The organism is Haloplanus sp. GDY1, from assembly GCF_023703775.1.
Lineage (GTDB): Archaea > Halobacteriota > Halobacteria > Halobacteriales > Haloferacaceae > Haloplanus > Haloplanus halophilus.
In genome coordinates this window covers 1096308-1150956 of the sequence record NZ_CP098514.1, presented here as the reverse complement: position 1 = coordinate 1150956, position 54649 = coordinate 1096308, and the positions used below count along the sequence as shown (strand labels likewise).

General features: G+C 70.0%; 61 protein-coding genes and 1 pseudogene (2 of these 62 only partly in view). 31 read left to right on the top strand and 31 right to left on the bottom strand.

Annotated elements, in window-relative coordinates; all coding sequences use genetic code 11:
• Positions 1-1161: the 5' portion of a selenium-binding family protein gene (locus tag NBT67_RS06190; protein ID WP_251343962.1), read on the bottom strand. 243 nt of this gene lie to the left of the window's left edge; only the first 1161 of its 1404 coding nucleotides appear in the window; its start codon is at positions 1159-1161; its stop codon lies off the left edge, out of view.
• Between the two features lie 157 nt (positions 1162-1318).
• On the opposite strand from NBT67_RS06190, the gene NBT67_RS06185 reads away from it, so the two are divergent.
• Positions 1319-2038, top strand: coding sequence for a helix-turn-helix domain-containing protein (locus NBT67_RS06185; protein ID WP_251343961.1), 720 nt, complete (start codon positions 1319-1321; stop codon positions 2036-2038).
• A gap of 1 nt (position 2039) precedes the next feature.
• Here NBT67_RS06185 and ndk read toward each other — a convergent pair whose 3' ends face one another.
• From ndk to NBT67_RS06160, 5 genes are all read right to left on the bottom strand, one after another.
• The gene (gene ndk, locus NBT67_RS06180) at positions 2040-2504 is read right to left on the bottom strand and encodes a nucleoside-diphosphate kinase (RefSeq protein ID WP_251343960.1); all 465 of its coding nucleotides are present in this window, start codon (positions 2502-2504) and stop codon (positions 2040-2042) included.
• The gene (locus tag NBT67_RS06175; protein WP_251343958.1) at positions 2501-2695 is read right to left on the bottom strand and encodes a 50S ribosomal protein L24e; all 195 of its coding nucleotides are present in this window, start codon (positions 2693-2695) and stop codon (positions 2501-2503) included. The genes ndk and NBT67_RS06175 overlap by 4 nt, the downstream gene beginning before the upstream one ends.
• Positions 2695-2919 (bottom strand): 30S ribosomal protein S28e, encoded by a 225-nt coding sequence (locus tag NBT67_RS06170; RefSeq protein WP_049936843.1) that lies wholly within the window; start codon positions 2917-2919, stop codon positions 2695-2697. The genes NBT67_RS06175 and NBT67_RS06170 overlap by 1 nt, the downstream gene beginning before the upstream one ends.
• Before the next feature lie 6 nt (positions 2920-2925).
• Positions 2926-3288 carry a 50S ribosomal protein L7Ae gene (gene rpl7ae / locus NBT67_RS06165; RefSeq protein ID WP_251343956.1) on the bottom strand — a complete coding sequence of 121 codons (363 nt, stop codon included), beginning with the start codon at positions 3286-3288 and terminating at the stop codon, positions 2926-2928.
• 170 nt (positions 3289-3458) lie between these two features.
• On the bottom strand, positions 3459-4403 hold the full coding sequence (locus NBT67_RS06160) for a ring-cleaving dioxygenase (protein WP_251343955.1): 945 nt from the start codon (positions 4401-4403) through the stop codon (positions 3459-3461).
• A gap of 115 nt (positions 4404-4518) precedes the next feature.
• Here NBT67_RS06160 and tmcA point away from each other — a divergent pair, with 115 nt between their 5' ends.
• Positions 4519-6750 carry a tRNA(Met) cytidine acetyltransferase TmcA gene (gene tmcA, locus NBT67_RS06155; RefSeq protein WP_251343954.1) on the top strand — a complete coding sequence of 744 codons (2232 nt, stop codon included), beginning with the start codon at positions 4519-4521 and terminating at the stop codon, positions 6748-6750.
• A 78-nt stretch (positions 6751-6828) separates the two neighbouring features.
• Here tmcA and NBT67_RS06150 read toward each other — a convergent pair whose 3' ends face one another.
• The 3 genes from NBT67_RS06150 to NBT67_RS06140 all read right to left on the bottom strand — a co-directional run bounded on the left by NBT67_RS06150 (position 6829) and on the right by NBT67_RS06140 (position 9704).
• Positions 6829-7569, bottom strand: a complete 741-nt coding sequence (locus NBT67_RS06150; RefSeq protein WP_251343952.1) for a GNAT family N-acetyltransferase — start codon at positions 7567-7569, stop codon at positions 6829-6831.
• Positions 7570-7640: 71 nt separating this feature from the next.
• Positions 7641-7970, bottom strand: coding sequence for a 4Fe-4S dicluster domain-containing protein (locus NBT67_RS06145; protein WP_251343951.1), 330 nt, complete (start codon positions 7968-7970; stop codon positions 7641-7643).
• 111 nt (positions 7971-8081) lie between these two features.
• A complete protein-coding gene (locus tag NBT67_RS06140; RefSeq protein WP_251343950.1) occupies positions 8082-9704 on the bottom strand; it encodes an aldehyde ferredoxin oxidoreductase C-terminal domain-containing protein in 1623 nt (540 codons plus the stop codon).
• 83 nt (positions 9705-9787) lie between these two features.
• On the opposite strand from NBT67_RS06140, the gene NBT67_RS06135 reads away from it, so the two are divergent.
• Both NBT67_RS06135 and NBT67_RS06130 read left to right on the top strand, forming a co-directional pair.
• Positions 9788-10030, top strand: coding sequence for a hypothetical protein (locus tag NBT67_RS06135; protein WP_251343949.1), 243 nt, complete (start codon positions 9788-9790; stop codon positions 10028-10030).
• A gap of 241 nt (positions 10031-10271) precedes the next feature.
• Positions 10272-11435, top strand: a complete 1164-nt coding sequence (locus NBT67_RS06130) for a pyridoxal-phosphate-dependent aminotransferase family protein (protein WP_251343948.1) — start codon at positions 10272-10274, stop codon at positions 11433-11435.
• 82 nt (positions 11436-11517) lie between these two features.
• Here the strand turns inward: NBT67_RS06130 and NBT67_RS06125 are convergent, their stop codons facing one another.
• Positions 11518-12294, bottom strand: coding sequence for a GTP cyclohydrolase IIa (locus tag NBT67_RS06125; RefSeq protein WP_251343947.1), 777 nt, complete (start codon positions 12292-12294; stop codon positions 11518-11520).
• A gap of 128 nt (positions 12295-12422) precedes the next feature.
• On the opposite strand from NBT67_RS06125, the gene NBT67_RS06120 reads away from it, so the two are divergent.
• Positions 12423-13199 (top strand): HAD-IIA family hydrolase, encoded by a 777-nt coding sequence (locus NBT67_RS06120; RefSeq protein ID WP_251343945.1) that lies wholly within the window; start codon positions 12423-12425, stop codon positions 13197-13199.
• Here the strand turns inward: NBT67_RS06120 and NBT67_RS06115 are convergent.
• Together NBT67_RS06115 and NBT67_RS06110 are read right to left on the bottom strand one after the other, a co-directional pair.
• Complete coding sequence (locus NBT67_RS06115) at positions 13196-13849, bottom strand: potassium channel family protein (protein ID WP_251343944.1); 654 nt, start codon at positions 13847-13849, stop codon at positions 13196-13198. The genes NBT67_RS06120 and NBT67_RS06115 overlap by 4 nt on opposite strands.
• A gap of 1 nt (position 13850) precedes the next feature.
• The gene (locus NBT67_RS06110; protein WP_256474701.1) at positions 13851-15293 is read right to left on the bottom strand and encodes an APC family permease; all 1443 of its coding nucleotides are present in this window, start codon (positions 15291-15293) and stop codon (positions 13851-13853) included.
• 227 nt (positions 15294-15520) lie between these two features.
• On the opposite strand from NBT67_RS06110, the gene NBT67_RS06105 reads away from it, so the two are divergent.
• The gene (locus NBT67_RS06105) at positions 15521-15664 is read left to right on the top strand and encodes a hypothetical protein (RefSeq protein WP_251343943.1); all 144 of its coding nucleotides are present in this window, start codon (positions 15521-15523) and stop codon (positions 15662-15664) included.
• 101 nt (positions 15665-15765) lie between these two features.
• On the opposite strand, the gene NBT67_RS06100 is transcribed toward NBT67_RS06105, so the two are convergent.
• Both NBT67_RS06100 and NBT67_RS06095 read right to left on the bottom strand, forming a co-directional pair.
• Positions 15766-16164, bottom strand: a complete 399-nt coding sequence (locus NBT67_RS06100) for an OsmC family protein (RefSeq protein WP_251343942.1) — start codon at positions 16162-16164, stop codon at positions 15766-15768.
• Positions 16165-16222: 58 nt separating this feature from the next.
• A complete protein-coding gene (locus NBT67_RS06095) occupies positions 16223-16957 on the bottom strand; it encodes a metal-dependent hydrolase (protein ID WP_251343941.1) in 735 nt (244 codons plus the stop codon).
• Between the two features lie 127 nt (positions 16958-17084).
• Between NBT67_RS06095 and NBT67_RS06090 the strand changes: the two genes are divergently transcribed.
• Positions 17085-17816 (top strand): fumarylacetoacetate hydrolase family protein, encoded by a 732-nt coding sequence (locus tag NBT67_RS06090; protein WP_251343940.1) that lies wholly within the window; start codon positions 17085-17087, stop codon positions 17814-17816.
• 38 nt (positions 17817-17854) lie between these two features.
• On the opposite strand, the gene NBT67_RS06085 is transcribed toward NBT67_RS06090, so the two are convergent.
• On the bottom strand, positions 17855-19099 hold the full coding sequence (locus NBT67_RS06085; protein ID WP_251343939.1) for a Zn-dependent hydrolase: 1245 nt from the start codon (positions 19097-19099) through the stop codon (positions 17855-17857).
• Between the two features lie 140 nt (positions 19100-19239).
• On the opposite strand from NBT67_RS06085, the gene NBT67_RS06080 reads away from it, so the two are divergent.
• Genes NBT67_RS06080 through tpiA form a run of 8 tightly spaced genes read left to right on the top strand, consistent with a single transcriptional unit; the run spans position 19240 to position 24935 of the window.
• A complete protein-coding gene (locus NBT67_RS06080) occupies positions 19240-19809 on the top strand; it encodes a phage tail protein (protein WP_251343938.1) in 570 nt (189 codons plus the stop codon).
• A complete protein-coding gene (locus NBT67_RS06075; RefSeq protein ID WP_251343937.1) occupies positions 19806-20291 on the top strand; it encodes a phage tail protein in 486 nt (161 codons plus the stop codon). Before NBT67_RS06080 ends, NBT67_RS06075 begins: the two co-directional genes overlap by 4 nt.
• Positions 20292-20346: 55 nt before the next feature.
• Positions 20347-21429 (top strand): histidinol-phosphate transaminase, encoded by a 1083-nt coding sequence (gene hisC, locus NBT67_RS06070; protein WP_251343936.1) that lies wholly within the window; start codon positions 20347-20349, stop codon positions 21427-21429.
• Between the two features lie 8 nt (positions 21430-21437).
• Positions 21438-21935 carry an adenylate kinase family protein gene (locus NBT67_RS06065; RefSeq protein ID WP_251344351.1) on the top strand — a complete coding sequence of 166 codons (498 nt, stop codon included), beginning with the start codon at positions 21438-21440 and terminating at the stop codon, positions 21933-21935.
• A complete protein-coding gene (locus tag NBT67_RS06060) occupies positions 21932-22534 on the top strand; it encodes a CDP-alcohol phosphatidyltransferase family protein (RefSeq protein WP_251343935.1) in 603 nt (200 codons plus the stop codon). Before NBT67_RS06065 ends, NBT67_RS06060 begins: the two co-directional genes overlap by 4 nt.
• A gap of 58 nt (positions 22535-22592) precedes the next feature.
• Positions 22593-23120, top strand: coding sequence for a multiprotein bridging factor aMBF1 (locus NBT67_RS06055; RefSeq protein WP_251343934.1), 528 nt, complete (start codon positions 22593-22595; stop codon positions 23118-23120).
• 33 nt (positions 23121-23153) lie between these two features.
• Positions 23154-24251, top strand: a complete 1098-nt coding sequence (locus NBT67_RS06050) for a carbon-nitrogen hydrolase family protein (RefSeq protein ID WP_251343932.1) — start codon at positions 23154-23156, stop codon at positions 24249-24251.
• Between the two features lie 36 nt (positions 24252-24287).
• On the top strand, positions 24288-24935 hold the full coding sequence (gene tpiA, locus NBT67_RS06045; RefSeq protein WP_251343930.1) for a triose-phosphate isomerase: 648 nt from the start codon (positions 24288-24290) through the stop codon (positions 24933-24935).
• Between the two features lie 44 nt (positions 24936-24979).
• On the opposite strand, the gene NBT67_RS06040 is transcribed toward tpiA, so the two are convergent.
• Both NBT67_RS06040 and dinB read right to left on the bottom strand, forming a co-directional pair.
• On the bottom strand, positions 24980-27127 hold the full coding sequence (locus tag NBT67_RS06040) for an ATP-binding protein (RefSeq protein ID WP_251343929.1): 2148 nt from the start codon (positions 27125-27127) through the stop codon (positions 24980-24982).
• A 125-nt stretch (positions 27128-27252) separates the two neighbouring features.
• A complete protein-coding gene (gene dinB / locus NBT67_RS06035; protein ID WP_251343928.1) occupies positions 27253-28515 on the bottom strand; it encodes a DNA polymerase IV in 1263 nt (420 codons plus the stop codon).
• Positions 28516-28714: 199 nt separating this feature from the next.
• Between dinB and NBT67_RS06030 the strand changes: the two are divergent.
• Positions 28715-29931 (top strand): annotated as a pseudogene (locus NBT67_RS06030) (RNA-guided endonuclease InsQ/TnpB family protein).
• Positions 29932-29976: 45 nt separating this feature from the next.
• On the opposite strand, the gene lrpA1 reads toward NBT67_RS06030, so the two are convergent.
• From lrpA1 to NBT67_RS05995, 7 genes are all read right to left on the bottom strand, one after another.
• Entirely contained in the window at positions 29977-30405 is a 429-nt protein-coding gene (gene lrpA1, locus NBT67_RS06025; RefSeq protein WP_251343927.1) for an HTH-type transcriptional regulator LrpA1, read from the bottom strand.
• An 83-nt stretch (positions 30406-30488) separates the two neighbouring features.
• Positions 30489-31427, bottom strand: coding sequence for a thiamine pyrophosphate-dependent enzyme (locus NBT67_RS06020; protein WP_251343926.1), 939 nt, complete (start codon positions 31425-31427; stop codon positions 30489-30491).
• 2 nt (positions 31428-31429) lie between these two features.
• Positions 31430-33316 carry a 2-oxoacid:acceptor oxidoreductase subunit alpha gene (locus NBT67_RS06015; RefSeq protein WP_251343925.1) on the bottom strand — a complete coding sequence of 629 codons (1887 nt, stop codon included), beginning with the start codon at positions 33314-33316 and terminating at the stop codon, positions 31430-31432.
• A 305-nt stretch (positions 33317-33621) separates the two neighbouring features.
• Positions 33622-34401, bottom strand: coding sequence for a DICT sensory domain-containing protein (locus NBT67_RS06010; RefSeq protein ID WP_251343924.1), 780 nt, complete (start codon positions 34399-34401; stop codon positions 33622-33624).
• A gap of 69 nt (positions 34402-34470) precedes the next feature.
• Positions 34471-35628 (bottom strand): chorismate synthase, encoded by a 1158-nt coding sequence (aroC, locus tag NBT67_RS06005; protein ID WP_251343923.1) that lies wholly within the window; start codon positions 35626-35628, stop codon positions 34471-34473.
• On the bottom strand, positions 35618-36910 hold the full coding sequence (gene aroA / locus NBT67_RS06000; RefSeq protein ID WP_251343922.1) for a 3-phosphoshikimate 1-carboxyvinyltransferase: 1293 nt from the start codon (positions 36908-36910) through the stop codon (positions 35618-35620). The genes aroC and aroA overlap by 11 nt, the downstream gene beginning before the upstream one ends.
• 26 nt (positions 36911-36936) lie before the next feature.
• Positions 36937-37125, bottom strand: coding sequence for a hypothetical protein (locus NBT67_RS05995; protein ID WP_251343921.1), 189 nt, complete (start codon positions 37123-37125; stop codon positions 36937-36939).
• A gap of 119 nt (positions 37126-37244) precedes the next feature.
• On the opposite strand from NBT67_RS05995, the gene NBT67_RS05990 reads away from it, so the two are divergent.
• Positions 37245-38297 (top strand): NAD(P)-dependent glycerol-1-phosphate dehydrogenase, encoded by a 1053-nt coding sequence (locus NBT67_RS05990; RefSeq protein WP_251343919.1) that lies wholly within the window; start codon positions 37245-37247, stop codon positions 38295-38297.
• 56 nt (positions 38298-38353) lie between these two features.
• Entirely contained in the window at positions 38354-38977 is a 624-nt protein-coding gene (locus NBT67_RS05985) for a DUF420 domain-containing protein (protein WP_251343917.1), read from the top strand.
• Here NBT67_RS05985 and NBT67_RS05980 read toward each other — a convergent pair.
• The gene (locus tag NBT67_RS05980) at positions 38974-39432 is read right to left on the bottom strand and encodes a universal stress protein (RefSeq protein ID WP_251343916.1); all 459 of its coding nucleotides are present in this window, start codon (positions 39430-39432) and stop codon (positions 38974-38976) included. The two genes, NBT67_RS05985 and NBT67_RS05980, sit on opposite strands and share 4 nt — an antisense overlap.
• 128 nt (positions 39433-39560) lie before the next feature.
• Here NBT67_RS05980 and NBT67_RS05975 point away from each other — a divergent pair, with 128 nt between their 5' ends.
• Genes NBT67_RS05975 through NBT67_RS05965 form a run of 3 tightly spaced genes read left to right on the top strand, consistent with a single transcriptional unit; the run spans position 39561 to position 42836 of the window.
• The gene (locus tag NBT67_RS05975; RefSeq protein WP_251343914.1) at positions 39561-40625 is read left to right on the top strand and encodes a glycosyltransferase; all 1065 of its coding nucleotides are present in this window, start codon (positions 39561-39563) and stop codon (positions 40623-40625) included.
• A gap of 42 nt (positions 40626-40667) precedes the next feature.
• On the top strand, positions 40668-40928 hold the full coding sequence (locus tag NBT67_RS05970; RefSeq protein ID WP_251343913.1) for an MTH865 family protein: 261 nt from the start codon (positions 40668-40670) through the stop codon (positions 40926-40928).
• 51 nt (positions 40929-40979) lie between these two features.
• Entirely contained in the window at positions 40980-42836 is a 1857-nt protein-coding gene (locus NBT67_RS05965) for a S9 family peptidase (RefSeq protein WP_251344350.1), read from the top strand.
• 9 nt (positions 42837-42845) lie between these two features.
• Here NBT67_RS05965 and NBT67_RS05960 read toward each other — a convergent pair whose 3' ends face one another.
• A complete protein-coding gene (locus NBT67_RS05960) occupies positions 42846-43415 on the bottom strand; it encodes a hypothetical protein (RefSeq protein ID WP_251343912.1) in 570 nt (189 codons plus the stop codon).
• Positions 43412-43609 carry a hypothetical protein gene (locus NBT67_RS05955; protein ID WP_251343911.1) on the bottom strand — a complete coding sequence of 66 codons (198 nt, stop codon included), beginning with the start codon at positions 43607-43609 and terminating at the stop codon, positions 43412-43414. The genes NBT67_RS05960 and NBT67_RS05955 overlap by 4 nt, the downstream gene beginning before the upstream one ends.
• 92 nt (positions 43610-43701) lie before the next feature.
• On the opposite strand from NBT67_RS05955, the gene NBT67_RS05950 reads away from it, so the two are divergent.
• The 6 genes from NBT67_RS05950 (at position 43702) to NBT67_RS05925 (ending at position 47976) form a co-directional block, all read left to right on the top strand.
• On the top strand, positions 43702-44118 hold the full coding sequence (locus tag NBT67_RS05950; protein ID WP_251343910.1) for a cobalamin B12-binding domain-containing protein: 417 nt from the start codon (positions 43702-43704) through the stop codon (positions 44116-44118).
• On the top strand, positions 44115-45176 hold the full coding sequence (meaB, locus tag NBT67_RS05945) for a methylmalonyl Co-A mutase-associated GTPase MeaB (protein ID WP_251343909.1): 1062 nt from the start codon (positions 44115-44117) through the stop codon (positions 45174-45176). The genes NBT67_RS05950 and meaB overlap by 4 nt, the downstream gene beginning before the upstream one ends.
• A gap of 92 nt (positions 45177-45268) precedes the next feature.
• Positions 45269-46189 (top strand): hypothetical protein, encoded by a 921-nt coding sequence (locus tag NBT67_RS05940; RefSeq protein WP_251343908.1) that lies wholly within the window; start codon positions 45269-45271, stop codon positions 46187-46189.
• Positions 46190-46284: 95 nt separating this feature from the next.
• Positions 46285-46659, top strand: a complete 375-nt coding sequence (locus tag NBT67_RS05935; RefSeq protein WP_251343906.1) for a YlbF/YmcA family competence regulator — start codon at positions 46285-46287, stop codon at positions 46657-46659.
• A 39-nt stretch (positions 46660-46698) separates the two neighbouring features.
• The gene (locus tag NBT67_RS05930; RefSeq protein WP_251343904.1) at positions 46699-47343 is read left to right on the top strand and encodes a MinD/ParA family ATP-binding protein; all 645 of its coding nucleotides are present in this window, start codon (positions 46699-46701) and stop codon (positions 47341-47343) included.
• Between the two features lie 9 nt (positions 47344-47352).
• The gene (locus NBT67_RS05925) at positions 47353-47976 is read left to right on the top strand and encodes an RAD55 family ATPase (protein WP_251343903.1); all 624 of its coding nucleotides are present in this window, start codon (positions 47353-47355) and stop codon (positions 47974-47976) included.
• On the opposite strand, the gene NBT67_RS05920 is transcribed toward NBT67_RS05925, so the two are convergent.
• Positions 47973-48221 (bottom strand): DUF8049 family protein, encoded by a 249-nt coding sequence (locus tag NBT67_RS05920; protein WP_251343901.1) that lies wholly within the window; start codon positions 48219-48221, stop codon positions 47973-47975. The genes NBT67_RS05925 and NBT67_RS05920 overlap by 4 nt on opposite strands.
• Before the next feature lie 16 nt (positions 48222-48237).
• A complete protein-coding gene (locus NBT67_RS05915; RefSeq protein WP_251343900.1) occupies positions 48238-49236 on the bottom strand; it encodes an FKBP-type peptidyl-prolyl cis-trans isomerase in 999 nt (332 codons plus the stop codon).
• Positions 49237-49351: 115 nt separating this feature from the next.
• Between NBT67_RS05915 and cyaB the strand changes: the two genes are divergently transcribed.
• The 4 genes from cyaB to NBT67_RS05895 all read left to right on the top strand — a co-directional run bounded on the left by cyaB (position 49352) and on the right by NBT67_RS05895 (position 52906).
• A complete protein-coding gene (gene cyaB, locus NBT67_RS05910; RefSeq protein WP_251343899.1) occupies positions 49352-49888 on the top strand; it encodes a class IV adenylate cyclase in 537 nt (178 codons plus the stop codon).
• A 65-nt stretch (positions 49889-49953) separates the two neighbouring features.
• Complete coding sequence (locus NBT67_RS05905) at positions 49954-51174, top strand: methionine adenosyltransferase (protein WP_251343898.1); 1221 nt, start codon at positions 49954-49956, stop codon at positions 51172-51174.
• A gap of 45 nt (positions 51175-51219) precedes the next feature.
• Positions 51220-52410, top strand: a complete 1191-nt coding sequence (locus NBT67_RS05900; protein WP_251343896.1) for a tRNA sulfurtransferase — start codon at positions 51220-51222, stop codon at positions 52408-52410.
• 43 nt (positions 52411-52453) lie between these two features.
• Complete coding sequence (locus tag NBT67_RS05895) at positions 52454-52906, top strand: DUF5804 family protein (protein ID WP_251343895.1); 453 nt, start codon at positions 52454-52456, stop codon at positions 52904-52906.
• Here NBT67_RS05895 and NBT67_RS05890 read toward each other — a convergent pair.
• Together NBT67_RS05890 and ligA are read right to left on the bottom strand one after the other, a co-directional pair.
• On the bottom strand, positions 52903-53793 hold the full coding sequence (locus tag NBT67_RS05890) for a PLP-dependent cysteine synthase family protein (protein WP_251343893.1): 891 nt from the start codon (positions 53791-53793) through the stop codon (positions 52903-52905). The genes NBT67_RS05895 and NBT67_RS05890 overlap by 4 nt on opposite strands.
• A 51-nt stretch (positions 53794-53844) precedes the next feature.
• Positions 53845-54649: the 3' portion of an NAD-dependent DNA ligase LigA gene (gene ligA / locus NBT67_RS05885; RefSeq protein ID WP_251343892.1), read on the bottom strand. It continues 1238 nt past the right edge of the window; 805 of the gene's 2043 nt are visible here — the last part of the coding sequence; its start codon lies beyond the right edge, outside the window; its stop codon occupies positions 53845-53847.

Genomic DNA, 54649 nt, shown 5'->3' with positions numbered 1-54649 from the left:
GAGCTGGAGCATCTGGGGCGCACCACGGACGTCGTGGCCCGCCACCTCCTGCCGGTCACCGAAGTTGCCGCCGACCCAGCACTGGTCGACCAGTCGCGGGTTCCCCGTGTCGCTGATGTCGTACATCCGCACGTCGCCGTGGAGCCAGTTCGAGAAGAACATGTACTGGTCGTCGAGCGACAGGAGGAGGTCGGTGACGAGCCCCGGCACGGGCATGTCCCAGTCGGGGTGTTCGCGGTCCTCGATGTCGATGACCGTCTCCCACTCCCAGCGTCCGTCGTCTTCCTCCCAGAACCGGATGACGTTCGAGGAGAGCGCGGCGCCGACGTAGCCCTCGGTCTCCTCGGGGTTGTGGGGCATCCGGATCTCCAGCGGAATGAGTCCCTCCTCGCCGAAGGTCAGCGTCTGCTGGTGTTCCTTGGTTTCCCAGTCCCAGACGTGGATGCTGTCGCCGTACTTGCCGGCCTCGACGTCGTCGAGGTCGAATCCCGGATAGTAGGTTTCCGGCGCCGCCCACTCCGTCGACAGCATCACGCCGTGTCGGGGCTGGTACCAGTAGTCGTAGTTCATCTCCATGTCGCCCCGGTCGACCTCCCAGTGGCCGTCGATGGAGAAGTCGTCCTGATCGAGCTGGAGGAAGCCACCGGGGAGTTCGCCGTCGGCGTTCCCCAGCATGCTGATGACGATCTTCCCCCCGGGCACGCAGTGGACCGTGTGCGGCGCCGAGAGGTCGTGTTCGAACACCTCCTCCGGTTCGATCACTTTCTCGATTGTCGGCTGTCGCGGGTCGCTGGCGTCGACGATGTGGATGCGCGAGGAGCGCTGCCCGGGGACGATCAGGTGATCCCGGGTCAGCCCCTCGGCGTGACACGACGACGAACAGGTGTTCCAGCCGAAGTGGTGGAGTTCGTCGCCCTTGTTCGGCATCTCGGCCGTGTCGATCAGGGTTCCGTACGTCTCCGAGTCGGGGTCCACGTCGACGACGCCGACGAAGTCGGGTTCGTCCACGTCCATGCCGACCCGGAGCGCCATGACGAAGGCCGTCTTCTCGCGCTCCGATTCGGTACGCATCGCCGCCGGCGTCGGATACCCCGGTCCCTCTACCTCGTGGTGTTCGTGTCCGTGCTCCTCTGCAGCCGTACTCGGTTCGTCAGTGCTCATGGCAGACAGTAACATACAAGGGGTACTCACAAATAACCATTGAGTTGTCGAGCGCCAACTCCCGTCTCTCGCGCTGCGGTTCTGGGGAAGGCTTTTAGCCTGGCCGGCGTACCGGGGGTGTGTTCGTGATGTCCGACGACGGCCCGGAGGACACGTAATGCGTGAGTTCACGTTCGACGTCGTGTACGAGACGGGCGCCGATCCGGTGATGGACGTGTTCATCGAGCATCCGACGCTCGTCGCCGAGGCGTTACACGGTGACGTCACCGAGGACGGTTTCTGGCGTGTGGAGCGGTTGACGGGGCCACCGGCGGCGCTCGACGCCGTCGAACGCCTCCGCCTCGACGAGACGGTGCGGACGGCGTCGGTGACCGAGGCGGACTGTTCGGCCACCCGGGTCCACGACGTACTCGAACGCTCGGAGGACGAACGGGTGATCTACACCTACCTCGAGGGCGTCGAGGACGGCGAGTCCGTCCAGACGCTCGCGGGTCGGTATCTCCCGCGCGGATCGCTCTTCTGTACCAGTCGACGGAAATCTCGGCACGGCTGGCGCGTCTTCCTGCAGTCTGACGAGAAGGTGGGACTACTGTACGACGCGCTCAGTGCGAACCTGCGGCAGGGACTCACGTTCCACATGGGCCACCTCGGCGACGCCGAGGGGTGGGGGCACGACTCGCTGGGATCGATTTCGCTTCCTCCCGACCAGCGCCGAGCGATGCGGGCCGCCCTCGATCACGGCTACTACCGGACGCCGCGGGCGATTACGCTCGACGACCTGGCCGGGGAACTCGACGTGCCACGGTCGACGCTCTCCTATCGGTTGCGTCGGGCCGAAGAACGACTGGTTACCGGGTATCTCGGCGAGCCGAGCTAGGCTACTCGTACAGCCAGGTCTCGTCGATTCGCTCGTAGTCCTGGAGTTCGTCCTCGTCGAAGAAGAGGTCGATCTCCCGCTCGTTCGCACCCTCGTCCTCGTGGTCGGAGCCGTGGATGACGTTCCGACCGAGGTCGAGGCCGAAGTCGCCCCGGATCGTTCCGGGGTCGGACTCGGCGGGGTCGGTCTCGCCCATCATGGCGCGGACCTGGCGGGTGGCGTCCTGTCCCTCCCAGACCATCGCCATCACCGGGCCGGCGGTGATGAAGTCGACGAGGCCCTCGAAGAAGGGCTTGTCTTCGTGTTCGCCGTAGTGTTCGTGGGCGAGTTCGTCGGAGATGGTCATGAACTTCGCGCCGACGAGTTTGAGGCCGCGGTCCTCGAAGCGGGAGATGATCTCGCCGATCAGGCCTCGCTGGACCCCGTCGGGCTTGACCATCACGAAGGTGCGCTCGGCGTCGCTCATTCCTCACCCTCGCCGCCGGCCCGCCCGTCCGCGGTCCACTCCAGATCCCTCGCCTCGCGGCCGAGGAAGTAGTTCTTCTCGGCTTTGGAGTCCACGAAGTGCAGGATGGTGCCGTCCGTCCTGACGTACATGGTCCCCGTGCCGGGTTCGATCTCCTCGCCCGTGTAGTCGCAGGTGCGTGTGTCGACCATTACTGTCCTCCGATGGAGTCGGCGTCGCGCTGTGTCTCGCGCAGTTGGAGCACGTCGCCCTCGCGGACGGGGCCCAGCACGTTGCGCGTGATGATTCGCCCCTGATTCGACCCCTCCTGGATGCGACATTTGACCTGCATGGCCTCGCCATGCATGCCGGTCTTGCCGACGATCTCGATTACCTCGGCGGGCATCGAGTCGCTGGCACTCTCTTCGGCGCTCATGGTCGCTTACCGGAGGTCCTCGACCTTCGTGGCGATGTCTTCGACCTGTTCCTCCGCGTCGCCCGCGTCGACGATGGCGGCCGCGGCGCTCCCGACTTCGAGCCCTGCCGCGTGGCCGACGTCGTCCTGCGTCTCGACGAAGACGTACGGAATGCCCTTCTCGTCGGCGAGTTCGGGCAGGTGCATCACGATCTCCTCGGGCTGGACGTCCTCCGCGATGACGACGAGTTCGGCGTTGCCGCGCTCGACCGCCTTGGTCGTCTCGTTCGTTCCTTTCTTGACACTCCCTGTGTCTCGCGCTACTTCGAGCGCCTCGATGGCGCTCTCGGCGAGATCCGCCGGGACATCGAAATTGACGTAAACTGACATGGTTTGTACCTCCCACCCGTCGGCTCGCACACCTCACCAGAGTGAGTCCCTGATGGCGAGGCGAATCATCAACCGCGGGCAGGCTGTACAGTCGGTTAGCAGGGGCCCCCATAAAAGCGCTTTCAAAGCCGTGAGACAGTGTGATCGCTGCACACGGGCCTTCGCCCGGACTACCTGCTGACCGCCTCGTCCAGTTCCAGCGCGGGCAGCCCCGCCTCGATCTCGTCGCGCCGCCCCTCCAGCCACTCCGGCAGGACGAGGCGCTCGCCGAGGTTGGCCAGATCCTCGTCGACCGTGTATCCCGGTTCCGTCGTCGCGTACTCGAAGAGGACGCCGCCCGTGGTGCGGGCGTACACCGACTCGAACCACTTGCGGTCGATGATCTCCGTGGGCCGCAGGCCGTGGTCCATCAACACCTGCCGCCACTCGGGCTGGGTCTCCTCGGTCACCTGGAAGGCGACGTGGTGGACCGTCCCCGCGCCGGGGCGGCCCTGTGGCGCCGACGGGTCCGCGACCAGGTCGACTGCGTATCCGAGGTCGCCGTGTGACTCGTAGCGAACGCGCCGGCCCTCGCTCCCCGACTCCTCGAAGCCCATCGCCTCCAGCAGCGTCGCCGTCCGCTCGGCGTCCGACAGCGAGAGGGTGACGCCGAAGAAGCCACGGACGGCGTGTTCGGCGGGGACGGGACCCTCCGGCGGGTCGCCCGCCGGGGCGTCGGCCCGGGCGACGAGTTCCAGCGGCAGGCCGTCCGGGTCGCGAAACGGGATCACGACGTCGCCGAACCGCTCGACGGGGTCGTCGGCGTCGACGCCCTCGGCCGCCAGCCGGTCGACCCAGTAGTCGACCGAGTCGCCCGGGATCAGGAAGGCGACGGCGCTGGCCTGCCCGGTTCCCACCTGTCCGGGGGCGGCGTCCGGATACGGGAAGAACGTCATGCTGGTCCCGGGGGAGCCGCCGTGGTCGCCGTAGAACAGGTGATACACCGACACGTCGTCCTGGTTCACGCTGCGCTTGACGAGACGGAGGCCGAGCGTCTCGGTGTAGAACGCCGCGTTGCGAACGGGGTCGCTCCCGACGGCGGTGACGTGGTGGAGTCCGGGAATGGCTTCGGGCATGTCCCCCAGTACGGTTCGGCCCAAGTTAACGGCTCCGTAACACTAGTGTCACCACCCGTCACCGTCGTCGCCGGGGAGGGCAAGGCCCTTGGTCGCCGCCGGGGTACGGCCGGACATGGACCTCGCCGGCGTCGTCGCGGCCCTGCGGGCCGAAGCCGAGCGCGCGAACGAGCGTCGCCTGCTGACACTCGCCGGCGACCGGGACCGAGGGCTCGACGCCGCCGCCGAGGCCGTCGCGGCGTTCGACGACCCCGACGCGACGGTCGTCACGGGCAGGGAAGGGGTCGGCTGGGCCGAACGGATCGATCCGGCCCACGCGTCCCGACTCCTCGGCACCACGCGCGACGTCGTCGTCCTCGACGCCCACGCGGCGTTCTCGGCGAACGCCCTCGGGCGGGTCGTCGGCGCCGTCGACGGCGGCGGCCTCCTCGTCCTCGTGACGCCGGCCCTCGACGACTGGCCCGCGGCGCGAACCGACGCCGACGAGCGCCTCGCCGTCCCCCCCTTCACCGTCGCGGAGGTGACCGGGCACTTCCGGCGGCGGCTGGTCGACACCCTGCGCTCCCACCCGGGGGTCGCCGTCGTCGACGTGGACGCCGAAGTGATCGAGCGCGACGGCCTGACCGACGCCGGGCCCGCGCGGCCACGGGCGCCGGTGACGGCCCCCGACGACGCCGCCTTCCCGCGAGCGGCCTACGAGGCCTGTCTCACGGCCGATCAGGCCGACGCCCTGGCCGCGCTGGAGCGCCTCCGGGAGCGCGGCGTCGCCGTCGTCGTCGAGGCCGACCGGGGACGCGGGAAGTCCGCGGCCGCCGGCCTCGCCGCCGGCTGTCTCGCCGCCGACGGCCGTGACGTCCTCGTGACCGCGCCCGCCTACCGCAACGCCGCGGAGGTGTTCGAGCGGGCGCGGGCGCTGCTCGACCGACTGGGAACCCTCGCCGACGCGGACGGCGAGGCGCACGTCCTGTCGGCGGCCGGCGGCGGCAGGGTCCGCTTTCTCGACCCCGGGGCGGCGGCCGCCCTGCCGGACGCCCCCGACGCCGTCGTCGTCGACGAGGCGGCCGCCCTGCCCGTCCGCCGCCTCGAAGCCTTCCTCGACGCGCCGGCGACGGCCTTCGTCACGACGGTCCACGGCTACGAGGGGACCGGCCGCGGGTTCGACGTGCGGTTCCGTGACCGCCTCGCGGAGAGCGACCGGGAGGTGGTCGACGCCCGCCTCGACGACCCGATTCGGTACGCCGCCGGCGACCCGGTGGAGGTGTGGGCGTTCCGCGCCCTCCTGCTGGACGCCCGCCCCGCCGTCGACCAGCTTCTCGCGGGCGCGACGCCCGCCGACGCCACCTACCGGACGCTCGACGCCGAGACGCTGCTCGCCGACGAACACCTCCTGCGGGAGGCGTTCGGCCTCCTCGTCCTCGCACACTACCGGACGGAGCCGGACGACCTGGCGCGCCTGCTCGACGCACCCAACCTCACCGCCCGGGCGCTGCTCGTCGACGGCCACGTCGCCGCCGTCGCCCTCCTGGCCCGGGAGGGGGGACTCCCCGCCGACCTCCGCGAGGAGATGTACGAGGGGGCGCGGGTCCGGGGGAACATGCTCCCGGACGTGCTGACGAGTCAGTTGCGCGACCGCGAGGCGGGCGAGCCCGTCGGCCACCGCGTGTTGCGCATCGCCACCCACCACGCGCTCCGCTCGGAGGGGTTCGGCTCGCGGCTCCTGTCGGCCTGCCACGAGGAGTTCGACGACGACGTGGACTGGTTCGGCGTCGGCTACGGCGCGACGCCGCGGCTCGTGCGGTTCTGGGAGCGAAACGGCTACCGCACGGTCCACTGCTCGACGACCCGCAACGCGACCAGCGGCGAGTACTCGGCGGTGATGCTCCGGCCGACGAGCCCGGCCGGCGAGGCGCTCCACGACCGCCACGCCCGGCGGTTCCGCCGCCGGATGCGTGACGGCCTCTCCGACGCCCTCCGCGACCTCGACCCCGACGTCGCGCGGGCGACGCTGCGCGCGACCGACGGCGCGTTCGCGCCGTCGCTCTCCGATCACGAGTGGCGGGTCGTCGCCGCCGCGGCCTTCGGACCGGGACTGTACGACGCCGCCCCCGGCGCGTTCCGGGACCTGGCGCTCGCCCACCTGACGGCCCCGACGGCCGACCTCTCGGCCCGGGCCGAGCGGCTGCTGGTGCGCAAACCGCTGCAGGCACACGGGTGGGAGCGAGTCGCGGCCGACCTCGACTACGTCTCGACCCGGCAGTGCATGCGGGCGCTCGGCGAGGCCTACCGGCCGCTGGTCGAGGCGTACGGGACCGAGGCCGCGGCCGAGGAACGCCGCCGGTACGAGTGATACGGGTGGTTGTGACTGTGTCCCGGACGTTCGCCGAGACGGCCCGGCGAACCACCGGGACTGGCTCACGATACGGGACTACGCGCAGTCGAGGAACCGGGCCATCATCACCTCGTCGACGTACTCGTCGTCGATGCGGTAGTGGTCCTCGCGCACCGCCTCGGTCTCCCAGCCGTGGGCCTCGAGGAAGTCGATGGCCGCCTCGTTGGTCGCGGGGACGCTGTTGTACAGTTTCTCGAAGTCGTGGTCGCAGGCCCAGCGGAACCCGCGCTCCAGGAGCGCGGTGCCGATGCCGTGCCCGCGGTAGGTGGGCAGGAGACCGACCGTCAACACCGCGGTGTGGGCCAGTTTCTCCGTCTCGGGGAGGTCCAGGTGGACCCAGCCGACCACCTCGTCGTCGACGCAGGCGACGAACACCATCCGCGACCGCACCTCGTTGTGCCGGAGGATCACCTCCTCGTGATCCAGCAGGTCCGCCACCGTCTCCGCCTCGATGTAGGTCCCCTCCTCCGCCACGGCGCGGATGACGCCGATCAGACCGGAGAGGTCCCGCTGCTGGGCCGCCCTGATCGTGTAGGTGAGGTCCTCGGCGTCGTGTTCCTCCACGTCCTCCTCCTGGTAGGCCACCCGCAGTTTGTTGCCGTCACGCCTGATGTAGCCGTCGCGCCGGAGGATGGTGACGTGGTGACCGAAGGCCTCGGGGTCGAGGTTCAACGCCCGGCGGGCCCCGTCCGCCCGCACCTCCCCGTGGGCTTCGATGTAGTCGTAGATGTCCCGGCGGTCCTCGTGATCGAAGTTCAGTTTCTCGGTCAGTTCCATGGGACCCTGTAACAGGGTGTCGTACTTAATCGTTCGTGATGGTCCGGTGGGTCACGGAAAGGGTGGGGCGATCAGACGCGGTTCTCGCGGCTCGCGTCCACGTCGATGGCGTCGACCGGACAGACGTCGACACAGAGCATGCAGTCGATGCACTGGTCCTCGTGGGTCGGGTGAGCCTTGAGTTCGCTCTCGGGATGGCCGGGCGTGTCCACCCACTCGAAGACGTCGACGGGACAGTCCTCCAGACAGGCGCCGTCGGCGAGACAGATGTCGAAGTCGACGGCGACGTGCGTGCCGTGGATGCCGAGTTTCTCGGGCGGTTCGACGGGTCCCCAGACGGCGACGCCGTCCTCCTCGTCCACCTGCTCGCGGGTTCGCTCGAAGTTCGGGTCGATGGCCATATCCGACCTCCGCGTCCGGGACGGATAAACCTACGACCGAACGCTCGACGGCCGCCGCGATCAGTCCGCGCTCGCCCCGACGGCACCGTCGGGGACGACGCCCCGGTCTGTCTACCCGCGGGCGTCGTAGTAGGCGTCGAGCGCCGCCTCGAAGTCCGGCAGGTCGTAGGGCAGGTCGTCGTCGGCGCGGTCGAACCCGCGCCGGTTGTTGAAGTGGCGTTCGAGTTCGACGACGCGCCCGCCCACGTCGAGCAGGGTTTCGAAGTCGGCGCCGAACAGTTTCTCGAACCGCTCGTCGGTCATCATGCCCCGCGAGAACCGGCAGACGACGCCGCAGTCCTCCAGCGCACGCTTGTTCTCCAGTTCGACGAGCTTCTCCGCCTTGGCCGCCGAGAGCCCCGCCGGTTCGAACGCCTCCGAGGCGTCGACGAGGGGGTACTCGTAGGCGTAGAACGTCGCGTACATGTGGTCGGCGCCGCGGTTCGCGGTGGCGAAGGCGAGGCCCTGCCCGTTGAGGGTGCGGCCGTCGTGCGCGGAGAAGGTCATCCCCTTGACCGTCCAGTCCTCGACGCCGAGTTCGTCGTGGAAGCGATGGATGCCTTCGGCGAGCAGGTCGCCGTCGCCCTCCCGGTGGGCGATTCGCTCCACCGTCTCGTGGATCAACTCGTCGTCGCCGAAGGCGTCGTTCGCCTTCAGGTACGCCGCCACGGCGTTGCCACAGGAGATGGTGTCCATCCCCAGGCGGTCACAGAGGTCGTTCGACTGCATGATCGAGACGACGTCGTCCACCTCGCAGTTGCCGCCGAAGGCCATGATCGTCTCGAACTCCGGCCCCTCCGTCTCGACGCCCGATGCCTCGTCCCGCGTCGGCAGTTTGCAGGCGAAGGCACACTGCGAGCAGGTCCCCTTCTTGTACTTTTTCTCCTCCACCCGGTCGCCGTTGATCTTCTCGAACGCCTCGTAGCGGACGTCCTCGAAGTAGCGGGTGGGGAAGGAGCCGATCTCGTTGGCGAGGTCCGTGACGCTCGCGGTCCCCTGCCGTTTCATGATGTGGTCGCTGGTGGCCGCCTCGCGGTGGATGGTGGCCGCCTCGGCGTCGACGTCCACGTCGGGGACGGCGTCGCCGTCGAAGGTGAGCGCCTTCACGTTCTTCGACCCGAGGACGGCGCCCAGTCCGCCGCGGCCGAACGCCCGCGTCTCGCTGGTCATGATGCAGGCGAAGCGGACCTCGTTCTCCCCGGCCGGGCCGATGCAGGCGACGTGTTCGGCGCCCAGGTCGTGTTCCGCCTCGACGTACTCCGTGACGGCGGGCACCTCCGCGCCGGCGAGGTCGGGCACCTCCTCGAACTCGACGCCGTCCTCGCGGACGTGGACGATCAGGGGCACGTCGCTCGCCCCGACGAGTTCGATCACGGCGTTGCCGGTGCCGAGCAGGTTCCGGGAGACGAACCCGCCGGCGTTGGTCGAGAGCAGGCCGTCCGTCAGCGGGGAGACGGCCGTCGCCGACGTGCGGCCGGTGAAGCTCATCGACGACGCCTGCATCGGGCCGGTCGTGAAGTAGACGCGGTTCTCCGGTCCCAGCGGGTCGGCGTCGAACGGGATCCGGTCGTGGGCGAGGCGGGTGGCGACGCCCCGGCCGCCGATGTAGGCGTCGAGGACGTCGTCGACGCCCTCGGTCTCGACCCGCCGCGATCCCACGTCGACCGTGAGGAGCGGACCCTCCATGGTGAGCATGGTCGGAGTCGGGCGCCCCGTGCTATTAAACGGTTGCCCCCGCGAGCCCTCGGACTTTTCACCCCGGCTCCCGAGGCCGGGGTATGGGTTCACCGCCGGACGCCCCGACCGACGAGTTCCGGCCGGATCCGGGCGGATCGGACGCCTTCTTCGGCTGGTACCACCACGCGCTCGCGTTCGCGTACAGCGTCAGCGCCGCCGTCTCCGCCGGATCGATGCCCCTCGACCGACTGGCGCTCTACTTCGGCGCCTCGCTGGTGGGCGCGTACGTCGTCGTCGCCGCGCTCACCCTCCTCTGGCGGCGTCTGCTTCCGCGCGTGATCTGATACCGCCGGCCGTGGGCGTGTGGCATCCGGCGTGCCGACGACCTCACGGCCGACGGTCCGGGCCTCCACCGGCCGACGACCACCCGTCGCCGGGAAGCCTCCCGGACTTGAACGGCCGTCCATATCCGTGGGTGAGAACGACACGGGGGATGCTCACATGTCGCAATTGTCGAACCTCTCCTTCGACAATATATTGCCACGAACACGGGGGTTTTTACTTCGCTCGTCCGTCGGGTCGGGTATGAGGAGTCCACCCGAGACGAGTGAACTCGACACTCCCTCACGAATCCTGATGGGTCCCGGTCCGAGCATGATCCACCCGCGCGTCCTGCGCGCGATGTCGACGCAGGCGCTCGGATACATGGACCCGTCGTTCCTGGAGGTGATGGACGACATCCAGGAACTGCTGCGCTACACGTTCCAGACGGACAACGAGTGGACGCTCGCCACCAGTGGGACGGGCACCGCGGCGATGGAGACGGCCATCGGCAACCTCGTCGAACCGGGCGACACGATGCTGGTTCCGACCAACGGCTACTTCGGCGACCGGATGGGCAAGATCGCGCGCCGCGCGGGCGGCGACGTGGTGACCGTCGACGCGCCGTGGGGCGAACCGCTCCAGCCGGCGGACGTCGCCGACGCCTTCGACGAGCACCAGCCCGACGTGTTCGGGTTCGTCCACGCCGAGACCAGCACCGGCGTCCGCCAGCCGGACGTGCCGGACCTCACCGACATCGCCCACGACCACGACGCCGTCGTCGTCGCGGACTGTGTCACCTCGCTCTCGGGCGTCGAACTCCGCGTCGACGACTGGGGCATCGACGCCGCCTACGGCAGCCCCCAGAAGTGCCTCTCCTGTACCCCCGGCGCGACGCCGCTCACGATCGGCGAGCGCGCCCGCGAGAAGATACTGAACCGCGACGACGACACCGGCTCCTGGTATCTCGACCTCGACCTCGTCATGGAGTACTGGGGCGAGGAGCGCAACTACCACCACACCGCCCCGACGACGAACTTCTACGGCCTCCGCGAGGCCCTGCGGATCGTCGCCGAGGAGGGTCTGGAGAACCGCTGGGAGCGCCACCGCGAGGTGGCGGGCGAACTCCGTGAGGGCCTCCAGAACCTCGGTCTCACGCCCGCCGCCGAGGAGGAGTACTGGCTCCCTAGCCTGAACACGGTCGAGGTGCCCGACGGCGTCGACGACGACGCCGTCATCGAGTACCTGATGGCGGAGTACGACGTCGACATCGCGAGCGGCCTCGGCGCGCTGGAGGGTGAGGTCTGGCGCATCGGCTGCATGGGCTACTCCGCCCGCCGGCAGAACGTCGCCTGCCTCCTGACCGCGATGGAGGAGGCCCTCGACGCCCAGAACTTCGACGTGGACGAGCCCACGATCGAGGCGTAGCTATCGTAGCGATTGAAACCGCATACACCTCAGATCGTACGCCGTACTTCGATCTGATGTGCAGTGACTTTCAATCGCTACTCTACTCCCCTTCGACGCCCGCCGCCACGTCGTCGAGTTCCACCGCGGTCCCGCGGTGACGGCACTCCTCTAACGCGTGTTTCGCGGCCATGCCCGCCTCGTGAGCGGTCGCGCCGCGGCCGACCCCGACCTTGAGTTCGACGCCCACCGACTCCTCCACGTGGTCGATGGCGTCGCGGTAGGCGTCCCTCCCCATCTCGGGGGTGACGGCGATGATGTTGTCGCCGCCGACGAAAAAGGAGAGGCCGCCGTGTTCCTCCCGGAGGTAGCGCATCAGCGTCGCGTACCCCTGCTCGATTTCGATGAAGGAGTCGAACTCGTTGAGTCGGTCGGTGTACTTCTCGGTCGCGTCGTTCACGTCGAAGTGAGCGATGGAGACGTCGTCGCTCCCGTCGGTGATCGGGTCCCCGGCGAGCACCTCCCGGCGGTCGCCGTCCTGTGCGCTGCCGGCGCGCTGGAGGCCCTCGGTCGCCGCCTCCAGTGCGACCGCCGGGTTCGCGTCGACGCCGACGCCGAGGCTCAGGGTGACCGGGTAGCGGTTGCCCGTCGACTCCTGGAGGAGTCGGTGGGCGTCGGCGCCCAGCCCGTTCGTCACCGCGACCATGTTGTCGAAACGGGTGAAGAAGGCGTAGCCGCCCCGGTGGCCGACGAACTGTGCGATGTCGGCGAAGAGACGCGACTGGAGCGTCTGGAGGTCCATCTCCCGGCGCGGTTCCGGCGTCACCGTCCACGGCCCGTAGTTGTCGATCTGAACGAGCGTCAGCTGCGTGTTCGTCACGGTGTCGGGAGGTGGGGCGGCGTCCCAATGGCTCTTTGGTTTGCAACCGGCGCGACGCGGCCGAAACGAAGGGGCGGATCGACCCGCAGCCGGCAGTCTCAACTGCCCGCCACCCCTACGCATCGGCGATGACCTACCGCGGAGTCGTCCTCGACGTGGACGGGACGGTGGTGCGCGGCGACGACCCGATCCCCGGCGCGGCCGAGGGACTCGACCGGCTGGCGGCGGCCGGCTGTCGGCGGCTGTTCGTCTCGAACAACCCGACCAAACGGCCGCCGGCCTACGCCGACCGGCTCCGACGGGCCGGCTTCGAGGTCGACCCCGCGGAGATCGTCACCGCCGGGACGGTCGCCACGACCTACCTCGCCGACAACCACGCCGAGGACGACCTCTTCGTCGTCGGCGAACCGGCGCTCGTCGACCAGCTGACCGACGCGGGGCTGACCGTCGTCACCGACGAAACCCGGGCCGACGCCGTCGTCCTCTCGATCGACCGGTCGTTCGACTACGACCGCCTCTGTGCGGCGCTGCGGGCGTGCGCGGGCGGCGCCACGCTCGTCGGCACCGACCCCGACATGGTGATCCCCGCGGCCGAGGGCGACGTCCCCGGATCGGGGGCGATCATCAACGCCGTCGCCGGCGTCGTCGGCCGTGATCCCGATATCGTCCTCGGGAAGCCCTCCGACCCCGCGCTCCGGATCGTCCGCGACCGCCTCGGCGTCCCGCCCGCGGCGTGTCTGGTCGTCGGCGACCGCCTCGACACCGACGTCGCGCTCGGGGACCGCGCCGGAATGACGACGGCGCTCGTCCGCACCGGCGTCACCGACGACGACGACCTGGCCCGGAGCGACGTGACGCCCGATTACGTCCTCGACTCGCTGGCCGACCTCGACCGGCTCCTCTAGCCGCGAAGCAGGTTCATCACCTCGTCGGCCACGTCCGACTCGACCGCGATGACGTAGCGCTTGCCGGGCGTGAGCGTCGTGTCCGGCCGGGCGACTCGGTCACCGTCGTCGTCCGAGATGACGAGCGTGCCCGCCGGGAACCGGGTCTCGCGGAGTTCCTTGTTCGCGGCCGGCGCGCCCTCCTCGACCCGGATCTCCACGATGTCGAGGTCGCCGGTCACGTCGGCGAGCGAGCGCACGTCGCTCCCCTCGATCTCGTTGACGGCGACGCGCGCGCCGGCGTCCTCCGGGAACACCGTCTCGTCGACGAAGCGACGGTAGCCCGCCCGCTCCGTGCTGTCGATTCGCGCGACGGTTCGGATCCCGGGCGCCAGTTCCGCGGCCTCCATGCAGACCGCCAGGTTCAGCCCCGGTTCGCCCGTCAGTCCGGCGATCACGTCCGCCGACTCCACGCCCGCCTGGCCGAGGATGTCGGGGTTGGAGGCGTCGCCGCGGATGACCGTCGCCACGTACTCGTCGGCGATGGCGTCGCACCGGTCCGGATCCCGCTCGATCACCGTGAGGTCGTGCCCCCGATCGTCGAGGGTGACCGCTGCCTGGTAGCCGACACGTCCGCCGCCCGCGATGATGATGGTGAGGTGACTGGGCATGTTAGTCGTCTCCCGGTGTGGTTCGTCCGTCGCCGTCGGTCGCCTCGCTCGCCCGCAGCCTGTTGTGGACGGCGTACGCGACGGCGCCGAGGGCGATCCAGCCGACGCTGAGAAGGAGCGCGAGCGTGTCGGTCCGGAGCAGATACCGGACCAGCACGCCCGTCAACAGCAGGTTGAGCAGGATGCCGAGGATCGGCGGGACGGGGTAGTACGGCAGTTCGTACGGCCGGTTCATGTCCGGTCGCTCCCGCCGGAGCTTGATCACCGAGGCGTTGACGACGATGAAGGAGAGCAGGAAAAACAGGCTGGACATGTTGCCGGCGCTCTGGGTCGGCAACACGACCGAGCCGAGCATCACCACCCCGCTCGCGAGGATGGCGACGAAGGGCGTCCCGTACCGGTGATGAAGCTGTCCGAACGAGGGGAGGAGCTGTTCCTCCCGCCCCATCGAGAACGCCACGCGCGAGGAGGCGATGACGACGGCGTTCAGCGCCGTCAGCGTCGAGAAGACGGCGCCGAAGACGATGATCGCCCCGCCGTTCCGGATCACCGGCAGCCCCGTCGGCATGAACTCCGTCGCTGCCTGGGCGATACCGGCTTCGCCCGCCGCCGCCAACCCGTCGGCCCCGAGGGTGCCGACGGCGACGCCCACCACCGCGAGGTAGACGACCACCGTCACCGCCAGACTCGCGAAGATGGCCTTCGGGATGTTCTCGCGGGGGTTTTTCACCTCCTCGGTCACCGTCGTGATGAGGTCGTACCCCTCGAAGGCGATGAACGTCAGCCCCATCGCGGGGAGGACGCTGAGGGGGCCGGCCTCGCCCGGGAACAGCGGCTGGAACTCCGCCGACGAGAACATCGGCGAGGTGGCCCCGAAGGCGACGAAGACGACGAGGATGCCCACCTTGATCAGCGTGAACACCGTCTCGACGCTCCCGCTCGCGGCCGTCGACAGCGCGTTCAGGCCGACCAGGAGAAACACCGCGAGCGAGGCCAGCAGGACCGCCGCCGGAATCCCGGCGTCGACGACGGGGAGGGAAACGGCGCCGACGGCGTCCGGCGCCGGCGCCACGTCGTAGACGTGCAGGAGTTCGAGGAAGTTCGGCGCGAACCCCAGCGCGTACAGCCCGCCGGCGATCATGTAGGCGAACCAGAGCATCCACCCCATCAGGAAGGACGACAGGTCGTCGAACACCTCCCTGACGAAGGCGTAGCCGCCGCCGCTCTTCGGAATCGAGGACGCGAGTTCCGCGTAGGAGAGCCCGGTGAACGCCGTCACGACGCCGTTGAGGACGAACACCAGGATCGCCGCGGGGCCGGCGATCTCGGCCGCCAGCCCCGTCAGGACGAAGATCCCCGCCCCGATCATCGCCCCCATGCCGATCATCGTCGCGTCCAGGAGCCCGAGGTCGGACTCCGGGGCGCGCTCGCCGTGGCTGCTCACGCCGCCCACGCTCCTCGACCCCGCACCGTTCCCCGTCGCTCGTTGCCGTCCATCACCGGACCGTCTGCGGACACGGAGGGCGGCCACAAAAATACGGGGCGTGGCTCCCAGTCCGAGGGAACGTCGGCGGCCGGCCGATCCACGACTCGTCCCCGAAACCCGCGGCGTCGACCGTCAGCGGTGCGTCTGACGCAACGTTATTTATCTCCGGAACCCTACCATGGGGCATGGCAGCGAATGACAGCCCGTACGTCTTCCGTGACGAGGTTCCGGACGACGCGGACGAGGAGCCACGGAACCGTTCGACTGAGGGACAGGAGGTCGTCATCGTCGACGGCCGGGCGATGAGTTACCGCTGGTACCGCCGCTGACGACGTTTCGTCCGCGCGCCACGACGTGTAGCGGCGGCGCCGTCGGAGCGCCCCGCCCCCACCGCCCCGAACGGTGACCGAGCGCCGGCGCGAGTGCCGCCTCAGAAGGCGTCGCCGTACGCGTCGACGTCGGCTTCGAGTTCCTCGCGGAGCGCCGAGTGAACGTGACAGATGTCCTCGGCGCGCCCGACGATTTCGTCCAACTCGTCCTCGGAGAGGTCGGCGGCGACGTGAACCGCGAAGCTGATCGACTCCAGGTCCTCCTCCTCGTCCAGGTCGGCGTCGGCGTCGATCTGGATCTTGCCCAGGTCGTCGTGGCCGCGCTGCTGGCCGCCGACGCGGAACGCGGGCAGGAAACAGGAGGCGTACGTCGCCACCAGCGCCGCGTTCGGGTTCGGACCGGACTCGTCGGTGGCGTCGACGGTGAACTCGAAGTCGCCGACCTGATTGACGCAGGCGAAGCCTTCCTCGCTGACGGTGATCGTCTCGATGTCGCTCATTCCACCGGGCCGAACGTCCCGGGGCGTCTAAACGCTGTCCATCCCGGGACCGTCGCCGTCACTCGTCGGCGTACGGGCGCTCGAAGGCGTAGCTCTCGTCGCCGTCGAGGACGTGAACCTCGGCGTCCGACCCGGTCGCGGCGACTTCCCGGCCCACCTGGTCGACGTCGATCTCGACGGGCGGGAACGTGTCGTAATGCATCGGGAAGACGTGATCCACGTCCAGCCAGTCGGCGGCGATGGCGGCCTGTGCCGGCCCCATCGTGAAGTGGTCGCCGACCGGGAGCGCCGCGGCGTCGGGTTCGAGGAACGGCCCGATCACGTCCCGCATCTCGGTCATCAGCCCGGTGTCGCCCGCGTGGTAGAAGGCGAAGGCGTCCTCGTCGGTTTCCTGTGTGGGCTTCGTGTCGCCGATGACGTAGCCGGCGGGCATGCCGGCGCTGTACTCGTAGTCCGTGCCGATGCCGTTCGTGTGGTCCGCGCGGTGCATCGTCACGTAGGCGTCGCCACACTCGACGGTCCCGCCGAGGTTCATCCCGACGGTGTCCTCGGCGCCGTGTTCGTCGGCGACCCAGCCGGTCAGCTCCGGCGTTCCCACGACCGTCGCGTCCGTGAACGCGCCCACGTCCGCGATGTGGTCCGCGTGACCGTGAGTCAACAGGACGTACTCCGGCGACGGTACCTCGGCCGGATCGAGTGACGTGAACGGGTTGTCGAAGAACGGATCGATCAGCAGGGACGTATCGTCGACGGTGACGTACCACGTGGAGTGGCCGTGCCAGGTGAGCTCCATTGCGTTACTGAGTTGTCGGGAACCGCACGTCAATCTTGTCCCCCGCCGCGCCTCGGGACACCCGGCGGTCCCGACCGCGCTCGACCGAACGGGGAAGGCTTATTTCGCCCGCCGATGACTCGCCTCCATGCGACAGGTCAGATTCCGCGACCCCGCAGGGATGGTACGGACCGGCGAGTGGCACGGCGACGCCGTCAGTTTCGCCGACGAGACGTACGACCTCGACGAGGTGGACGTCCTCGCGCCCTGTGAACCGTCGAAGATCGTCTGTATCGGCCTCAACTACGCCGACCACGCCGAGGAGGAGGGCATGGACATCCCGGACCGTCCGATGCTCTTCCTGAAGCCGCCGAACACCGTGGCCGCACACGGCGACACCGTCACCCTGCCCGAGGGCAAGGAGCAGGTCGACTGGGAGGCCGAACTCGGCGTCGTCGTCGGCGAGCAGTGTCGCAACGTCGACGCCGCGGACGCCGAGTCGGTGATCGCCGGCTACACCGTCGTCTGTGACGTCTCCAACCGCGACGACCAGCGCCAGGAGCAAAACTGGGTGCGCGGGAAGGCCTTCGACGGCGCCGCGCCCCTGGGCCCGGTCGTCGCCGACCCCGAACACCTCCCCGACGACGCCGAGGTCAGCCTCCGCGTCAACGGCGAGACGAAGCAGTCCTCCGACATCACCCAACTCATCTTCACGGTGCCGGAACTGATCGAGGAGATCTCGACGTACATGACCCTCGAACCGGGTGACGTCATCTCGACGGGGACCCCCTCCGGCGTCGGCGGCCTCGAGGACGGCGACGAGGTGGCGGTCGAAGTCGAGGGCGTCGAGACCCTCTCTTTCTCCGTCCGGCAGGACTGACGGGCGGTCGCCGGCCGCGACGACCGCTTCGTCGCCCGCTACTCGTCCGCCACTCCGGCCAGGTCGAGGGCGGCGTTCGCCAGCGTGTCCGCCGCCGCGTAGCAGTCGTCCCAGTCGGTGAACTCCTGTGGCGAGTGGCTCTTGCCGTCCTCGCTCACCGCGAAGACCATCGCGGCGTCGCAGACGCTCGCGACGCGCGTCGCGTCGTGGCCGGCGCCGCTGACCAGTCGCTGGGAGGCGTACCCCCGGTCGTCGGCCGCCGACTGGACGGCGTCGACACACCGGTCGGCGAAGTCGACGCTCTCGACCGACATGCGCTCCTCGTAGCGCCACTCCAGGCCCTCGCGCTCCGCCGCCGCCGCCGCCTCGCCCTTGACCCGGTCGACCGCCTCCGCGACCGTCTCGTCGTCCGGGTCCCGGAAGCCGACGGTGAACGTGACCTCGCCGGGGACGATGTTGATCGATCCCGGATCGGCCTCGATGACGCCCGTCGTGCCGACGGTTCGCTCCCCGAGCGTTCCCGGGATCCGACGCACCCCCGTGATGACGTCCGCGGCGCCGACCAGCGCGTCGCGCCGGTGGTGCATCGGGGTCGTGCCGGAGTGGTTCGCCTGTCCCTCGAACGTGATCTCCCCCCACTGGAACCCCACCACGCCCGTGACGACGCCCACGTCGTCGCCGGCGTCGTCGAGGCGCGGCCCCTGTTCGATGTGGAGTTCGAGATACGAGTCGTAGTCGTACCCCGGCTCCGCGGGGACGTCGCCGCGGTAGCCGATCCGCTCCAGCGCGTCGACGAAGCGAACCCCGTCCCGGTCGGTCGCCTCGTACGCCGCCTCCTGCGAAAGCGCCCCGGCCCAGACGCCGCTCCCCATCATCGCCGGCTGGAAGCGGGACCCCTCCTCGTTGGTCCAGTTGACGAGTTCGACCGGCCGCTCGGTCGTGATTCCCTCGTCTTCCAGCGTCTCGACGAACTCGAGGGCGGCGAGAACGCCCAGCGGGCCGTCGTAGATGCCGCCGTGTGGCTGGCTGTCGAGGTGGGACCCGAGCAGCACCGTCCCCGCGTCCGGGTCCGCCCCCGGTCGCCGGCCGAACACGTTGCCCACCTCGTCGACGCGGACGTCGAGTCCGGCGTCGGTCATCCGGTCCCGGAACCAGTCGCGAACTTCGCGGTCGGCCTCCGACAGCGTCACCCGGTCGAGCCCGCGTTCGCCGTCGATGCCGCCGATGTTCGCCTGTTCTTGCAGTCGGTCGACGAGTCGTCGTCGGTCGATAGCGATCCGCATATCTCGTGCAACGGGGCCACCACTCAAAATACCGACCGGTCACACCGGAAACCTTCAAGAGCGCACGGTGAGTCGTCCCAACTGAATGAGTCACGGTACCACACCACGAGAATCGACACCGCCGTCCCCGGAGCGCGTCCATGCCTGACCGACACGGCCCGCTCCGGGTGGCCCGATTCCTCCTCGAAATCGACGGCATCGCGAAGGCCGGCTTCAGCCGCTGTCGGCTCCCGTCCGCGTCGACGTCGGTCGTGGAGTATCGCGAGGGCAACGAGCGGCCGACGCCACGGAAACTCGCCGGCCTGAACGACTACGGCCCCCTCGTGCTCCGCGCGGGCGTCACGGACGCCTCCGTCGAACTCGCCGAGTGGCGGCGTCTCGTCGAGTCGGGCAAGGTCGACGAGGCGCGCCGGGCCATCGCCGTCGTCCTCCTCGACGAGGAAGGGGCGACGGCGGCCCGGTGGGAGTTCCGCAACGCCTGGCCCGCCCGTTACGAGGGGCCAGCGCTCGACGCCAACCGCTCGGCCGTCGCCATCGAGACGCTCGAAATCGTCTCCGAGGGGGTCGAGCGCGCCGACGCCTCCGGAGAGACGGACGGCGGGAGCCGCCGCGACGAGCGGGCGCCACCGCGGAAGGCGTCCCTCGACGCGCCGTCCGAGACGCCGAGGGGCGGATCGCGGGACGGCACGGACTCCCGAACGAAGCGATGACCGACCGGCCAGTCGACCCCTACCTCCGCCACCGGTTCGACGTCGACCTCGGGGACGACCGCCCGCCGCTCGGCTTCACCGAGGTGACCGGCCTCTCGGTTCGCGTCCAGGCCCGGCCGGCCGACGGGGACGAGGGCGCGCCCGACTGGTTCGACTGGCTCGACCGCCCCGGGCGAGCCCTCGGCGCCGCGCCCACACCGGAGCGGCGACGCACCGACTCGCCGCCCCTCCGGCTCCGCCGCGGCGTCACCGACGACCGACGGCTCTGGGACTGGCTGCGGGACTGGGTCGACGGCGCCGTCGAGGCGCGGGACGTGTGCGTCTTCCTGCTCGACGACGCCGGCGACCGGGCGCGGGGCTGGCGCTGTCGGGCGGCCACGCCCCTTCGGTGGGCCGGCCCGAAACTGGCCGCCGACCGCCCCGACGTCGCGACCGAGACGCTCGAACTGGCTCACGAGGGGATCGACGCCATCGACGCGTGAGCGTGGCCGGGGGTCATTGACCACGCTTAAGCGTCGGCGTCCGCATCCTCCGACCATGCAACCACGGGATCTCTCGGGACTCTCGCCGTACGTCCCCGGCCGCGGCGCGGAGGAGGTCGCCCGCGAGTTGGGGATGGACCCCGACGACCTCACGAAACTCTCCTCGAACGAGAACCCGCACGGCCCGAGTCCGGCGGCCGTCGAGGCCATCCGCGAGACGGCGCCCCGGGTCGGCGTCTACCCCAAGGCCTCCCACACGGACCTCGGCGAGAAACTCGCCGATCGCTGGGACGTCGCCCCCGAACAGGTCTGGGTGACGCCGGGTGCCGACGGCGCTCTCGATTACCTCTCCCGGGCCTTCCTCGACCCGGGCGACCGGGTGCTCGCGCCCGACCCCGGCTTCTCCTACTACCGCATGAGCGCCCGCTATCACCACGGCGAGGTGGCCACTTACCCGCTGTCGAAGGCCGACGACTTCGCCCAGACGCCCGCCACCGTCCTCGACGCCTACGACGGCGAGCGGATCGTCTACCTCACGACGCCCCACAACCCGACCGGTGCCGAGTTCTCGCGGCCGGCGATCCGCGAACTCGCCGCGTCGGTCGACGACCACACGCTCCTCGTCGTCGACGAGGCCTACGCCGAGTACACCGAGGCGCCGTCGGCCGTCGACCTGCTCGACGAGTACGACAACCTCGCGGTCACGCGGACGTTCTCGAAGGCCTACGGCCTCGCCGGCCTGCGCGTCGGCTACGGCGTCGTGCCCGAGTCGTGGGCGGACGCCTACGCCCGCGTCAACACCCCCTTCGCCGCCAGCGAGGTGGGCTGTCGGGCCGCGCTGGCCGCCCTCGACGACGACGACCACCTCGAACGGACCGTCGAGACGGCCCGCTGGGCGCGTGCCTACCTCCGCGACGAACTCGACGCGCCGACCTGGGAGAGCGGCGGCAACTTCGTCCTCGCGGAGGTCGGCGACGCGTCCGCCGTCGCCGACGCCACCCAGCGCCGGGGCGTCATCGTCCGCGACTGCTCCAGTTTCGGCCTTCCGGAGTGCGTTCGCGTCTCGTGTGGCACCCGAGAGACCACGCCTCGGGCCGTCGAGACCATCAACGACGTCCTGGCGGAGGTGCGCGCGTGAGCGACGACCTGCGGGTCGCCGTCACCGGCACCCCCGGCACCGGCAAGACGACGGCGACGACCCTGCTCGACGGCCCGGTCGTCCACCTCAACGAACTCGTTCGGGAGGCGGGCCTCTGGACCGAGCGCGACGAGGAGCGCGACTCGCTGGTCGCCGACCTGGAGGCCGTCCGCGAGGCGGTCGGCGACTGGTCCGGCGTCGCCGAGTCCCACCTCGCTCACCACCTCGACGCCGACCGGGTGGTCGTCCTCCGGTGCCGGCCCGACGTGCTCGAAGACCGCCTGCGCGAACGCGGCGCGAGCGAGGAGAAGGCGGCCGAGAACGCCGAGAGCGAGGCGCTCGACGTGATTCTCTCCGAAGCGGTGGACCGCCACGGCACGGGAAACGTCTACGAGATCGACACGACCGGGCGGACGCCCGCCGAGGTGGCCGCGGACATCGAGGCGGTGATCGCCGGCGACCGAGAGCCGAGCGCCGGCGACGTCGACTTCCTCGAGTACCTATGACCCTCGACCGCCTGCGCCCGGTGGCCGAACTCGCCCTCGATCCGATGGTGGCCGCGGCCGACCGGATCGGCCTCACGCCCGACGGCGTCAGCGTGATCGCCTTCGGGTTCGCGCTCGCGGCCGCCGCGGGCTTCTACCTCGCGACCCCGCTCGGCTACCTCCTCGGGGCGCTCTGTGTCCTCGCGAACGGCTGGCTGGACCTGCTGGACGGCGCGCTCGCCCGCACGCAGAACGTCGACTCGCGGGCCGGCGACCTGCTGGATCACGTCCTCGACCGCTACGCCGACGTCGTCCTCGTGGTCGGCCTCGCGGCCGGCGTCTCCCGCTACGACCTCGGCCTCCTCGCGGTCACCGGCGTCCTGATGACCTCCTACCTCGGCACGCAGATCCAGGCCGTCGGGCTCGGCCGGGAGTACGGCGGCCTCGTGGGGCGCGCGGACCGCCTCGCCCTCGTGGGGATCACGGGCGTCGTCGCCGCGGCCGTCTCCCGACCCCTCGGCCCCCTCTCGGTCGTCGGCTGGCTGCTCGCCTTCTTCGCCGTCGTTGGGCATCTGACGGCGCTCCAGCGGTTCTGGGGCGCCTGGCGCGACCTCTCCTGACCGCGTGTCGGGTGCCGGGGGCGCACCTTTTATCCCCCGGCGTCCGCTACGGAGGGGTATGCCCCAGTGTGAAATGTGCGGTGCCGAGAGCTCATCCCTCACGACGACGAAAGTCGAAGGGGCGGAACTGGACCTCTGTGACGACTGCACGGACTTCGGGACCGAGGTGCGGACCGAGTCGGAGAGTTCCACCTCGACGAAGTACTCCACCTCGTCGTCCTCGTCGTCATCGTCGTCGTCCTCGTCGTCCGGCGGATCGAGTTCGAGCGGTGGCGGCTCGACCCGCCGCCGGGACATGTTCGACGACATGGAGGAACTCGCCACGGACTACGACGACCGCATCCGGTCGGCCCGCGAGGAACGCGGCCTGAGCCAGGAGGACCTGGCGAAGGAACTCAACGAGAAGGCGAGCCTCATCCGCAAACTCGAACGGGGCGACGTGCTCCCCAGCGACGAGGTACAGCGGAAACTCGAGCGGGAACTCGACATCTCGCTCTCCGAGGGCGGCGGCGACGGTGACGCCGAGTGGTCCGGTGGCTCCTCGACGACGACGACCCTCGGCGACGTGGTCAAGCGAAAGGACTAGGGCGTTATGTCGGTCGGGGCCGTCCCCCCGACCATGTCCCGTGACGTGGCCGAGACGTTCACGCTCGGTGCCGCACAGATCGAACCGGAGTATCACGACGCCGAGGGCACCCTCGCGAAGACCTGCCGGTGGATCGAGCGCGCCGGCGACCGCGGCGTCGACGTCCTCGTCTTCCCCGAGACGTACTTCCCCGGCTACCCCTACTGGCGGCGCAGCACCTCCATCGCCCGGTGGACCGACCTGATGGTCGACCTCGGCGCGAACAGCCTCCACGTCGACGACGACGCCGTCTCGATCGTCGGCGAGGCCGTCGCCGACGCCGACCTCCACCTCGTCCTCGGGACGAACGAGGTGGACGACCGCCGGGGGAGCGAGACGCTCTACAACTCGCTGTTTTTCTTCGACAGATCGGGCGAACTCGTCCGCCGACACCGGAAGCTCATGCCCACCCACGACGAGCGGAGCATCTGGGGCCGGGGCGACCCCGCCCACCTCACCACCCACGACACCGACGTGGGGCGACTCGGCGGACTGGTCTGCTACGAGAACCACATGACCCTCTCGAAGGCGGCGCTGTGTGCGGACGGCGAGGAGATACACGCGGCCGTCTGGCCGGGCTTCTGGGAGCAACACGGCCACCCCGGCGACAAGACCCGCGCCGAGTCCGCCGACGCCCGCGACACCTGCGACATCTACCCCGCGGTCCGGGAGTACGCCTTCGAGACCCAGTCCTTCGTCGCCTCGTGTTCCGCCTACATGAGCGACGACGTCCCCGAGGGGTTCGAGGAGGGGGAGATCGGTTTCGGCGTCGGCAACGGGGGAAGCATGCTCGTCAACCCCGCGGGGATCGTGAAGGCCGGCCCGGCGGTGGGGGAGGAGACGCTGCTGACCGCCGAGTTCGACCGCGACGAGCGCCGCGCCACCAAGGCCTACTTCGACGCCATGGGCCACTACACCCGCTGGGACGCGGTGAACCTGGAGGTGCGCGACGGCCGGCCCGACCCGGTCCACGACCACCACGCCGACCGGCCGGCCCTCTCCGCCGCGCGGGCCCAGTCGCTCGCCGAGGAGTACGACGTGCCGATCGAGGCGGTGGAGGGCATCGCCGACGCCATCGCGGACGACGGATAGCCACGTTTTTTCACCGGCGCCCTCCCCATGGCGGGTATGTTCGTCCTCGTCAACCTGAAGGCGTACCCCTGTGACCCGGTCGCCGTCGCCGAGGCGGCCCACGCGGTGGCCGAGGAGTCCGGCGTCCGCATCGCCGTCGCCCCGCAGGCCGCTCACGTGGAGCGCGTCGCCGAGACGGGCGTCGAGACGTGGGCCCAGCACGTCGCCCCCGTCGACCACGGCAGCCACACCGGCCACGCGCTGGCCGAGGCCGTGGTCGACGCCGGCGCGACTGGCACGCTGCTCAACCACTCCGAGCGCCGCCTGAAACTCGCGGACATCGACGGCGCCCTCGCGGCCGCCGACCGCGCCGGCCTGGAGACGGTCGTCTGCGCCAACAACCCCGGACAGGTGTCCGCCGCGGCCTCGCTCGGCCCCGACGCCGTGGCGGTCGAACCGCCGGAACTCATCGGCGGGGACGTCTCCGTCGCCACCGCCGACCCCGATGTCGTCGAGGGAGCCGTCGCCGCCGCCGACGCCGTCGACCCCGACGTGGCCGTCTACTGCGGTGCGGGCGTCTCGACCGGCGACGACCTGGCGGCGGCCGCCGACCTCGGCGCGGAGGGTGTCCTCCTCGCCAGCGGCGTCGCGAAGGCCGCCGATCCGCGGGCGGCGTTGGCGGACCTGGTGTCGGGGGTGCGATAGGGTTCACTGTAGCGGATCGGCGGTCGTGGCCGCCGATCCGCGGGCTAGAGGATCTCCACGCCGCCGGTGTCGCTCTCGGCGGGCGTCGCGCTCCCCTCGCCGTCGCCCGCGTCCGTGGCATCCTGCTTCGACTCGCGTTCGTCGTCCTCGGCGTCGGCCGCCCCGTCCTCCGTCCCGTCGTCGATGATCGCCGCGTCCTCGGCGACGAACCCGTCGTCCGGTTGCACGGCGTCGTCGTCCGACACGACCTCCACGTCCGGCCGCTCCTCGGTCGGAACGTGCCCCGGGTCGTCGGCGTCGGCACCGCCGTCGGCGCTCGCGCCGAGCGACTCGCCCGAGAGCGTCGCCTCGTCGACGAACGCGCGCTCGACCGATCGCGTCATCGACGCGAGGGCGTCGTCGTCGAGGTGTCCGTCGAAGCGTTCGGCCACCCGGTCGGGGAGGGCGTACCGGTAGGTCTCCCGGTCGACGTGTTCGATCAGCCCCGCCCGGCGGAGCGGCCGGTTCCGGCCGTAGGCGAGCGTGCTCTTCGGCGTCCCGCCCGCCGCGACGTGGGCGTCGACCGGGTCGGCTCGCCCGGCCTCGCGGTAGTGGGCGAGCATCGCCCGCGAGAGGTCCGGCAGGTCCTGAACCGTCCGCCGCAGTCGGGCGACCACCGCCTCGCGGGTTCCGGGTTCGGCGGCCGCTCCGTCGTCGTCGGCCGCCCCGTCGTCGACCGCCCCGTCGTCGTCCGCGTCGGCGCTCGCGGCCTCGGGAGGCGCGCCTCCGGCGTCGAAGGTCACGTCCGTCTGCCCGTCCGGCGCGTCGTCGGTCGCCGTGTCGTCGGCCGTCGCGTCGTCGGGCGCCGTGTCGTCGGGCGCCGTGTCGTCGACCGTCGCGTCACCGGTCGCCGACTCCTCCTCGCCGCTCCCGTCCCCGTCGTCGCCCCTGATCGCCACCGGCCCGGGCGTCGGCCAGTCGTTCGGCTCGATCCTCGGGAACGCCTCGCTCCCCCCGTCGTCGGTCGGCGCGTCCGCCGCCTCGGCGGCGCTCCGGTCGTCCTCGGCCCCGTCGTCGTCCGGTTCGTACGCCCCCAGTTCCGCCTGGTCCGACGGCATCGGCCGGGAGCGGTTCCGGCCCTCGCCGCCGCGGTACGGCGCCTCGGCCTTCCGGAGCATCGCCTGTGCGAACTTGTCGGCCATCCGCGAGAGGTCGCGGGCCTCCTCCAGTTCCGCCTCCAGTTCGCGGATGCGCTGCTCCTTTTTCTCCACCTCCTGTCGCAGGTCGGCGAGTTCGCTCTCCCGGCGCTCCTGTTCGTCGCTGATCTCGCGGAGGTCCGCCACCAGGTCGTCGCTGATCGACTTGAGTTCCGGGCGCTCGAAGTCGTCGAGGCCGGGCGTCGCCCCCGCGTCGAAGGTGCGCTTGCGGTGGAACTGCACCCGCCGCACCGACTCGCTCCAGTCCGTCATCAGGAACGCCTCGCCGTCGCCCAGGTCCTCGACGGCGTTCGCGTGCTCGGCGTCGATGATCCGACTCACCACGTTCGTGTCGTTGTTCCACGTCAGCCGGTGCCACACCAGCCAGTCGCACTGCGTGATGAAGTCCTTCTTCACGTCGGCGGGGCGCTGGCTGATGCCGACGATGCCGAGGCCGTGTTTCCGGCCCCGCTTGCCGATCTTGATGAGCATCTTCCCCGTCTCGTCGAGGCCGCCGCCCTCCGGGATGTACTCGTGGACCTCCTCGACGAGCATCAGGAACGGCTTCTTCAGTTTCTTCTCCTTGGCGAACAGGTGGCGCGCGACCGAGAGCAGGAGTTCCTTCGCCTCGTCGTCGTCGAGGTACCCCGAGACGTCGAGGATGATGGGGACGTTCCCCTCCAGCGCCAGCGACGCGATCTTCTCGGCGTGTTCCGGGCTGACCTGGATGTCACACTCGTCGTCCGCGCCCGCGTGCAGGAGTTCGAACTCCTCTTTCAGGCCGTAGTACTCGCCGTCCGTGTCGACCACGAGCACCGGAAAGTTGTTCTCCAGGAGGTTCTCCACGAGCACCGACGCGGTGTTCGACTTCCCCGACCCCGACTTCCCCGTGACGAACCCCCGGCCGGTGAGCAGTTCCACCACCGGGAGCGAGACCGGCGTCCCCGGATCGGCGTCGGCGTCGCCGCCCGGGCCCTCGCTCACGTCCGCGACCGTGATGGTTTCCGTCTCCGTCATCGGTGCGTGAGAGGGTCCCGTCCCCCATAGTTCCGCGTCAGACGGGCGTCCGATGCCATCGTGGCGACCGACCCCGCGTCCGCGTCCGATCGGACGCCATACTGCGATCGGACGCGCACCGACGGTCACTCGCCCCGATCGAAGTCCCCGAGCGAGGACTGTCCGGGCGACGCGTCGTCGGCGTCCTCGCGGTCGGCCGTCTCCGCGCCCTCGCCCCGGTTCCAGCCGTCGAGGCTCGCCTGCTCGGCCGCCGCGAACTGGAGGTTCGACACCCGAACCCCGAGCTTGCGGACCGGTTCGCCCGCGAACTCCGCCAGGAGGTCGAGCGCCACCTCCCGCACGAGGTCCGGGTCGGCCACCGGTCCCGGCAGCGACCGCTCGCGCGTGTTCACGTCGTACGGCGGCGTCACCGCCTTGATGCCGATGGTGCGGTAGAGTGCGCCCTTCCCCTCGGCCCGGTCGGCCACGTCCGCCGCCAGCCCCGCCACCGTCTCGCGTTGCCGGTCGGCGTCGTCGGTCGCCTCGGTGAACGCCGACTCCCGGGAGAGGCTCTTTGGCCGCCCCTTCGGCGTCACTTCCCGGTCGTCGTGCCCGCGCGCTCGCTCGTGGAGCGTCACCCCGCGCTCCCCGAACCGCTCCTCGATGGTTGTGGGGTCGGCGGCCGCGAGGTCGCCGGCCGTCTCGACGCCCATCTCGCCCAGTTCCCGCGCCGTCACCGGGCCGACGCCGTGGACCGCCGAGACGGGCAGCGGGGCGAAAAAGTCCCGCACTTCGCCGGGTTCGACGACGACGAGGCCGTCCGGCTTGTCGTGGTCGCTCGCCACCTTCGCGGCGCTCATGTTGGGCGCGACGCCCACGCTCGCGGGCACGCCCACCTCGCGGGCGATCCGTTCCTTGACGTGGCGGGCGTACCCCTCGGCGAGCGGTCGGCCGTTGACGACGGTCCACGCGGTCCGCTCGGTCACGTCGAGGTACGCCTCGTCGACACTCACCTCCCGAAGCCGGTCGGCACACTCCCGCAGGATACCCTTGATCTCCGCGGCCACCTCGCGGTAGTACTCCAGGTCGACCGGGCGGTAGTACCCCGCCGCAGCCGTATCGAGGTCGGGGTCGTCGCGGGCCGTCGCCATCCGCGGGAGCCGTTCCAGCGCCTGTGAGATGGGTTGGGCGCTCTCGACGCCGAACTCCCGGGCCTCGTAACTCGCCGTGGCGACGGCGCCGTGCGGTTCGCCGGATTCGTAGCCCATCCCCACCACGACGGGTTCGCCGCGCAGGGCCGGATCGCGCAGGCGCTCACAGGAGGCGTAGAAGCAGTCGATATCGACGTGACAGACGATGCGGGGCTCGCCGTCGTCGGTCACGCTGGGAAGCGTCCCCCCGTCGGACATGGTCACCGTCGGTCGCGGAGCATCCTCAAGATTCCGCCCGTCGGGCGTGCCGTCGCCGTGGATTCACAGGCGGGACGAGGCGGATGCCCCGACCCTTGAGGTCGGGGAGGAAGCCGACACTCAATGACGCAATTCACACTACAGTGGCTGCTCGACTCCCCGTTGTATAAGAAACCACAACCATATATGTGAAAATACAGTGGAATACCGCCGTACCGCCGTCATCAAACTCGACATACCCGAAGGGGTCGATTCGCTCCTCCGTGAGACTGTCGAGCAGTTCAAACACTGCGCCAACACCGCAAGCGAGTGGTGTTGGCACGGCGACGACGGACACCACGTCACCTCCAAAGCCAAAGCCGAACGCGCTCTGTACGACCAACTCCGCGACGAAACCGACCTTACTGCCAACCTCGTCCAGAAAGGGATCAGGCGTGCCGTCGAAGCCGTCAAAAGCGGCGTCGAGCGCCTCAACGAGGAGAGCGCACGTCACGACCATACTTCTCAGCGGACAGCGCGGTCTATGACAAGCGAAGTGCGACGTTCCACCGTGACCGCGTATCGCTCTCCACAGTAGACGGGCGTGTTGAGTGCGATTACATCCTTCCCGACGACTCGGAGACACCGCCAACCAAGTACGTCTCCGACGAGGATTTCGAGTTTCGGATGGCTCACTTACAGTACCGAGACGGCGACTGGTACTTGCACGCCTCGATGCGGAACGTCGAAGCAGACGAGGAAGCGTCTGAATCCGAATCCACGCACAGAACAGTCCTTGGTGTGGATTTGGGCGTGAACAACCTGGCCGTTGCTTCGACGGGGCGGTTCTGGTCGGCAGACGAGTTCAACCACTGGCGACGAGAGTACGAGAAACGCCGTGCATCGCTCCAGCAGTGTGGGTCTCGCTACGCCCACGAAACCATCGAATCAGTCGGGCAGAAAGAGGACGGGAGGTTCGAGATATACCTGCACACGGTGGCGAACGAGCTTATCGAGGACGCTGTCGAGAACGACTGTTCGCACATTGTGTTTGAGGACTTGACCCACATTCGGGAGAATATCCCCGGGGCGACGTGGCAACACGTTTGGGCGTTCCGACGCCTCTCCGAGTACGTCGAATACAAGGCCGAAGAACACGGTATCGAAGTCGTGCAGGTTGACCCTCGGAATACGTCGAAGCGTTGTTCGACGTGTGGATTCACCCACGATCATAACCGTAACGGGGAGTCGTTCGAGTGTCGACAGTGCGGGTACAAGAACCACGCCGACTACAATGCGGCAAAAAACGTCGGATTGCAGTATCTCCGCCGTCGGCAAAACGCAGACGACGGAGGCGCACCCGTAGATGTGCGCTTGAATCGCGGGACGCTGAACGTGAGTGGGGAGTATAACCCTCCTGCCTCGGGTGAGGCATAGAACGGGAGTCCACGCGAAAGCCTCGGGGCTTGACCCCGAGGCAATTTACTTCAGTCGTTCCTGCAGGAAGGAGGGATGCGTCGCCGTCACGCCCTCGATGTCGCGGATGTCGTCGCTGATCACGTCCCCGAGAGCGTCGCCGTCCGGCGCCCGAACCTCCGCCATCAGCATGTGGTCCCCGGAGGAGGTGTACAGCGCCTCGACGGCCTCCATCGCCTTCAGCGCGCGCGTCACCTCGACGTAGCGCTCGCTCTCGACTTCGATGCCGACGATGGCGATGGACTGCCCCGAGAGTTTCTTCGGATCGACCTCGGCCGAGTAGCCGACGATGACGCCCTCCTCCTCCATCTGCTGGATGTACTTTCGGACCGTCGGCTTCGAGACGCCGGCACGGTCCGCTATCTCCCCGTAGGACGCCTGTGCGTCCTCCTCGAGGACGGAGAGAATGCGACGTTCCGTAGCGGTGGTTCCCATGAGGATCCCTTTCGGTCCACGGAAAAAATATGTTGCGAAGACGAAAACGCGTTCGCGGATCGGATCCGGAGGGTTCCGGAGCCCTACTTGTGCCGGTCGAGCAGCAGGTCGTGGGACCGCTCCCACTCGTAGTCGTCGTCGAAGTACCGCTCGGCGAGGGGGTCCTCGGGCATCTCGCCGATGGCCTGCTTCTCCTCGGAGTAGGAGGGCCGGTCCGAGTCGACGTAGAACCGGCCGGTGAGCACCTCACCCTCGTAGAGCGACTGCTCGGCCTCGCTGGCCATCTCCTGGGCCGCGCTCCGGTCGGTCGGATCGTGGTCGTACTCGTCGGCGTCGTTGATGTCCGTGTAGGGGACGTACTGCCGGGCGTCCTTGTTCCAGGTCGGACACTGGGTGAGGAAGTCCACGTGGGCGAAGCCGTCGTGTTGCATCGCCTCGACGAGGATCTCTTTCGCCTGGTTGGGGTTGACCGCCGCCGTCCGGGCGACGTAGGACGCGCCGGAGGTGAGCGCCAGCGACAGCGGGCGGATGGGGTCCTTGGCGCTGCCGTGGGGCTGGGTCTTCGACTTGTGGCCCTTCGGCGACGTGGGCGAGGTCTGCCCCTTCGTCAGGCCGAAGATCTCGTTGTCGAAGACGATGTAGGTCATGTCGTGGTTCTCGCGGGCGGTGTGCATGAAGTGGTTGCCACCGATCCCGTAGCCGTCGCCGTCGCCCCCGGCCGCGATCACTTCGAGTTCGGGGTTGGCGAGCTTCGCCGCCCGGGCGATGGGCAGCGAGCGCCCGTGGATCGAGTGGTAGCCGTAGCTCTCGAAGTAACTGTTGAGCTTGCCCGAACAGCCGATGCCGGTGACGAGCAACACCTCGTCGGGGTTGCGGCCGACTTCGGGCATGGCCTGCTTCAGCGCCTTCAGCACGCCGAAGTCGCCACAGCCCGGACACCACGTCGCCTGTGGTTCGAGGGTGGGTGTGAACTCTTCGCGGTCGATTTCGCGCTCTTCGCCGATGGCTGAGAATGCACTCATGGTTAGTCACCTGCCGCCGGGACGTAGGTCGTCTGCTGGTCGGGGACGTCCTGCCCCTGGATGCTCGCTTCGAAGCCCTGTACGATCTCCGCGGGTTCGAACGGTTCGCCGTTGTACTTCAGGAGGCTGGAGAGTTTGTCGCCGAAGCGGCCGAGTTCCTTCTGGGTGAGCCCTCGGAACTGCCCGGAGGCGTTCATCTCGACGACCAGCGCCTCGTCGACGCTCTCCAGGAACTCGGTCATCTCCTCCTCGGGGTAGGGCATCATGTCGCTGACGCCGATGCCGCGCACCGAGTGGCCGGCGTCGTTGAGGCGGGCGACTGCCTCCTCGACGGTCCCCTGCTGGCTCCCGAAGGTGATCAGGCCGTACTCGGCGTCGTCCGGACCCATGTACGTCTGGGTGTCCCTGTCGTCGAGGAACTCGCGAACGGCCTCGACCTTCGACATCCGGCGCTCCATCTGCGTGACGCGGTTGGTGGGGTCCTCGTCGATGTGGCCGGCCTGATTGTGTTCGTTGCCGGTGACGAGGAAGTGTCCGCCCTTCTGTCCCGGGATGGACCGCGGACTGACGCCGTCCTCGGCGTCGTAGCGGTAGCGGTAGAACTTCCCGCCCGGCCCGTGGGGCGCGTCCTCCAACTCCTCCTCCGTGGTGACGGCGCCCAGGTCGGGGTTGGGCTCGCGGTCGAAGTGGCTCGCGGGCACGTTCATCAGCTCGCCCCCGAGCTTCTGGTCGTAGAGCAGGATGACCGGGATGTTGTACCCGTACGCGATTCGGAAGGCGAGCCGTGACTGTTCGTAGGCCTCGGAGACCGTCCCCGGCGCCAGCACGACCCGGTTGGAGTCACCCTGGCTCGTGTAGAGGACGTGTTCGAGGTCGGCCTGTTCGGGCTTGGTCGGTAGCCCGGTCGAGGGACCGGCGCGCATCGCCTCCACGAGGACGACCGGCGTCTCGGACATCTCCGCGAGGCCGAGCGGTTCGGACATCAGCGCGAACCCGCCGCCGGAGGAGCCGGACATCGCCTTGACGCCGGCGTGGGAGGCGCCGAGCGCGAGCGCCGCGGCCGCGATCTCGTCTTCGACCTGTTCGGAGACGCCGCCGACCTCCGGCAGCGCCTGGGACATGATGGTGAACACCTCGGTCCACGGCGTCATCGGGTAGCCCGCGATGAACCGACAGCCCTCGTCGAGGGCGCCGTAGGCGATGGAGTCGCTGCCCGACAGGAGCACCTGTTCCTCGTCGTGACTCCCCTCGGGAACGCGGAGGTCGTGGGTGAACTCGAACTCCTCTTCCACCATGTCGTGGGTGTAGTGGAGGATCTCCTTGTTGGGTTCGAGGATGTCCTCGGGCATCGACTCGGCCATCAGTTGCTCGAAATACTCGAGGTCGATGCCGAGGAGGGCGGCGGTCGCCCCGACGCCGGCGGTGTTCCGCATGACCTCCCGTCCGTGGTCCCGGGCGATCTCGCGAAGGTTGATCGGGTAGACGTGCCAGTCGTTCTCCTCGACTCGCTGCTCGAAGTCGGGGATGTCCTCGCTGTCGAGCAGGCCGGTGTCGTAGACGATGACGCCCCCCTCGTTGAGTTCGTCGAGGTTCTCCGACAGCGGCTTGATCTCCTCGTCCCCGTAGTAGGCGTCCTCCTGGGGGTTGCGGGCGAAGGAGTCCCCGAGCGCGAGGAGGCAGTTGAAGCCGTCGCCGCGGGACTGTACCGGTTCCGACTTGGCACGCACCTCGGTGTACGTGTGGCCGCCGCGAATCCGCGACGGATAGTGTCGATGCGTAAAGACGTGGAGCCCCGCTCGCATCAGGGCCTTGGCGAAGTTCTGGCTGGTCGACGCGATGCCGTCGCCCGACCCGCCAGCGATCCGCCACATGAGTTCGTGGTCAGTCATATTCACATCACGGCCCGCAGGGGGGCCACTACCGGGAAAGTTGACCACGGTTCGACTAAAGCCTTTGCTATACGTTACCAAGCAAAAATGATGTAAGATCGCCGGTTTCGAGGACCGTGGCCGACGACGTTCGGGGGTGGAAACCGCTCGACGGCGTTTCACCGCCGCCGAGGGTGGCTCCGCCGGCGTCTCCAGCGGATATTATATCAAATATATTATATTTGATGCGCCGTCGGTGGCGTCCGCCCGTCGCACCCTGCCGGCGGCGCGACGGGGGCCAGGCCGGACGGCCCCGCGTCCGGCGCTCAGAACGCCCGTTCGAGGTAGGCGTCGATGCGGGCCACCCTTTCGGCGTCGTACGTCCAGAACCCCTTCCAGCGGTTCGGTTCCTTCTGGTGGGCGACCAGCGCCGCCGGCGTCGACTCCGCCCCCGAGTCCGACGGCGGCCGGTACGCCACGCACCACGAGTTGCGGTACTCGTCGCTGGTGCCGCCGTGGACCGTCGCGTCGAGCCACGTCGGCCGCTCGTCCGGCACGCCGTAGACGTGGACGTCGAGCGCCCGCCCGGTAAGGCGCTCGTACACCGTCCGGGTGCCGTACTCGTCTTCGAGTCGCGAGAGCCGCTGGAACGTCGAGCGGAGGGTCCCCTCGCCCGCCTCGTAGGCCAGTCGCTCGACGTGGCGGGAGACGAGGATCAGGAGGAGTTTCTCCTTGTTCGACGCCGGATACCCCCGGAGGTCGAACAGCGTCCCGTCCATGTTCGTCAGCACCGCGGGGACGTCGCCGTCGAACCCCCGGGTGCTCGTCCGGAACTGGTCGGCGTTCACGAGCAGGAAGGACCGCATCACCCGATCCAGCGACGAGACGGCGGTGACGTCCCCGTCCTCACGCAGCGCCAGCAGGTCGTCGGCGTCGGTCGGGAGCGACCGCTCGGACAGTTCGACCGACTGCGTCGCGAAGGCGTCGGCGATGAGGTCCTGCACCGGCTGCGGGTGGGTCCGGTTGACCGTGACGAGCGACACCTCACGGTCGTCGACGTCGGCGAAGAAGTCACGGAGGCTGGACGGAGGCGCGTCGGCGGCCATCTCTGTGACGGGAACGGACACGTACGACATATAGACTCCGCCCGCGTTATCAGCCGTGAAAGGCGGCGGCTACCGGTCCACGTTCTCCGGGCTCCGGGGGTGGTAGTCGGTGTCGTATTCGCCCGGGTTGTCGTCCAGTCGGTCGGGGGTGATCCGCCCCGCGAGCAGCATGAAGTCGACGAGCGTCAGCGCGAGCATCGCCTCGACGACCGGGACGCCCCGCGGCGGCAACACCGGGTCGTGCCGGCCGACGACCTGAATCTCCTTCTCCTCGCCCGTCTCCCAGTCGACCGTCGTCTGGGTCTTGGGGATGGAGGTCGGGGCGTGCAACGTCACCTCGCCCGTGATGGGCTGGCCGGTCGTGATGCCGCCCTGGATGCCGCCGTGGTCGTTGCCCACGGGGACCGGATCGCCCGACTCGTCGAACTCCCAGTCCTCGTTGCGCTCCGACCCCGTGTACCGGCGGGCCTCGCGTCCGAGGCCGAACTCGAAGGCCGTCGCCGCGGGCACCGACATCATCGCCTGCCCGAGGCGGGCGGAGACGGAGTCGAACCGGGGCGCGCCCAGTCCCCGCGGGACGCCCCGCGCCTCGAACTCGATGGACCCGCCGATGGAGTCGCCGGCCTCCTGGTACTCGTCGATGGCCTCGCGCATCCGCTCGGCCGTCTCGGGGTCCCCACACCGCACCTCGTTGTCCTCGCTGTGTTCCACCATCTCCTCGAAGCTCACCTCGGGCGCCTCGATCGACCCGATCTGGTTGACGTGAGCCTTGAGTTCGATCCCCCGCTCCTCGAGGATCTTCTTCGCCACCGCGCCCGCGGCGACCCAGTTCACCGTCTCGCGGGCCGAGGAGCGGCCGCCGCCCCCCCAGTTGCGCGTCCCGAACTTCGCCGAGTACGTGAAGTCGCCGTGCGAGGGGCGTGGTGCCGTCACGAACGGCTCGTACTTGCCCGAGCGGGCGTCCTTGTTCTGGATGACCATCCCCAGGGGCGTCCCCGTGGTGTAGCCGTCCTGTAACCCGCTGTGGATGCGCACCTCGTCGGGTTCGCCTCGGCTGGTCGTGATCATCGACTGACCGGGTTTGCGCCGGTCCAGGTCGCGCTGGACGTCCGCCTCCTCCAGTTCGAGCCCCGCGGGACAGCCCGAGACGACGACGCCCATCGCGTCCCCGTGGCTCTCCCCGTAGGTCGTCACCTGGAACAGACGACCGAATCGATTACCGTTCATGCTCGATGGCTTCGGCCCCGAGGTCATAAAGCACGTCGAAGAACCCCGGGAAGGAGACGTCGACGTGATCGGCGCCCTCGACGGTGGTCGTCCCCTCGGCGACGAGTCCGGCGACCGACAGGGCCATCACGATCCGGTGGTCGTCGTGGCCGGCGACGGTCGCACCCCGGAGGCGGGACCGGTCGCCGTGGATCGTCAGCGTGTCCCGCTCCTCGGTCACCGCGGCGCCCAGGCGCTCCAGTTCCGTCGCCATCGCGCTCACGCGGTCGGTCTCCTTGTACCGCACGTGCTCGCAGTTGACGATCCGGGTCTCGCCGTTCGCGGCGGCCCCGAGGACGGCGACGGTCGGAAGCAGGTCCGGCGTGTCGCCCACGTCGACCTCGATCCCCGACAGGTCGCTCCGGCGGACCGTAATTTCGCCCGCTTCGCGGTCCCAGGTCACGTCCGCACCCATCCGCTCCAGCACGTCGACGATGGCGCTGTCGCCCTGCGCGCTGGGTCGGGCCCCCTCGACGACGACGCCGCCGTCGCCGCCCGCCACCGCGCCCGCGGCCAGCAGGTAGGACATCGACGAGAAGTCCCCCGGAACCGGGTAGGCGTCCGCGCGGCCGTAGGACTGCCCACCCGGCACGCGGTACCCCGACGCCGTCTCCGTGGCCTCGACGCCGAAGTCGGCCAGCACCTCCAGCGTGATGTCGACGTACGGCGCCGACTTGAGCGCCGTCTCCAGGTCGATCTCGACCCCCGACTCGGTCACCGCCCCCGCCATCAGCAGGGCGGTGACGTACTGCGAGGAGACGTCCCCGGGGATGGACGCCGTCCCGCCGTCGACGCCGCCGCCGACGACGAGCGGCGCCCGTCCGTTGTCGCGCGTGCTCTCGGCGCGCCCGTCGAGTTGCTCGACCGCGTCCAGCAGCGGCCCCTGTGGCCGCGACCGGAGCGAGTCGTCGCCGGTCAGCACCGTCAGCCCGTCCGCGAGCGCCGCACACGCCGTGACGATGCGCATCGTCGTCCCGCTGTTGGCACAGTCGATCACGTCGTCCGGCACCCCCGGCCGGCCGCCGAAGCCCGCGACGTCCAGGCGGCCGTCCGCCCGGTCGACCCGCCCGCCGAACGCCTCGACCGCCCGCATCGTCGCTCGCGTGTCGGCGCTCACCAGCGGGTCGGCGACGACGGCGCCGTCGCTGTACCCCGCCGCGAGGATCGCCCGGTGGGTGTAGCTCTTCGACGGCGGCGCCCGCGCCCGCCCGGCGACTCGTGACCGCGTGAGTTCCACGTCCATGGGCGTCCGGTCGGGCGGATCCCGTATCAGCGTACCGACCGCGTCCCCGACGCGTCACCCCCCGAACCACGACAGCGTCGCGTCCCGCGCGCCGGAGAGAACGCGCCCGATCCGTCCCTCGTCCCACCCCAGCGGCCCGACGACGCCCGCGCCGGCGCGTCCTGCGCGTCGAGGTAGCTCAGGCCGGCGTCGAGCGTCGGTAACTGCGATCCCATGGGATCCCGTTGCTCGACACGTCGCTTATACGACGGCCACATCCGGGGTGAACGTGGAACTGGACGGTCGGCTCCCGCTCACCCGTAGGTACTAAACCCTCAGATAAGAACTGGGTCCCATGTTCCAGAAGTCGACGTGGATCAAGCTCCCACGGAACGTCGTCGTGGGTCACAGCGTCCTCGACGACCTCGGGGCCGTGATCGACGACCTGTCCGTCGTGGGCCGGCCGCTGGTCGTCACGAGCCCGACGCCGAACCGCCTCGTCGGCGACCGGGTGCGCGCCCAACTCGGCGACGACCCGGCGACGGTCACCGTCGAGTCGGCGGGCTTCGACGCGGTCGAGCGCGTCGTCGACAGGGCCGAGGCCGAGGACGCGACCTACTTCGTCGGCCTCGGCGGCGGCAAACCCATCGACACCGCGAAGATGGCCGCCGACCGCCTCGGCTCCGGCCTCGTCTCGGTCCCCACCGCGGCCAGCCACGACGGCATCGTCAGCGGCCGGTCGTCGATCCCCGAGGGCGACACCCGCCACAGCGTCGCCGCGGACCCGCCGCTCGCCGTCGTCGCCGACACCGAGGTCATCGCGGCCGCGCCCTGGGAACTCACCACCGCCGGCTGTGCCGACATCGTCTCCAACTACACCGCCGTCGAGGACTGGCAACTCGCCCACCGCCTGCAGAACGTCGAGTACTCCGAGTACGCGGGCGCGCTCTCCCGCATGACCGCCGAGATGCTCGTCGAGAACGCCGCGTCGGTCAAACAGGGGCTCGAGGAGTCCGCGTGGGTCGTGGTGAAGGCGCTGGTCTCCTCCGGCGTCGCCATGTCCATCGCCGGCTCTTCGCGCCCCGCGAGCGGCGCCGAACACCTCTTCTCGCACCGGCTGGACCGCATCGCTCCCGGGCGCGCGCTCCACGGCCACCAGGTCGGCGTCGGATCGATCCTCGTCGCCTACCTCCACGAGGGCGAGCAGGGGATGTGGCGAGACATCCGCGACGCCCTCTCGGTCATCGGGGCGCCGACAACCGCCGCCGAACTCGGGTTCGACGACGAGACGGTGATCGAGGCGCTCACGACCGCCCACCGCATCCGCGACCGGTACACCATCCTCGGCAACGGCATCAGCGAGGCGGCCGCCCGCGAGGCCGCCACGAAGACCGGCGTGATCGGATAGCCGGGCACCTGCACCGAGAGCGGAAGAGGGAAGCCCGTTCGGTCCAACCCCCGGACATGGCAACGGCCAGCGCAAGCGGCCCGGTGAAGGAGCATCCGGTCGCCGTCACCGCCGTCCTCTCGGTCGTGGGATACACCCTCGTCGTGGGCACGTTCGTCGGCGTCGTCCCCGAGTCGATCTTTCCCGACCTCTCGCTCGGGCAGGTGAACCTGCTCTCGGACGCCATCGCCGTCGTCAACACCGCGGCGACGCTCTCCCTGCTGGCCGGGTGGCGGTGGATCCGCCGCGACGAGGTGACGAAACACGCGACCGCCATGTCGACGGCGTTCGGCCTCATCCTCCTCTTTCTCGTCCTCTATCTGACGAAGATCGGTGGCGGCGGCACCAAGGAGTTCGTCGGCCCGGAACTCCCCTACGTCGCGTACCTCGCGATGCTCGCGGTCCACATCGTCCTCTCGATCGTCGCCGTGCCCGTCGTCCTCTACGCCCTCGTCCTCGGGGTGACCCACACGCCGAGCGAACTCCGGGGCACGAACCACGCCCGCGTCGGCCGGATCGCCGCCGGCGCGTGGATCCTCTCGCTCTCGCTGGGCGTCCTCGCCTACCTCCTGCTCAACCACGTCTACAGTTGGACCTTCGTCGAGGCGACCGTTGCCTTCGCCCCGGCCGCGGTCGGCTAACCCGCCCCTCCCCCGATCCGGCCCTCGCTCCCGCCGACGACGAGGACCGGCACCTCGGCCCGCCGGACGACCCGTTCGGTGACGCTGCCGACCAGATACCGCTCCAGTCCACCCCGGCCGTGCGTGCCCATCACCAGCAGATCGATCCCGTTCTCCGCGGCGTACTTCAGGATCGCGTCCTCGGCGGTGCCCTCGACGACCGCCGTCGTCGCCTCGACTCCCCGGTCGGTCGCGCGCGCCGCCGCGTCGTCGAGGACGGACTCGCCCTCGCTCCGCAGCGTCTCGCGGAGCTCCTCGATGGCGAGTTCCGGTGCCGCGTGGGACAGGTCGTCCGTTTCGACGACGTAGAGGAGATGCAGCGTCGCGCCGAAGCGCTCGGCCACGCCGAGGGCGTGTTCGACGGCCGCCGCCGCGGGCTCGCTCCCGTCGGTGGGAAGCAGGATGGCGTCGTACATACCCGCCCGTTCGACGCCCCGCCCCGTCAATCCACGCGTCGGTTCCCGGCCGACGGGAACCCCGACGGCGGTCGCGGGACCGGCCGCCGACGGAGGGATTTTTGGTCACCCGTCTCGTGGCCCGAGGTGTGCGCGTCGCGTTCGTGACGATGACGACGGCCCACCACGAGGATAGCTGGTACGCCCGCCGGGCGCGGGCGGTGGCGGAGCGCCTGGCGGCCAGCGGCCACGACGTGACCGTCGTCTGTGCGCAGTGGTGGGGCGGCGACCACGCCTCCTTCGACTTCGACGGCGTCACCTACCGCCGGGTGACGAGCGAGCGCTCCCCGCGGGCGTTCGTGGCGAAACTCCCCTTCGTGCTCAACGGCGTCCGACCGGACGTGATCCACGTCGCCTCGGTCCCGCCCCTCGCGGTCCCGGCGGCGAAGGCCGCGGGTCGCCTCCGCCGCACGCCCATCGTCGCGGAGTGGCGTGACCGCCCGGACCGCGAGACGGAGGGCACCTGGCGCCACCACTGGGCCGCCCGGTCGCCCGACGCCGTCGTCGTCCCCTCGGAGACCGTCGAGACGACGGTTCGGGAGCGCGGGGCCGACCCCGACGCCGTCGAGGTGATTCCCGACAGCGTCGACATGGCGGGGATCCGGGACGCGCCCGTCGACCCGCGGGCCGACCTCGTGTACGCTCGCCCGCTCGACGAGCGCGCGAACGTCGAGGAGTTCCTGCTCGCCCTCGCCGAACTCCGAGACCGGGAGTGGCGGGCGGCGGTCATCGGCGACGGGCCGGCGCGATCCGAGGCCGAACGGATGGCCCGCGACCTCCGGATCGACGACCGGGTCGAGTTCCTCGGCGACCTCTCGCCCGCCGAACAGGTGCCGATCCTCAAAGGCGCCCACGTCTTCGCCCAGACGGCCACGTGGGCGCCGTTCGCGACCGGCCTCCTGCGGGCGCTGGCCTGTGGCTGTGTGGGCGTCGTCGAGTACCAGGCCGACTCCGCCGCCCACGAACTCGTCGAGGCGGACCCCCGCGGGTCGCTGGTGACCAGCCCGCAGGAACTCGCCGACGAGATCGTCGCGGCGACCGACTTGGAGCGCTGGACGGTCAACGAGGACTACGCCCCCTACGACCACGACGCCGTTCGCTCCCGGTACGAGGACTGCTACGAGCGCCTCGTCGCGAACTACGGGTTCTTCTGACGTTTCGGAACGCTTTTCCGCCAGATACGCCCACGACTCCCCATGAGCGACGACGTCGAGGCCGAACTCCGCGAGCAGTTCCGGTCGGCGTTCCAGGGCGCCGACTTCCCCGTGACCGACCAGATGGATCTCGTTCCGGCGCTGCCGAACGGGCCGGGCACCCGGTTCGAGGCCGGCGACTTCTCCGTCTCCGCGATGGAACTCGCCGCCAACCTCGACGGCCACCAGGAGTTCCCCTACGAGTCGGTCGACGAACTCGTCGACGACGTGATGGCGGCGCTGAAGGCCGAGGGTCTGCTGTAACCCCCGCCCCCGGCCCTCAGGGGAACACGTTTGGTCGCCCCCGACCAAACGATCGGTATGTTCGACATCGAGCGCTACCTCAACGTGCGGAGCGCACACGGCGCCTCCGTCGGCCCGGACGGCGACCACCTCTCCTTTCTCATGGACACCACGGGCGTTCCCCAGGTCTGGACGCTCTCGGAACCGGGGGCGTGGCCCGAGCAGCGCACCTTCTTCGACGACCGCGTCACCTTCGCCTCGTGGTCGCCCGAGCGGCCGGAACTGATCGTCGGCCGTGACCGCGGCGGCGACGAGCGCGAGACGCTCTACCGCCTCGACGTGCCGACCGGCGGGATAACCGACCTGACGGAGCACCCCGACGCGAAACACTGGTTCGGCGGGTGGAGCCCGGACGGCGAGCGCTTCGCCTTCGCATCGAACCGCCGGGAGAGCGCCGTCTTCGACGTGTACGTCCAGGACCGGACGGCGACGGGCGCCGACGCCGAACTGGTCTTCGAGGGCGACGGCTGGCTCTCGGTCGACGGCTGGAGCCCCGACGGCGACCGCCTCCTCCTCACCGAATCCCACTCCAGTTTCGATCAGGACGTGTACGTCCTCGACGTGGCGACGGGCACCCGGCGTCACCTGACGCCGCACGACGGCGAGGTGCGTCACCTGAGCGCCGAGTGGGGCCCCGACGGCGAGGGCGTCTACCTCGCCACCGACCGCGACGGCGACGTCCTCTCGCTCGCCCACGTCGACCTCGCGACCGACGACGTCGCCGCCGTCGAGGCGGCGGACGACGGGACGACGCCCCTCGACGACGACGAGTGGAACGTCGACGGCGTGGCCGTCGACCAGGAGTCCCGCCGGCTGGTCTACTCGCGAAACGTCGACGGCTACACCGAACTCGGCGTCGGCGAACTCGTCGCCCCCGGGCGACTTGATCACTTCCCGACCCCCGACCTCCCGCCCTCGGTCGCCGGCGGCGTGAGTTTCGGCCCCGACGGCGACCGCTTCGCGCTGACCGTCACCCGGAGCGACGACACGGCCAACGTCTACGTCGTCGACGCGACGACCGGGGTGGCCGAGCGCTGGACCCGCGCCTCCACCGCGGGCATCCCCCGCGACACCTTCGTCGCGCCGGAACTCGTGCGTTACCCCTCCTTCGACGGCCTGGAGATTCCCGCGTTCTTCTCCCTGCCCGCGACCGACACCGGCCACGGCGAGACGCCCGTCGTCGTCGACGTCCACGGCGGTCCCGAGTCCCAGCGCCGCCCCTCCTTCGGTCGGGTGAAACAGTACCTCCTCTCGCGGGGGTACGCGGTGTTCGAACCCAACGTCCGCGGGTCGACCGGCTACGGCAGGGCCTACACCCACCTCGACGACGTGGACAAGCGGATGGACTCGGTCGCCGACCTGAAGGCGGGCGTCGAGTGGTTGCACGACCACCCAGCGGTCGACCCCGACCGCATCGCGGTGATGGGCGCCTCCTACGGCGGGTTCATGACCCTCGCCGCGCTCACCACCTATCCCGACCTCTGGGCGGCCGGCGTCGACGTCGTCGGCATCGCCAACTTCGTCACCTTCCTCGAGAACACGGGGGACTGGCGGCGCGAACTCCGCGAGGCCGAGTACGGGTCGCTCGACGAGGACCGGGAGCTACTGGAGTCGATCAGCCCCATCAACCACGTCGATGACATCGCCGCGCCCCTCTTCGTCCTCCACGGCGAGAACGACCCGCGGGTGCCCGTGAGCGAGGCCCACCGCATCGTCGAGGGCGCCCGCGAGGCGGGCGTCCCCGTCCGCGAACTCGTCTTCGAGGACGAGGGTCACGGCTTCACGAAACTGGAGAACCGGATCGAGGCCTACTCGGCCGTCGCCGACTTCCTCGATACGCACCTCGGGTCGGGCGCGGAGTCGGCGTAGGCCCCCGACCTACGTGGCCCGCTGGTCGTCTGGGTTGGCGGCGCGGTTCTCGACGGTGTTCTCCTCGCCCTCGCGGCGCCGCGGGTCGGCGGCGGCGGCGACGTCCTTGGTCGGGACGTTCTCCGGTCCATCCTCTCCCTCGTCCTCCTCGGCCTCGGCGTCCTCCGCCTCGGCGTCCTCCTCCTCCGCGTCCTCCTCCTCCGCGTCCTCCTCCTCCGCGTCCTCCGCCGCCTCGCCGTGATCCGCGGGGTTGGCGGCGCGGTTCCCGACGGTGTTCTCCTCGCCGTCACGCCGGCGCGGGTCGGCCGCGGCGGCGACGTCCTTCGTCGGGACGTCCTCGGGCCCCTCGTCTTCCTCGGGTTCCTCTTCGACCTCCTCCTCGGGTTCCTCTTCGACCTCCTCCTCGGGTTCCTCTTCGACCTCCTCCTCGGGTTCCTCTTCGACCTCCTCCTCGGGTTCCTCTTCGACCTCCTCCTCGGGTTCCTCTTCGACCTCCTCCTCCGTCTCCGACGGCGTCGCCGGATCGCCGGCGCTCGATCCGCCGCCGAAGATCGAGAGGATCCTGTCGAGCAGGCTCATGCCGACGCACCTCCCCACGCGGTGTCGGTCGAGCGGACGGGACAGCCGACGGGACGCGACGCGGCCGCGTGCGCCGCCAGTCCGCGTTCACCGTCCGAAACGGGCGCTTCGCCGGTCGCGACGGTGACGATGGTCAGGACGATGCTCGTGACGGCGGCGGCGAGTTTGCCGACCGTCGATCCGGTTCGATGCATGTCTTTCGTTAACAATCCGCTCTATTATAAAGGTAGGCGCCTCTGCCGACGGCTCCGTTAGAGTCAAACGGTCGCGTGGTGAACGTTCACGCATGAGCGCAGGGCAGGAACAGCGGACCATCCGGTGTCTCGTCGCCAAGGTCGGCCTCGACGGGCACGACCGTGGCGCACACGTCATCGCCCGCGCGTTCCGGGACGCCGGGTTCGAAGTGATCTACTCCGGCCTCCATCGCGCGCCCGAGGAGATCGTCCAGGCCGCGGTGCAGGAGGACGTGGACGTCCTCGGCATCTCCATCCTCTCCGGGGCGCACAACACGCTCGTGCCGAAGGTGATCGAGGGGCTGAAGGAGTACGGCGCGTTCGAGGACACCCTCGTCATCGTCGGCGGGATCGTCCCCGACGAGGACCGCGAGGAGCTCGTGGCCGCCGGCGTGGCCGAGGTGTTCGGCCCCGGAACGCCCATGCAGGAGACCATCGACTTCGTCCGCGACAACGCGCCGCAACGATGAGCGAGGCGAACGCCGCCGAGAAGGAGTTGGTCAGGGACCTCCTGGACGGCGACCACCGTGCGCTCGCCCGCACCATCTCCAAAATCGAGGACCGCACCCCCGGCTACCGCGAGGTCGTCTCCGAACTCCACGCCCACACCGGCGACGCGGAGGTGATCGGCGTGACCGGCAGCCCCGGCGCCGGCAAGTCCACGCTGGTCGACAAGCTCGCCAAGGCCTACCGCGACCGGGGGCTCACCGTCGGCGTCATCGCCGTCGATCCCTCCTCGCCGTACACCGGCGGCGCGGTCCTCGGGGACCGCATCCGCATGGCCTCGAACGTGGGCGACATGGACGTGTTCTTCCGGTCGATGAGCGCCCGCGGACAACTGGGCGGCCTCTCGACCGCCACCGCCGACGCGATCAAGGCCCTCGACGCCTTCGGCAAGGATCGGATCGTCGTCGAGACGGTCGGCGCCGGACAGAACGAGGTGGACGTGGTCCGCACCGCCGACACCGTGGTCGTCCTCGTCCAACCGGGCAGCGGCGACGACGTGCAGATGCTCAAGGCCGGGATCCTGGAGATCGGCGACGTGTTCGTCGTCAACAAGGCCGACAAGGACGGCGCCGCGACCACCGTCTCGGACCTCCAGGAGATGCTCCACATGCGCGAGGGGGCGACGACGGCCGGCGCCGGCCACCACGGGGCGGGGGTCGGGACGGCCGACGACACGGGCGGAGCGGACGACGCGGACGGCGACGACTGGGACCCCCGGATCGTCGAAACCGTCGCCACGGAGGGCGAGGGCGTCGCGGAGCTGATCGACGTCCTCGACGCCCACTACGACCACCTCCGCTCGACGGGCGAACTCGACCGGCGGACGCGGACCCGGTACGCCGAGGAGATCCGACAGTTGCTCCGGGCCGACGCCGCCGACCTGCTGGAGGAGGAACTCGAACGTCACGGCGGGATGGACGCCCTCGTCGACGCGGTGCGCGCCCGCGAGACCGACCCCTACACGGTCGTCGACCGGATTCTGGATCCGCTTGCCGACTGCGTCCGCGAGCGCCGGGACTGACCGCGCCCCTCGGCGGGCTCTCGCCGTCCCGATACCCCCTGGCGACGGCCTCGCCCGACACACTGAAACGCCGCGCGGTGCATCGACACGCCATGTCCCTCCGCCGTTCGATGCCCGCCGCGGTCGGCTCGGTCCCGGTCGTCGCCGAACTCGTCGTTGTCGTCTGCTTGCTCCTCGGACTCCACCTGTGGCGCCGCGCCGTGACGGCGCTCCAGCCGACCCTCGTGGCGGCGGTCCCCGAGGGCACCGCCGCGCCGGTCGGCAGCCTGCTGATCGGGGGCGTCCTCCTCGCCGGCGTCGTCGCCTTCGCCGCCGTCTACGCGACCCTCCGGGGGATCGAGGTGGGGGTCCGCCCGTCGGCCGACCGCCGGACCCTCGGTCTCGCCCTCGCCGTCCCGCCCGCGCTGGTCGCGGTCACGAAACTGGTCGGCGTCCTCACCGGCGTCCCGTACAACGCGCTCACGATGTCGGCGTACGGCGCCGACGCGCCCGTGGCGGCGGTGCTCTCGTTTCTCGGCCCGGGGCTGCTGGTCGGCGCGCTCTCGCTGACCGTCGTCTGTCAGGTGCTCGTCCAGGGGACGTTCGCGCGGGTCGTCGAACGGGGGCGTGCGGCCCTCCTGACGACCGTGCTGGCGGCCGTCGTGCTCACGAGTTCGACCGGCGGGCTGACGGCCTTCCCCGACCGGGGGAAACTCGCGGTCGCGGTCGGGTTCGTCCTCGCGCTGGCGCTGGCGCTGTACGCCGTCGACGAGGTGGACCGCGAGTGGGTGCAGTATCTCGCCTACCTCCCCGTCTCGGCCGTCGTCGCGCTCGTGATCGTCTCGTGGGTCGCGGCGACCGGCTCGGTCGCCGAACTGCTGTTCGGCGCCACCCACGTCGCCGTCCTCGCGCTGGCCGCCGCGGGCTACGCGCGGACCGACTCGCTGGTCGTCCCCGCGGTCGCGTACCTGTCCCTGCTCCTGTCCGAGGAGACGGTCGTCCTCCTCTTCGAGGCCGGGATGCGAAGCTGGTAGGCGGCGGTCCGGTGACGTGGCGTCCCGGTCCGGCCGCGGCCGACTCCTCCGGACGAGGGCGGCAAATTGAAGCGAGCGGGTCCACAAGGGAGGGTATGAGTACGACGACGACCCACCTGGAGGAACTGGGGACGGAACTCGGCGAGGCCATCGCGGAGACGCCGGCCTACGAGCGGTTCGAGGAGGCGAAGGAAGCCGTCGAGAACGACCCCGACGCCCAGGAGCGGATCGCCGAGGTCGAACGCCTCCGAGACGAGTTCGTCGCGGCCCGCGAGTCCGGGCAGGCGACGCAGGAACACGTCCAGAAACTCCAGCGGGCACAGAACGACCTCCACTCCATGCCGGTGATGGAGGAGTACCTGAACGCCCAGGAGGCGCTCCAGAGCCAACTGGAGGACGTCAACCGCGCCATCTCGGAGCCGCTTGCCGTCGACTTCGGCGGCGAGGCCGGCGGCTGCTGTCACGACTAGTCCGGACGTTCTTATCCGGGGGCGCGGCCACCCGCCCCCATGCTCGCCATCGCCGGAGGCAAGGGTGGGGTCGGGAAGACGACGACGGCGCTCGGACTGGCCGCGGCGCTCGATCCGCCGGTCGTCGCGGCCGACGCCGACCCGGACATGCCGAACCTGCACGCCCTCGCGGGCGTCGACCGCGACCCGACCCTCGCCGCCCTCGACGACCGCGGCGTCGGCGTCGCCCAGTCCGCCCCCGAGGCGTCCGGCGTGGGCGTCCTCCCCGCGCCCCACGTCGGCGAGGCCGGTGCCGAACCGGACGCGATCGCCCGCACGCTCGACAGGCTGGCCGCCGCCGACCGCCCGGCGGTCGTGGACTGCCCGGGCGGTGCCGGCCCGGACGCCGCCGCTCCGCTTCGCGCGGCCGACGCGGCGCTCCTCGTCACGACGCTGTGTGCGCCGGCGCTCCGCGACGCGGCCAAGACCGCTGCGATGGCCCGCACCCTCGGAACGCCCGTGTGTGGCGTCGTGTTGACCCGCACCCGGTCGGCACCCGACGCGGTGACGGACCTTCTCGACTGTCCGGTGGCGGCGTCGGTCCCCCGTGCCGACCCGCCGGTCCTCGACGACGAGGCCGTTCGGAGCGCCTACCGGCGTCTCGCAACCGCCCTGGGAGAAGACCTATTAGCGTCCCACACGTGACTGGGGACGATGGCCCGGCGTCTCCCGACGGGTATCTCCGTCCTCGACAGGCAACTCGACGGGGGAATCCCCCCCGGGAGCATTCTCCTGTTGAGCGCCGATCCGGCCAGCCAGTCGGAGTCCTTGCTGTACGAGATCGCGGCCGCGCGGGGGACGCTGTACGTGACGACGGTGCGCTCCGAACAGGCGGTCCGCGACGCCATCGAGCGCTACCGCGGCGGCGTCGACCGGCTCTCGGTTCGGGACGCGGGCGATTACCCGCCCATCGACAACGCCACGCGCCTCGTGAAGGACCTCCCCGAGAACGCGAACCTCCTCATCGACGTGGTCGACCCGCTGGAGGACGCCGATCCGACCCGCTATCGGCGCTTCCTCAACGAACTCCAGACCCACATGGTCAACACCGGATCGATCGCCGTGTTGCACGCGATGCACGGCGAGGAGACCCCGAACCGGTCGCTCACGAAACACATGGCCGACGTGGTGTTCGACCTCCGCACCGACACCAGCGGCTCGCAGATCGTCAACCGCCTCGCCATCCCCAAGTTCCGCGGCGGGAGCGCCCTCGAGGAGACGATCAAGCTGAAACTCACCGACGGCGTCACCATCGACACCAGCCGCGACATCGCCTAAACGACGAGGACGGCGGTGGCGAGGGCCACGACGACCGTCGCGAGGCTCCAGAGCCGCGGATCGTCGACGCCGCTGCCCCTGCCGAGAAAGACGTAGCCGAAGTAGACGGCGATCGGGGACAACAGCGGCGTCGGACTGACTGCGACCCCGAGTCCGAACCGGAGCACGACGGGCAGGGCGACGGTGCAGGCCGCCGCGACGGCCGCGACTTGCAGATCCGCGGCGACCGGCTCGGGAACGTCCATGGGGGAAGCGACCGCCTTACTCCTCGATGTCGACGTCCTCGTCGAGTTCCTCGACGATCTCGTCGGCGTCGACGTCGACGTCCTCGAGGGCCTCCTCGACGTCGGCACCGCCGGCACCGCCCATGCCGCCCATCATGCCGCCCATGCCGCCCATCATGCCGCCCGTGCCGTCGATGGTCTCCTGGACGATGACGCGGTCGAGGTCGAGTCGGTCCATGACCTGCTGGGCGATCTGCTGTTTCTGGAAGAGCCACTGCTGGTTCATCGTCATCTGGGGCGTGGCCTCGATGTAGAGCGTGCGCTTCTCGGTCGTCTGGGTCTCGGTCTCGTACTCGGGCTCGTCGCCCTCGGATTCGACTTCGACCCGGACCTCCTCCTCGACCTCGTCGGTCTGGATCCAGACCTCGGGCGCGTGATCGAGGTACATGCCGAGCAGACCCTGGGCCTGCTCCTCGGGGTCGTCGACGACGTCGACGATTTCGTACTCGTATTCGAGGTCCTCGCCGGCGAGCGGGTGGTTGAAGTCGACGCGCGCGCGGCCGCCGATGATCGTCTCGACGTGGCCCTGCTGTCCGTCGACGTTCACGTGGGCGCCGGGGTAGCGGTCGTCCTCGTCGATCTTCTCGGCGCTGACGGTGCGCACGTCGTCGGGATCGAACTCGCCGAAGGCCTCGACGGCGTCGATGTGGACCGTGTTTTCGTCGCCGACCTCCTTGCCGATCAGATCGTCGTCGACGGCCTGAAAGACGTGGCCGGCGCCGATGACGATGGTTCGGGGCTCGAACTCGTGGCCCTCCTCGTCGATGCCGGCCTCCTCGGCGACCTCCTGGCTTGTCGTGTCGACGACCTGTTCGTCGTCGGTCGTCCGGACGGTGTACTCGAGTCGGAGGAAGTCACCCTCCTGCAGGCCGGTCGCCTCCTCGGTCTCGGGCTCGGTTGCAGTCTCCGCGTCGGGGTCATCGGCCGCGTCGGCGTCGACCGGTTCGTCGGTCGATTCGGCCTGTTCGTCACTCATACCACCCACAACTCCCGTGCGACCCTTAAGAATCACGTTTCCCGGCCAGCGGCGGAACCGCCGGCGACGACCCTCGATGACGGGATTTTTCGGGGGCGCGCGAGAGGGGTGGGACATGTACGAGGTCGAACTGAAGGTCCGGGCGTCCCACGAGGCGGTTCGCGAGCGACTGTCGGCGCTGGGCGCCGAGCGCGTCGGGAGCGTCCGACAGGTCGACACCTACTACGACGCCCCCCACCGCGACTTCGCCGAGACCGACGAGGCGCTCCGCATCCGTCGCGAGGCGGACGCCGAGGGATCGACGACCCGCGTCACCTACAAGGGACCGCTCGTCGAGGAGGCCTCGAAGACCCGCCGCGAGGTGGAGACGGGCGTCGACGACGCCGACCGGATGGCCGACATCCTCGATAGCCTCGGCTTCTCCCCGGCCGCCGAGGTGGCGAAATCCCGGGAGCGGTACGCCCTCGACGGCTACACGGTCACGCTGGATTCGGTCGACGGCCTCGGCGAGTTCGTCGAGATCGAGCGCGAGGCGGCCGAGACCGACCTGGAGACGGCCCGCGAGGGCGCGGTCTCCCGCCTCCGTGACCTCGGCCTCGACCCCGACGACGGGATCCGGACCTCCTACCTCGGCCTCCTGCTGGATTCCTAGTGGTAATACTACGCGCTCGAAAGGTTTCCGCAAGTTATAGCACCCGGCGGCGAGAACCCCCGCCGATGAGCGACCGGAACATCCGAATCGAGTCCATCGACCGGCGCGCGGTCGAGGACCAGGAGGTCGAAATCGTCGAGCGGAAGGGGATCGGCCACCCCGACTCCCTCTGTGACGGCATCGCGGAGAGCGTCTCGCGGGCGCTCTCGAACCTCTATCTCGACCGCGTGGGCGAAGTGCTGCACTACAACACCGACGAGACGCAACTGGCCGCGGGCAACGCCGCGCCCGCCTTCGGCGGCGGCGAAATCGTCGAACCGATCTACGTCCTCCTCGTGGGGCGCGCGACCCGACAGTACGTGACCGACGACGGCACCGAACACACCCTCCCCGTCGACTCGGTCGCCCTCTCGGCGGCCCGCGACTACCTCGCCGAGACGGTCCCCGAACTGGAGTTCGGCACCGACGTCGTCGTCGACGTGCGCCTCGGCGAGGGGAGCGGCGACCTCCAGACCGTCTTCGGCGAGGACGGCGCGGCCGTCCCGATGGCCAACGACACGAGTTTCGGCGTCGGCCACGCGCCGCTGACCGAGACCGAGCGGATCGTCCTCGACGCCGAGGAGTACCTCACCGGCCCCTACGCAGCGGAGAACCCCGAACTCGGTCCCGACGTGAAGATCATGGGCAAGCGCGAGGGCGATCACATCGACCTCACGGTCGCCGCGGCCATGATCGACCGCCACGTCCCCGACATGGCGGCCTACCGCGACGCCGTGGCGAAGGTTCGCGAGGCCGTCACCGACCTCGCGGAGTCGTACACCGACCGCTCGGTCGCGGTCGAGGTCAACACCGCCGACGACTACGACGAGGGCGCCATCTACCTCACTACCACGGGCACCAGCGCCGAACAGGGCGACGACGGCTCCGTCGGCCGCGGCAACCGCGCGAACGGCCTCATCACGCCCAACCGGCCGATGAGCATGGAGGCCACGAGCGGCAAGAACCCCGTCAACCACATCGGAAAGATCTACAACCTCCTCAGCACGCGCATCGCTGAGTCCGTCGTCGAGGAGGTCGCCGGCATCCGTGACCTCCGGGTGCGCCTGCTCAGCCAGATCGGCCGTCCCATCGACCGACCGCACGTCGCCGACGCCTTCGTCGTCACCGAGGACGGCGTCGACCTCGGGGACATCGAGGCCGACATCGAGGCCATCGTCGACCGCGAACTCGCCGACGTGACCGACGTGACGCGCTCGGCCATCGAGGGCGACCTCCGCACCTTCTGACGGCGGGACCGAACCACCCTAGTACCCCCACCCCCTACGCTCGCCGTGACCGTGGAGAACGGCACCGCCGACTCGACGCTCGACACCGACGCCGTCCTCGTGAGCTTCGGCGAACTCTCCACGAAGAGCAGCGAGGTTCGGGGGAAGATGACCCGTCGCCTCCGGGACAACGTCGCCGCCCTCCTCGATTCCCGGGGCGTCGACGCGACCGTCGAGCGGACCTGGGCCCGCCTCGTCGTCGACACGCCCGACCCCGAGCGGGCCGCCCGGGTCGCCGCCGACGCGATGGGCGTCGTCTGGGCCCGGCCCTCGGTCTCCGTCGACGCCGACCCCGACGCCGTCGGCGACGCCCTCGCCGCCCTGGCCCGGTCGGCCCCGCCGGTCGACACCTACGCCGTCCGCGCCCGCCGGGTCGGCGACGACGACGCACACGCCTTCTCCAGCCGCGACCTCGAACGCGACGGCGGCCGGGTCGTCGGCGCCGTCACCGACGCGTCGGTCGACCTCGACGACCCCGACCGTACCTACCACGTCGAGGTCCGCGACGACCGCGCCCACGTCGCCGCCGAGAGCGTCCCGGGCCCGGGCGGCCTCCCCCTCGGGTCACAGGCCCCGCTGGTCGCCCTCGTCAGCGGCGGCCACGACTCCCCCGTGGCGGCCTATGAGGCGATGCGCCGCGGGTCGCCGATCGTTCCGGTGTACGTCCGCCTCGGCGTCTACGGCGGCCCCGACCACGAGGCACGCGCGGCGGCCACCGTCTCCCGACTCGCGGCGTACGCACCCAACTTCGACTGCCGCCTCCGGGTCGTCCCCGGCGGCGACCTCGCCGAGCGCCTGGTGGCCGAGGTGGACGACACCCGGATGCTCTCGTGGCGGCGGGCCCTCCTGGCGGTCGGCGAGGCCGTCGCGGACCGGGAGGGGGCCGCGGGCGTCGTCACCGGCGAGGTCGTCGGCCAGAAGTCGAGCCAGACCGCCGCCAACCTCGCGGTCACCGACGCGGCGGTCGACTGCCCCGTCCACCGGCCGCTCCTCACCCGCGACAAGACCGACGTCGTCGAGCAGGCCCGGACCATCGGCACCCACGAGGACTCCGCCATCCCGGTCGGCTGCGAGCGTCTCGATCCGGACACGCCCGCGACGGGGGCGACGCTGGCGGCGGTCGAGGCGGCCGAACCCGACGACCTGCTCGCCCGCGCCGCGGCCGCCGTCGACGACCTGCGAGTCGTCGAGGACTGACGTCGGCGCAATCGCTTTAGGCCCGCCCGCCGACCACACGACCGTGACGCAGGTCTGTCTCGTCGGGGACGCGGACGTCGATCTCCGATACGAACTGCTCTCGCGGGAGACGGCGCGGGCGGCGCTCGCGACCTACGACCTCCGCGAACCGTTCGCCAACTCGGTCGCCGTCGACACCGTCAGCCTCGGCGCCGCCGTCTCCCTGCTGAACGACCTGAACTGGTATCTCGTCCGCTTCGCCGACTGCGCGCTGGTTCGGGAACCCAGCATCTCGACGGAGGAGTGGCTCTCCCGCGACCTCGCCGAGGCGGTTCGCGACGGCGCCCTCGACGCCGACGACACCGCGGAGTTCCTCCGAGTGTACGGCCTGCTCGACGACGAACTCGTCGAACCGATGTACGCCACGCGCGTCGACGGTACCGTCCCCGAGTACGACCTCCGATCCGTCGACGACACCGTCGTCGTCCGCGTCACCGAGGCGGAGTTCGGCGGCTAGTCGAACAGCCCGGTCGACATGTAGCGCTCGCCGCTGTCCCAGAACACCGTGACGACGAGCGGATCGTCGGCGTCCAGTCGCTCGGCGACCCGCTTCGCCCCCAGACTCGACGCGCCGCTCGACTGACCGACCAAAACTCCCTCCTCCCGGGCCAGGCGTCGGCACTCCTCCTCCGCGGCCGACAGCGACACGTCCTCCACGCCGTCGAGGAGGTCGACGTCGACGTTCTCGGCGACGAAGCCCGGCCCCATCCCCTGGAAGTCGTCCTCGCCGGGGTCGCCGCTCAGGAACCGGTTGGTGTCCGGCTGGACCCCCACCACCGTCATCTCGGGGTACGTCTCCCTCAGTCGCCGGCCCGTCCCCGAGATGGTGCCGCCGGTGCCGACGCCACAGACCAGCGCGTCGACGGTTCGGTCGCCCACCTGTTCGACGATCTCCGGCCCGGTCGTCCGGTAGTGGGCCTCGGGGTTCGCGGGGTTCTCGAACTGCCGCATCTGGACCATCCCCTCGGCCGCCAGTTCGTCGGCCCGCGCCTTCGCCTCGTCCATCTCTCCGTCGACGAGTTCCACCTCGGCGCCGTAGGCCGCCATGATCGACCGGCGCTCAGGCGACTTCGAGGACGGCATCACGACCCGCACGTCGTACCCCTTGGCGGCGCCGACGACGGCGAGGCCGATGCCCGTGTTCCCGCTCGTCGGCTCGACGATGGTGTCGCCGGGTTCGAGTTCGCCCGCCTCCTCGGCGGCCTCCACCATCGCCTTCGCCGGGCGGTCCTTCGCGGACCCGCCCGGGTTCTTCGACTCGATTTTCGCCGCCACCGTCGTCCCCGGCGGTGAGTCGATCCGCACCAGGGGCGACCCGATGGCGTCGAGGATGCTGTCGTGCATGGGGGCTCGGTTCGCGTCCGCCGCCTATATCGGTGATGGAAGGCGAACGGGTCAGTCGAGTCGCGACAGGATCCGCTCCTCGAACGCCTCGGGGTCCAGCGTCTCGACCCCCTCCTCCTCGGCCCGCTCTCGCTTTCGCTGCCCGGGGTTCTCGCCGACCACGAGGTAGTCCGTCTCGCCGCTGACCGACGAGGTGACGCTCGCACCGTGGGTCTCCAGCAGCTCCGTCAGCTCCGACCGGGTGTACCCCGGCACCGACCCCGTGAACACGACCGTCAGCCCGTCGAGTTCCGTCCCCCGGTCCCGCCGCTCCGGGGTGACGCCCGCGTCCAGCAGTCGCTCGACCGTCTCGACGTTCGCCTCGGCGTCGAAGTGGGAGACGACGGCCTCGGCCACCTCCGGCCCGACGTCCTCGACGGTCAGCAGGTCGTCGACGCTCGCGTCCATCAGGTCGTCGAGCGAGAAGGCGGCCGCGAGCGCCCGCGCCCGCTCGCTCCCGACGTGACGGATGCCGAGCGCGTAGACGAAGGTCCCGAGGTCCACGTCCTTGCTCGCCTCGAGTCCGGCCAGCAAGTTCTCCGCGGATCGCTCGCCCCAGCCGTCGAGCGCCGCCAGGTCGTCGGCGTCCAGGCGATAGAGGTCCGCCAGCGACTCGACCAGCCCCGACTCGACCAACTGGTCGGCGGCCTCCGTGCCCACGCCCTCGACGTCCATCGCGTCCCGCGAGCAGAAGTGCCGGAGGCTGCGGCGCAACTGGGCGGGACACGACGCGTTCGTACAGTAGTGGTGTTCTCCCTCCTGCACGACCGTCCCGTCGCAGACGGGACAGGTCTCGGGCATGGTGAAGTCGTCGTCC

Coding starts and splice junctions, on each gene's coding strand:
- NBT67_RS06185 (WP_251343961.1), top strand. CDS start 1,319: ATGCGTGAGTTCACGTTCGACGTCGTGTACGAGACGGGCGCCGATCCG.
- ndk (WP_251343960.1), bottom strand. CDS start 2,504: ATGAGCGACGCCGAGCGCACCTTCGTGATGGTCAAGCCCGACGGGGTC.
- NBT67_RS06175 (WP_251343958.1), bottom strand. CDS start 2,695: ATGGTCGACACACGCACCTGCGACTACACGGGCGAGGAGATCGAACCC.
- NBT67_RS06170 (WP_049936843.1), bottom strand. CDS start 2,919: ATGAGCGCCGAAGAGAGTGCCAGCGACTCGATGCCCGCCGAGGTAATC.
- rpl7ae (WP_251343956.1), bottom strand. CDS start 3,288: ATGTCAGTTTACGTCAATTTCGATGTCCCGGCGGATCTCGCCGAGAGC.
- NBT67_RS06160 (WP_251343955.1), bottom strand. CDS start 4,403: ATGCCCGAAGCCATTCCCGGACTCCACCACGTCACCGCCGTCGGGAGC.
- tmcA (WP_251343954.1), top strand. CDS start 4,519: ATGGACCTCGCCGGCGTCGTCGCGGCCCTGCGGGCCGAAGCCGAGCGC.
- NBT67_RS06150 (WP_251343952.1), bottom strand. CDS start 7,569: ATGGAACTGACCGAGAAACTGAACTTCGATCACGAGGACCGCCGGGAC.
- NBT67_RS06145 (WP_251343951.1), bottom strand. CDS start 7,970: ATGGCCATCGACCCGAACTTCGAGCGAACCCGCGAGCAGGTGGACGAG.
- NBT67_RS06140 (WP_251343950.1), bottom strand. CDS start 9,704: ATGCTCACCATGGAGGGTCCGCTCCTCACGGTCGACGTGGGATCGCGG.
- NBT67_RS06135 (WP_251343949.1), top strand. CDS start 9,788: ATGGGTTCACCGCCGGACGCCCCGACCGACGAGTTCCGGCCGGATCCG.
- NBT67_RS06130 (WP_251343948.1), top strand. CDS start 10,272: ATGAGGAGTCCACCCGAGACGAGTGAACTCGACACTCCCTCACGAATC.
- NBT67_RS06120 (WP_251343945.1), top strand. CDS start 12,423: ATGACCTACCGCGGAGTCGTCCTCGACGTGGACGGGACGGTGGTGCGC.
- NBT67_RS06115 (WP_251343944.1), bottom strand. CDS start 13,849: ATGCCCAGTCACCTCACCATCATCATCGCGGGCGGCGGACGTGTCGGC.
- NBT67_RS06105 (WP_251343943.1), top strand. CDS start 15,521: ATGGCAGCGAATGACAGCCCGTACGTCTTCCGTGACGAGGTTCCGGAC.
- NBT67_RS06100 (WP_251343942.1), bottom strand. CDS start 16,164: ATGAGCGACATCGAGACGATCACCGTCAGCGAGGAAGGCTTCGCCTGC.
- NBT67_RS06095 (WP_251343941.1), bottom strand. CDS start 16,957: ATGGAGCTCACCTGGCACGGCCACTCCACGTGGTACGTCACCGTCGAC.
- NBT67_RS06090 (WP_251343940.1), top strand. CDS start 17,085: ATGCGACAGGTCAGATTCCGCGACCCCGCAGGGATGGTACGGACCGGC.
- NBT67_RS06085 (WP_251343939.1), bottom strand. CDS start 19,099: ATGCGGATCGCTATCGACCGACGACGACTCGTCGACCGACTGCAAGAA.
- NBT67_RS06080 (WP_251343938.1), top strand. CDS start 19,240: ATGCCTGACCGACACGGCCCGCTCCGGGTGGCCCGATTCCTCCTCGAA.
- NBT67_RS06075 (WP_251343937.1), top strand. CDS start 19,806: ATGACCGACCGGCCAGTCGACCCCTACCTCCGCCACCGGTTCGACGTC.
- hisC (WP_251343936.1), top strand. CDS start 20,347: ATGCAACCACGGGATCTCTCGGGACTCTCGCCGTACGTCCCCGGCCGC.
- NBT67_RS06060 (WP_251343935.1), top strand. CDS start 21,932: ATGACCCTCGACCGCCTGCGCCCGGTGGCCGAACTCGCCCTCGATCCG.
- NBT67_RS06055 (WP_251343934.1), top strand. CDS start 22,593: ATGCCCCAGTGTGAAATGTGCGGTGCCGAGAGCTCATCCCTCACGACG.
- NBT67_RS06050 (WP_251343932.1), top strand. CDS start 23,154: ATGTCCCGTGACGTGGCCGAGACGTTCACGCTCGGTGCCGCACAGATC.
- tpiA (WP_251343930.1), top strand. CDS start 24,288: ATGTTCGTCCTCGTCAACCTGAAGGCGTACCCCTGTGACCCGGTCGCC.
- NBT67_RS06040 (WP_251343929.1), bottom strand. CDS start 27,127: ATGACGGAGACGGAAACCATCACGGTCGCGGACGTGAGCGAGGGCCCG.
- dinB (WP_251343928.1), bottom strand. CDS start 28,515: ATGTCCGACGGGGGGACGCTTCCCAGCGTGACCGACGACGGCGAGCCC.
- lrpA1 (WP_251343927.1), bottom strand. CDS start 30,405: ATGGGAACCACCGCTACGGAACGTCGCATTCTCTCCGTCCTCGAGGAG.
- NBT67_RS06020 (WP_251343926.1), bottom strand. CDS start 31,427: ATGAGTGCATTCTCAGCCATCGGCGAAGAGCGCGAAATCGACCGCGAA.
- NBT67_RS06015 (WP_251343925.1), bottom strand. CDS start 33,316: ATGACTGACCACGAACTCATGTGGCGGATCGCTGGCGGGTCGGGCGAC.
- NBT67_RS06010 (WP_251343924.1), bottom strand. CDS start 34,401: ATGGCCGCCGACGCGCCTCCGTCCAGCCTCCGTGACTTCTTCGCCGAC.
- aroC (WP_251343923.1), bottom strand. CDS start 35,628: ATGAACGGTAATCGATTCGGTCGTCTGTTCCAGGTGACGACCTACGGG.
- aroA (WP_251343922.1), bottom strand. CDS start 36,910: ATGGACGTGGAACTCACGCGGTCACGAGTCGCCGGGCGGGCGCGGGCG.
- NBT67_RS05995 (WP_251343921.1), bottom strand. CDS start 37,125: ATGGGATCGCAGTTACCGACGCTCGACGCCGGCCTGAGCTACCTCGAC.
- NBT67_RS05990 (WP_251343919.1), top strand. CDS start 37,245: ATGTTCCAGAAGTCGACGTGGATCAAGCTCCCACGGAACGTCGTCGTG.
- NBT67_RS05985 (WP_251343917.1), top strand. CDS start 38,354: ATGGCAACGGCCAGCGCAAGCGGCCCGGTGAAGGAGCATCCGGTCGCC.
- NBT67_RS05980 (WP_251343916.1), bottom strand. CDS start 39,432: ATGTACGACGCCATCCTGCTTCCCACCGACGGGAGCGAGCCCGCGGCG.
- NBT67_RS05970 (WP_251343913.1), top strand. CDS start 40,668: ATGAGCGACGACGTCGAGGCCGAACTCCGCGAGCAGTTCCGGTCGGCG.
- NBT67_RS05960 (WP_251343912.1), bottom strand. CDS start 43,415: ATGAGCCTGCTCGACAGGATCCTCTCGATCTTCGGCGGCGGATCGAGC.
- NBT67_RS05955 (WP_251343911.1), bottom strand. CDS start 43,609: ATGCATCGAACCGGATCGACGGTCGGCAAACTCGCCGCCGCCGTCACG.
- NBT67_RS05950 (WP_251343910.1), top strand. CDS start 43,702: ATGAGCGCAGGGCAGGAACAGCGGACCATCCGGTGTCTCGTCGCCAAG.
- meaB (WP_251343909.1), top strand. CDS start 44,115: ATGAGCGAGGCGAACGCCGCCGAGAAGGAGTTGGTCAGGGACCTCCTG.
- NBT67_RS05940 (WP_251343908.1), top strand. CDS start 45,269: ATGTCCCTCCGCCGTTCGATGCCCGCCGCGGTCGGCTCGGTCCCGGTC.
- NBT67_RS05935 (WP_251343906.1), top strand. CDS start 46,285: ATGAGTACGACGACGACCCACCTGGAGGAACTGGGGACGGAACTCGGC.
- NBT67_RS05930 (WP_251343904.1), top strand. CDS start 46,699: ATGCTCGCCATCGCCGGAGGCAAGGGTGGGGTCGGGAAGACGACGACG.
- NBT67_RS05925 (WP_251343903.1), top strand. CDS start 47,353: ATGGCCCGGCGTCTCCCGACGGGTATCTCCGTCCTCGACAGGCAACTC.
- NBT67_RS05920 (WP_251343901.1), bottom strand. CDS start 48,221: ATGGACGTTCCCGAGCCGGTCGCCGCGGATCTGCAAGTCGCGGCCGTC.
- NBT67_RS05915 (WP_251343900.1), bottom strand. CDS start 49,236: ATGAGTGACGAACAGGCCGAATCGACCGACGAACCGGTCGACGCCGAC.
- cyaB (WP_251343899.1), top strand. CDS start 49,352: ATGTACGAGGTCGAACTGAAGGTCCGGGCGTCCCACGAGGCGGTTCGC.
- NBT67_RS05905 (WP_251343898.1), top strand. CDS start 49,954: ATGAGCGACCGGAACATCCGAATCGAGTCCATCGACCGGCGCGCGGTC.
- NBT67_RS05890 (WP_251343893.1), bottom strand. CDS start 53,793: ATGCACGACAGCATCCTCGACGCCATCGGGTCGCCCCTGGTGCGGATC.